Origin of the sequence: Bythopirellula sp. (assembly GCF_041737835.1) — a bacterium.
In the GTDB taxonomy this organism is placed as follows: Bacteria; Planctomycetota; Planctomycetia; order Pirellulales; family Lacipirellulaceae; genus Bythopirellula.
Window position 1 is genome coordinate 1 of the sequence record NZ_JBGSQY010000057.1, and the last position, 57,671, is coordinate 57,671.

General features: G+C 54.0%; 46 protein-coding genes (1 of these 46 running past the window's edge). 21 read left to right on the plus strand and 25 right to left on the minus strand.

The features are described 5' to 3' along the window. Window positions 1–89: 89 nt before the first annotated feature. From AC6T8Q_RS17585 to AC6T8Q_RS17595, 3 genes are all read right to left on the minus strand, one after another. Window positions 90–506: a BON domain-containing protein gene (locus AC6T8Q_RS17585; protein ID WP_500680325.1), complete on the minus strand. Its 417-nt coding sequence runs from the start codon at window positions 504–506 to the stop codon at window positions 90–92. 647 nt (window positions 507–1,153) lie between these two features. Further along, on the minus strand, window positions 1,154–7,678 hold the full coding sequence (locus tag AC6T8Q_RS17590; protein WP_500680326.1) for a choice-of-anchor Q domain-containing protein: 6,525 nt from the start codon (window positions 7,676–7,678) through the stop codon (window positions 1,154–1,156). A gap of 682 nt (window positions 7,679–8,360) precedes the next feature. After that, window positions 8,361–9,266, minus strand: coding sequence for a linear amide C-N hydrolase (locus AC6T8Q_RS17595; protein ID WP_500680327.1), 906 nt, complete (start codon window positions 9,264–9,266; stop codon window positions 8,361–8,363). Window positions 9,267–9,574: 308 nt separating this feature from the next. Between AC6T8Q_RS17595 and AC6T8Q_RS17600 the strand changes: the two genes are divergently transcribed. After that, window positions 9,575–9,775 (plus strand): hypothetical protein, encoded by a 201-nt coding sequence (locus AC6T8Q_RS17600; protein ID WP_500680328.1) that lies wholly within the window; start codon window positions 9,575–9,577, stop codon window positions 9,773–9,775. Window positions 9,776–10,048: 273 nt separating this feature from the next. Here AC6T8Q_RS17600 and AC6T8Q_RS17605 read toward each other — a convergent pair whose 3' ends face one another. Beyond that, a complete protein-coding gene (locus AC6T8Q_RS17605; protein ID WP_500680329.1) occupies window positions 10,049–10,471 on the minus strand; it encodes a hypothetical protein in 423 nt (140 codons plus the stop codon). Window positions 10,472–10,938: 467 nt separating this feature from the next. Between AC6T8Q_RS17605 and AC6T8Q_RS17610 the strand changes: the two genes are divergently transcribed. Beyond that, window positions 10,939–11,832: a DUF72 domain-containing protein gene (locus AC6T8Q_RS17610; protein ID WP_500680330.1), complete on the plus strand. Its 894-nt coding sequence runs from the start codon at window positions 10,939–10,941 to the stop codon at window positions 11,830–11,832. 3 nt (window positions 11,833–11,835) lie between these two features. Here AC6T8Q_RS17610 and AC6T8Q_RS17615 read toward each other — a convergent pair whose 3' ends face one another. Together AC6T8Q_RS17615 and AC6T8Q_RS17620 are read right to left on the minus strand one after the other, a co-directional pair. After that, complete coding sequence (locus AC6T8Q_RS17615) at window positions 11,836–12,408, minus strand: DUF4256 domain-containing protein (RefSeq protein WP_500680331.1); 573 nt, start codon at window positions 12,406–12,408, stop codon at window positions 11,836–11,838. Between the two features lie 39 nt (window positions 12,409–12,447). Next, the gene (locus AC6T8Q_RS17620; protein ID WP_500680332.1) at window positions 12,448–14,004 is read right to left on the minus strand and encodes a class I adenylate-forming enzyme family protein; all 1,557 of its coding nucleotides are present in this window, start codon (window positions 14,002–14,004) and stop codon (window positions 12,448–12,450) included. Window positions 14,005–14,151: 147 nt separating this feature from the next. Between AC6T8Q_RS17620 and AC6T8Q_RS17625 the strand changes: the two genes are divergently transcribed. Together AC6T8Q_RS17625 and AC6T8Q_RS17630 are read left to right on the plus strand one after the other, a co-directional pair. Next, the gene (locus AC6T8Q_RS17625) at window positions 14,152–14,469 is read left to right on the plus strand and encodes a hypothetical protein (RefSeq protein WP_500680333.1); all 318 of its coding nucleotides are present in this window, start codon (window positions 14,152–14,154) and stop codon (window positions 14,467–14,469) included. A 30-nt stretch (window positions 14,470–14,499) separates the two neighbouring features. Continuing rightward, complete coding sequence (locus tag AC6T8Q_RS17630; RefSeq protein WP_500680334.1) at window positions 14,500–15,852, plus strand: DUF8689 domain-containing protein; 1,353 nt, start codon at window positions 14,500–14,502, stop codon at window positions 15,850–15,852. Window positions 15,853–16,012: 160 nt separating this feature from the next. On the opposite strand, the gene AC6T8Q_RS17635 is transcribed toward AC6T8Q_RS17630, so the two are convergent. Then, window positions 16,013–17,401, minus strand: a complete 1,389-nt coding sequence (locus AC6T8Q_RS17635; protein WP_500680335.1) for a diguanylate cyclase domain-containing protein — start codon at window positions 17,399–17,401, stop codon at window positions 16,013–16,015. A gap of 238 nt (window positions 17,402–17,639) precedes the next feature. Here AC6T8Q_RS17635 and AC6T8Q_RS17640 point away from each other — a divergent pair, with 238 nt between their 5' ends. Both AC6T8Q_RS17640 and AC6T8Q_RS17645 read left to right on the plus strand, forming a co-directional pair. Further along, complete coding sequence (locus AC6T8Q_RS17640) at window positions 17,640–18,770, plus strand: FHA domain-containing protein (protein WP_500680336.1); 1,131 nt, start codon at window positions 17,640–17,642, stop codon at window positions 18,768–18,770. Between the two features lie 33 nt (window positions 18,771–18,803). Continuing rightward, on the plus strand, window positions 18,804–21,566 hold the full coding sequence (locus AC6T8Q_RS17645) for a serine/threonine protein kinase (protein ID WP_500680337.1): 2,763 nt from the start codon (window positions 18,804–18,806) through the stop codon (window positions 21,564–21,566). 21 nt (window positions 21,567–21,587) lie between these two features. On the opposite strand, the gene AC6T8Q_RS17650 is transcribed toward AC6T8Q_RS17645, so the two are convergent. From AC6T8Q_RS17650 to AC6T8Q_RS17680, 7 genes are all read right to left on the minus strand, one after another. Next, the gene (locus AC6T8Q_RS17650) at window positions 21,588–22,307 is read right to left on the minus strand and encodes a response regulator (RefSeq protein WP_500680338.1); all 720 of its coding nucleotides are present in this window, start codon (window positions 22,305–22,307) and stop codon (window positions 21,588–21,590) included. After that, entirely contained in the window at window positions 22,304–25,015 is a 2,712-nt protein-coding gene (locus AC6T8Q_RS17655; protein ID WP_500680339.1) for a DUF4118 domain-containing protein, read from the minus strand. The genes AC6T8Q_RS17650 and AC6T8Q_RS17655 overlap by 4 nt, the downstream gene beginning before the upstream one ends. Before the next feature lie 247 nt (window positions 25,016–25,262). After that, window positions 25,263–25,823, minus strand: coding sequence for a potassium-transporting ATPase subunit KdpC (kdpC, locus tag AC6T8Q_RS17660; protein ID WP_500680340.1), 561 nt, complete (start codon window positions 25,821–25,823; stop codon window positions 25,263–25,265). Further along, window positions 25,820–27,925: a potassium-transporting ATPase subunit KdpB gene (kdpB, locus tag AC6T8Q_RS17665; RefSeq protein ID WP_500680341.1), complete on the minus strand. Its 2,106-nt coding sequence runs from the start codon at window positions 27,923–27,925 to the stop codon at window positions 25,820–25,822. Before kdpB ends, kdpC begins: the two co-directional genes overlap by 4 nt. Window positions 27,926–27,952: 27 nt before the next feature. Continuing rightward, window positions 27,953–29,719, minus strand: coding sequence for a potassium-transporting ATPase subunit KdpA (gene kdpA, locus AC6T8Q_RS17670; protein WP_500680342.1), 1,767 nt, complete (start codon window positions 29,717–29,719; stop codon window positions 27,953–27,955). Beyond that, window positions 29,716–29,808 (minus strand): potassium-transporting ATPase subunit F, encoded by a 93-nt coding sequence (locus AC6T8Q_RS17675; RefSeq protein WP_496921512.1) that lies wholly within the window; start codon window positions 29,806–29,808, stop codon window positions 29,716–29,718. Before AC6T8Q_RS17675 ends, kdpA begins: the two co-directional genes overlap by 4 nt. 303 nt (window positions 29,809–30,111) lie before the next feature. Continuing rightward, window positions 30,112–31,884, minus strand: a complete 1,773-nt coding sequence (locus AC6T8Q_RS17680) for an outer membrane protein assembly factor BamB family protein (RefSeq protein WP_500680343.1) — start codon at window positions 31,882–31,884, stop codon at window positions 30,112–30,114. 169 nt (window positions 31,885–32,053) lie between these two features. Between AC6T8Q_RS17680 and AC6T8Q_RS17685 the strand changes: the two genes are divergently transcribed. After that, window positions 32,054–32,617, plus strand: coding sequence for a TetR/AcrR family transcriptional regulator (locus tag AC6T8Q_RS17685; RefSeq protein WP_500680344.1), 564 nt, complete (start codon window positions 32,054–32,056; stop codon window positions 32,615–32,617). An 11-nt stretch (window positions 32,618–32,628) separates the two neighbouring features. On the opposite strand, the gene AC6T8Q_RS17690 is transcribed toward AC6T8Q_RS17685, so the two are convergent. The 3 genes from AC6T8Q_RS17690 to AC6T8Q_RS17700 all read right to left on the minus strand — a co-directional run bounded on the left by AC6T8Q_RS17690 (window position 32,629) and on the right by AC6T8Q_RS17700 (window position 36,944). Further along, on the minus strand, window positions 32,629–33,240 hold the full coding sequence (locus tag AC6T8Q_RS17690) for an HXXEE domain-containing protein (RefSeq protein WP_500680345.1): 612 nt from the start codon (window positions 33,238–33,240) through the stop codon (window positions 32,629–32,631). A gap of 106 nt (window positions 33,241–33,346) precedes the next feature. Further along, window positions 33,347–35,215, minus strand: a complete 1,869-nt coding sequence (gene treZ, locus AC6T8Q_RS17695) for a malto-oligosyltrehalose trehalohydrolase (RefSeq protein ID WP_500680346.1) — start codon at window positions 35,213–35,215, stop codon at window positions 33,347–33,349. Between the two features lie 64 nt (window positions 35,216–35,279). After that, window positions 35,280–36,944, minus strand: coding sequence for an alpha/beta hydrolase (locus AC6T8Q_RS17700; RefSeq protein ID WP_500680347.1), 1,665 nt, complete (start codon window positions 36,942–36,944; stop codon window positions 35,280–35,282). Between the two features lie 192 nt (window positions 36,945–37,136). Here AC6T8Q_RS17700 and AC6T8Q_RS17705 point away from each other — a divergent pair, with 192 nt between their 5' ends. The 8 genes from AC6T8Q_RS17705 to AC6T8Q_RS17740 all read left to right on the plus strand — a co-directional run bounded on the left by AC6T8Q_RS17705 (window position 37,137) and on the right by AC6T8Q_RS17740 (window position 43,804). Then, on the plus strand, window positions 37,137–38,399 hold the full coding sequence (locus AC6T8Q_RS17705; RefSeq protein WP_500680348.1) for an FG-GAP repeat protein: 1,263 nt from the start codon (window positions 37,137–37,139) through the stop codon (window positions 38,397–38,399). 45 nt (window positions 38,400–38,444) lie between these two features. Then, entirely contained in the window at window positions 38,445–39,110 is a 666-nt protein-coding gene (locus AC6T8Q_RS17710; RefSeq protein WP_500680349.1) for a DNA alkylation repair protein, read from the plus strand. A 224-nt stretch (window positions 39,111–39,334) separates the two neighbouring features. Next, window positions 39,335–40,288 carry an alpha/beta fold hydrolase gene (locus AC6T8Q_RS17715; protein WP_500680350.1) on the plus strand — a complete coding sequence of 318 codons (954 nt, stop codon included), beginning with the start codon at window positions 39,335–39,337 and terminating at the stop codon, window positions 40,286–40,288. An 18-nt stretch (window positions 40,289–40,306) separates the two neighbouring features. Further along, entirely contained in the window at window positions 40,307–40,960 is a 654-nt protein-coding gene (locus AC6T8Q_RS17720; RefSeq protein ID WP_500680351.1) for a pyridoxamine 5'-phosphate oxidase family protein, read from the plus strand. A gap of 160 nt (window positions 40,961–41,120) precedes the next feature. Beyond that, window positions 41,121–42,083 (plus strand): ribosome small subunit-dependent GTPase A, encoded by a 963-nt coding sequence (gene rsgA, locus AC6T8Q_RS17725; protein WP_500680352.1) that lies wholly within the window; start codon window positions 41,121–41,123, stop codon window positions 42,081–42,083. Window positions 42,084–42,257: 174 nt separating this feature from the next. After that, on the plus strand, window positions 42,258–42,413 hold the full coding sequence (locus tag AC6T8Q_RS17730; RefSeq protein ID WP_496921502.1) for a hypothetical protein: 156 nt from the start codon (window positions 42,258–42,260) through the stop codon (window positions 42,411–42,413). 101 nt (window positions 42,414–42,514) lie between these two features. After that, window positions 42,515–42,706, plus strand: a complete 192-nt coding sequence (locus tag AC6T8Q_RS17735; protein WP_496921501.1) for a hypothetical protein — start codon at window positions 42,515–42,517, stop codon at window positions 42,704–42,706. 48 nt (window positions 42,707–42,754) lie between these two features. Then, window positions 42,755–43,804, plus strand: coding sequence for a GDSL-type esterase/lipase family protein (locus tag AC6T8Q_RS17740; protein ID WP_500680353.1), 1,050 nt, complete (start codon window positions 42,755–42,757; stop codon window positions 43,802–43,804). A 121-nt stretch (window positions 43,805–43,925) separates the two neighbouring features. On the opposite strand, the gene AC6T8Q_RS17745 is transcribed toward AC6T8Q_RS17740, so the two are convergent. The 4 genes from AC6T8Q_RS17745 to AC6T8Q_RS17760 all read right to left on the minus strand — a co-directional run bounded on the left by AC6T8Q_RS17745 (window position 43,926) and on the right by AC6T8Q_RS17760 (window position 47,479). Further along, complete coding sequence (locus AC6T8Q_RS17745) at window positions 43,926–44,720, minus strand: SAM-dependent methyltransferase (protein WP_500680354.1); 795 nt, start codon at window positions 44,718–44,720, stop codon at window positions 43,926–43,928. A 154-nt stretch (window positions 44,721–44,874) separates the two neighbouring features. Beyond that, window positions 44,875–46,491 carry a hypothetical protein gene (locus AC6T8Q_RS17750; protein ID WP_500680355.1) on the minus strand — a complete coding sequence of 539 codons (1,617 nt, stop codon included), beginning with the start codon at window positions 46,489–46,491 and terminating at the stop codon, window positions 44,875–44,877. A 303-nt stretch (window positions 46,492–46,794) separates the two neighbouring features. Next, window positions 46,795–46,995 carry a helix-turn-helix domain-containing protein gene (locus tag AC6T8Q_RS17755; RefSeq protein ID WP_496921497.1) on the minus strand — a complete coding sequence of 67 codons (201 nt, stop codon included), beginning with the start codon at window positions 46,993–46,995 and terminating at the stop codon, window positions 46,795–46,797. Between the two features lie 10 nt (window positions 46,996–47,005). Beyond that, window positions 47,006–47,479 carry a DUF2975 domain-containing protein gene (locus AC6T8Q_RS17760; RefSeq protein WP_500680356.1) on the minus strand — a complete coding sequence of 158 codons (474 nt, stop codon included), beginning with the start codon at window positions 47,477–47,479 and terminating at the stop codon, window positions 47,006–47,008. Between the two features lie 233 nt (window positions 47,480–47,712). Between AC6T8Q_RS17760 and AC6T8Q_RS17765 the strand changes: the two genes are divergently transcribed. Further along, window positions 47,713–48,150 carry a DUF7670 domain-containing protein gene (locus AC6T8Q_RS17765; RefSeq protein WP_500680357.1) on the plus strand — a complete coding sequence of 146 codons (438 nt, stop codon included), beginning with the start codon at window positions 47,713–47,715 and terminating at the stop codon, window positions 48,148–48,150. Between the two features lie 131 nt (window positions 48,151–48,281). Here AC6T8Q_RS17765 and AC6T8Q_RS17770 read toward each other — a convergent pair whose 3' ends face one another. Next, window positions 48,282–48,509 (minus strand): DUF5808 domain-containing protein, encoded by a 228-nt coding sequence (locus AC6T8Q_RS17770; RefSeq protein WP_500680358.1) that lies wholly within the window; start codon window positions 48,507–48,509, stop codon window positions 48,282–48,284. A gap of 772 nt (window positions 48,510–49,281) precedes the next feature. On the opposite strand from AC6T8Q_RS17770, the gene AC6T8Q_RS17775 reads away from it, so the two are divergent. Both AC6T8Q_RS17775 and AC6T8Q_RS17780 read left to right on the plus strand, forming a co-directional pair. Next, the gene (locus tag AC6T8Q_RS17775; protein WP_500680359.1) at window positions 49,282–50,754 is read left to right on the plus strand and encodes a vitamin K epoxide reductase family protein; all 1,473 of its coding nucleotides are present in this window, start codon (window positions 49,282–49,284) and stop codon (window positions 50,752–50,754) included. A 159-nt stretch (window positions 50,755–50,913) separates the two neighbouring features. Next, window positions 50,914–51,381 carry a universal stress protein gene (locus AC6T8Q_RS17780; protein WP_496921493.1) on the plus strand — a complete coding sequence of 156 codons (468 nt, stop codon included), beginning with the start codon at window positions 50,914–50,916 and terminating at the stop codon, window positions 51,379–51,381. Between the two features lie 133 nt (window positions 51,382–51,514). Here the strand turns inward: AC6T8Q_RS17780 and AC6T8Q_RS17785 are convergent, their stop codons facing one another. After that, complete coding sequence (locus tag AC6T8Q_RS17785; RefSeq protein ID WP_496921492.1) at window positions 51,515–51,721, minus strand: hypothetical protein; 207 nt, start codon at window positions 51,719–51,721, stop codon at window positions 51,515–51,517. A 222-nt stretch (window positions 51,722–51,943) separates the two neighbouring features. Next, the gene (locus AC6T8Q_RS17790; protein ID WP_500680360.1) at window positions 51,944–52,504 is read right to left on the minus strand and encodes a TetR/AcrR family transcriptional regulator; all 561 of its coding nucleotides are present in this window, start codon (window positions 52,502–52,504) and stop codon (window positions 51,944–51,946) included. 180 nt (window positions 52,505–52,684) lie between these two features. On the opposite strand from AC6T8Q_RS17790, the gene AC6T8Q_RS17795 reads away from it, so the two are divergent. The 3 genes from AC6T8Q_RS17795 to AC6T8Q_RS17805 all read left to right on the plus strand — a co-directional run bounded on the left by AC6T8Q_RS17795 (window position 52,685) and on the right by AC6T8Q_RS17805 (window position 55,469). Then, window positions 52,685–53,434: a glucose 1-dehydrogenase gene (locus tag AC6T8Q_RS17795; protein ID WP_500680361.1), complete on the plus strand. Its 750-nt coding sequence runs from the start codon at window positions 52,685–52,687 to the stop codon at window positions 53,432–53,434. A gap of 444 nt (window positions 53,435–53,878) precedes the next feature. After that, a complete protein-coding gene (locus AC6T8Q_RS17800; RefSeq protein WP_500680362.1) occupies window positions 53,879–54,088 on the plus strand; it encodes a hypothetical protein in 210 nt (69 codons plus the stop codon). Between the two features lie 235 nt (window positions 54,089–54,323). Continuing rightward, on the plus strand, window positions 54,324–55,469 hold the full coding sequence (locus AC6T8Q_RS17805; RefSeq protein ID WP_500680363.1) for a response regulator: 1,146 nt from the start codon (window positions 54,324–54,326) through the stop codon (window positions 55,467–55,469). A 164-nt stretch (window positions 55,470–55,633) separates the two neighbouring features. On the opposite strand, the gene AC6T8Q_RS17810 is transcribed toward AC6T8Q_RS17805, so the two are convergent. Continuing rightward, window positions 55,634–57,671 carry the 3' portion of a G8 domain-containing protein gene (locus AC6T8Q_RS17810; RefSeq protein WP_500680364.1) on the minus strand. Its footprint extends 2,369 nt past the window's final position, so 2,038 of the gene's 4,407 nt are visible here — the last part of the coding sequence; its start codon lies off the right edge, out of view; the stop codon is at window positions 55,634–55,636.

Here is a 57,671-nt window from a genome sequence, read left to right on the forward strand (position 1 = left end):
CGGTCCACAATCTGAGTGGCAAGATTAGTAGTCTTTGCGGTACAAAACACAGCCTTAGCCATGATGATCCTCCCTATTATATTCGAAGTTTAAGGTTGCTGTTCAACTTCTAACTGGCTATCAACGTTACCAGCACTCGCAACTTCTTGAGCAATGTCTTCAATTCGTTTCTTTTCTTCAGCCGTCGCGACTGGCCCTCTTAGGGTGACTTTGCCGTTCTGCGTAATGATTTTCACATTCTGAGCATTGACGGACATCTGCGTGGCGACGACCCGCTCGCGAATTTTTGCGGTGATATCAATATCGGCCTGGTTTTCATTTTGATCGATGGGTGTTTTTTCATTGGCGTCACGATCGCGGACGTTGACACCCGTATTGTCACGATTGGCACCGGTCGAGTCGCTCGCCGATTCCATACACCCGCTGAGCGCAAAAAGCGCCAGCCCCAAGATTATTAAGCGTCTCATTTTTAAGTCCTTGTAAAAGTGCTCGAATGGACTAATCAAGGCAAATTGCGTGCCTTATGATTCGTTGTTTGTTATTCACAAATAACAAGGAAACATAAGGAGAAGTTGGCAGGTAATGCACCACTTAGGACTCGCGGACTGCAGTTCGCCTTTAAGTCTCAAGCGGAAGCTGGCCATCATCAGACAGCCGTCGCTTGTAGCAGTTTGAACTTAGACGGATGTGACCAAAATCGAAATCCGCATTCCAATTAGTGAGAATTGCATTCGCCTGTTGAGTCTTAATTGCGACAACATCTCTTCAGTGGCTCGGTCAAAAATTAGTGACGATTCTTCTAAGAGAGGACGCGCCGATTCTAAGGCACTCTCCACGATGCCCCAAAGCGACCGCTTTTCTGAACGCAGCCCCGTGCTGCGATGTATTTGTACTGCGCGTACAGGACGAACCGACATTTCGCAGTGATTCGTGACCTATGTCACGCCCACCTTACGTAGGTAGCTAGAATGGGAAACATGTTGCCAAAGCATTCGATCAGCAGTGTGCGACAACGCAACTCTCTGCCAGTAAGAACCTCCACAAAGAAGTGTAGGAAAACAAGTCTCGCGAACTCTGTCGAGTGACCTTAATTCCACAAAACGCTGGCCTTTTCGCCATCCATTATCGCCAACTCCCGTTGTATTCCCTTGTGTTAGCGCGGCAATCTATTTAACTTGCGCCGAGCCACCATTTGGCCAAAGGGTGCCATTAACTGGTTGCCCAGCGACACTGTCGACAAACTCAACTCGTCGAATGCGCGGTCCACTTCTTCGACGTAGAGATCTTGGGACACCTGGGCGCCACTGCTGACTTGCACAGCAGTCGCGTGGACCGGAACAAGAGGTAGAGCTGTTCTAGAATTGAATGCGGTTAATGCGCCGCCAGTGTTGAGTAGAAGAGCGCGCGAAGCTTGCACTGGCCTACTTAATTCTTCATCAGAAATCATAAATCCTAAATCAGAAATCTCATTATCCTCCGCAACCACCGGCACGGGCTGTTCACCGTAACTCACTTGCCAGGCACTCAGGTCGCTTGCGTCGACATCCAGATCGTCGTCGCTGTTGCCATCGGATCGCACAGCATTAGGTTTGCCATAGCCCCGCTGCCAAGCCAGGAAATCGCGACCGTCGACATCGCCGTCCCCATCAAAGTCGGCCGACGAATCAGCTTGCGATTCGTACGCGCCGATGTCCTGCCGGAAGCCATTGCCGCCGTTTGCCACGCGTGACCGCCCGCGCTGGTCGACCGCAGAGTCGGCTGAGTAGAAGGCGAGATTGTCGTGAATCGAATCGTTGCCGACGACATTGAACGCTGCCAACCCGAAGTACGCCGTAGTGGTGTTGAGCGTTTTCGTTTTAACGACGGTCGTGATGCCCGGTCCGCTGAGAGTTGACTCGATCGTAATGGTCGTCGGCGTCGTGCCCGTCACGCGGATTTGCAAATGCATCAATCCGCTCGGCGTGCCTACGATGGGAGTTGTCCCCACGCCCGGCGCGTCATCTTCCAAGTTAAAGATCGTTGACCCATCGACGAGGTCGGTGTTGATGCGGACTTCCGACAACAACGTGCCTCCGTTCACCTCGCTGAACAATGCTAAGCCGGCCGAGCCGTTGACGTTGCCGTTCGGATTGTCGAGTGGGTAGTTGAAGCCTAGGTCCACCGACACGAGGTCACCGACGTTTTGCAGCTTATTGCCTTGGTTCCAGATATGCGCCGCAGCACCGTTGCCCACGTTGAGATTGACCGTGCCACTGCTAACCGAAGGAGCATTGGTAGGAAAATTGTAGACGTTGACGAAGTTGTAATTGGTGGCGAAATCATTTGCAGAAAAGTTGTCGATAATCGTGCCCGTCAGACCCGAGTCGAGGGCCAGGCTACCGGGGAGCAGCGCGTGTGTTTGCGTGGGTCCACCGTTGTCAGCCAGCGGACCGAGCATGGCGTTGGTGTTGAACAGGTTATTCGTTCCCGTGATGCCGGGGTCTGCGCCGCTGAACAAGTTGTAACTGCCTGTGAGAGTTCCGGTGTTCAGGACGGTGCCGTCCACGATTGAGTTGCTGAAGGTTGCCGAATGCGATCCGCCTCCAAAGGATTGTAGCGCCGTACCTACATTGGCTGTGTTGCTCGTGATCGTACTGTTTTCGACAATGAGCGTCGTCACACCACTGGGCGGGCTATAGTTGATAATGCCGCCGCCGGAGGCAAAAGCGGCATCATTTTCTGAAATCGTGCTGTTGCGTATCGTAGTCGTTCCGCTGCTATTGATTCCCCCACCCCCCGAGGAGGCCTTATTGCCAGAGATCGTGCTCCTTTCCACCGTTAGCGTGCCAGAGTTGACAATGCCGCCACCGAAGCTCCCCGAGTTCGCCACAATCCAGGTTTCAAGAACTGTTAAATCCTCAGCATTTCGGATGGCACCCCCTGCGGTCACATCGCCGCCGGTTAGTGTGAGTCCGCTGATGGAAACGGCAATCTGCGCAGCCGTGCCATCGTCGATGTCGAATATCCCCCAACCGTCCGCAGTTCCGAAGGTCGTATCCGTGCCGTCGCCGGCGTCGAGCGTGAGTTGATTGGCGCCGAGGCCGGTAATCGTGAGGGAATCGGTAATTGTCGGCAACTGGGAGTCGAGGTTGATCGTTTGCCCGCTCAGGTTGTTGTCGAACGTGATTGTGTCTGCCCCCGGCACTGCATTGGCGTCAATAATAGCCTGGCGGAGGGAGCCTAGACCCGAATCGTTCGTGTTCGTCACGGTCAGCGAAATCGGGACGATGTCGAGCGTGTATGTACCGACACTACTATTTTGGTAGGCGCGGACTGCCAGGAAATAAGTTCCATCGGTCGGAGGGGACCAAATGATCTGCGACGCACTTCCGACGCCGCTTTCATCGTTGTAAGCAAGCTCAGTTACGCCGTTGGTATCGTAAAGCCACAGCTCCGTGTCGGTGAGCGTGCCGGTAGTCGTGAATATCCTATAGAGGACATCTTGCAGTCCGGAGAATGAGAAAAAGTCGCGGTCCGCCAGAAAATTGATCTCGCCGCCACTCGTCGAGGGAGCGCCGATCGGCGTGGCGTTCACTGGAAAGTGGCTGTGATCATCGGGATATTCCTCGACACTTATGGTATAGCTCCCGGTGTTGTTGTCGCCGTTGTCTCTCACTTCCAAAAAGAAGGTTCCGCTAGTGTTAAATGCAACACTTAGTTGCGACGCATTCCCCACCCCGCTATTGTCGTCAAACCCCACTGAAGTCGTGCCATTAGTGGAATAGAGCCGCAGCGTAGTGTCGGTGAGCGAACCAGCGGTCGTATACAACCGGTAGACCTTTCCGGCAGTCACAGTGAAAGAAAAGAAATCAGCATCGGCGTTACTCTCGATCCAGCCGTCGATGGTGGAATCGATCGCAATCGGCGTGGCGGTAACTGCCGTATTGCTATGGTCGTCGACGTGCTCCGAGATGTCGAGCGTGTAGGTGCCCGTGGCATTATTCTGCCAGTCCCTTACTTCCAGGAAGTAGGTCCCGCTGGCAGGTGCGGTCCACAAGATCCGCGACGCGCTACCGGCGCCGCTCTCGTCGTCGTAAGCAAGTTGCGTCACGCCATCGGTATCATAAAGCCATAGCTCCGTGTCGGTGAGCGTACCGGCAGTCGTAAAGATGCTGTAAAGCGTGCCAGCCGTGGCGCTGAACGAGAAAAAGTTGCTCTGACCGATAGCCAGAATTCCTCCGCGGGTGGTCGAGGGGACACCCAGCACTTGCTCGACGGCACCGATATCGATTTTTGTTCCCATGACGCGACGGAAGGGGCCGCCGCGTTGGTCGAATTCGCTGCCGCTTGGCACAATGGCCGGATCGCCGGCGTCGATAGCTGGGCTTCCGAATAGCAAGGCGTGAGTTTTTGTCGGTCCACCATTGTCAGCCAGTGGGCCCAGCAGTGGGTCGCCACTCAACACGTTGAAAGTATCTGTGTTTAACCCTAATCCGACATTATCAAAACTTCCCGCACTATTTCCGGCCACGATACTGCTGGTCACATTCATGGCGCCGTTGCTGTTTATACGAGCAATGCCGCCGCCGAAGAAAGACGCGTGGTTTAGCGTAATCGTGCTTTCGCTGATATTGACCGTGCCGCTACGGTTGAAGACGCCGCCCCCGCGGTGCGCCGTGTTGCCGGAGATCGTGCTGCTGCGAATGGTCGTCTGGTCATAGTAATAGCTGTGGACGCCCCCTCCGTTGTCGATTGCGATATTGCCAGAAATCGTGCTATTAGCAATGTCGGCCGTACCGAAGGTGGCGATGCCACCACCATCGTCGCCAGTCCGATTGTCAGCGATGGTGGTGCGTGAGATGTTGAGAATCGCGTCGTTGCCACTCAGAATCGCCCCGCCGCTGCCTGTGGCGGCGTTACCGGCGAGGATACTGTCGTTGAGAGTGAGACTTTCATTACTAAGAATAGCTCCTCCGGAACCCGCGATGTCGCCACCGGTAAGTCTCAGGCCGCTAATGTCGACTTCGAAAAAAGTTCCGGCAATTCCATCGTTAATGCTAAAAATGCGGTGACCGTCGCCCGTGTTAAACACGTCATCTGTCCCGTTACCCGCGTCGACAGTTATGAGGTTAGCGCCGGGACCGTCGATGGTTAGCGCTTCGGTAATTGCGATCTCGGAGCCACCGAGCAGAATCGTCTGCCCGTTCATTGTGGACGCAAATGTGATGGTGTCTTTTCCCGGGCGAGAGTTCGCGATTTGAATCGCCTCACGAAGCGAAAGCTGCCCGATCGCGTAATTACCATCGACAACATCGGTGTTCGTGTCCACGACCAGCGGCAAGTCTGCTTCGAACGCCCCGATGTCGGTGCGGGCTGTGCCATCGCGGTTAGCATCGACGACTCTGGAGAACCCCACGCCACGCTGGTCGACGAGACTCGCGCTCGCGTGGAGGGCTACTTCGCTGGGGGTGAGCGCTCGATTATGAAGGACGACCTCGTCGAGCGTGCCGCCAAAGGGACGTGAGGGGTCGAGTTGGCTGAGGCGGCCCATTGTTAGCCGCAAATCTGCCGGTAAACTGCCAGTCGCGCCAGAGAGCGAAGAGACCATCACGCCATTGAGATAGATTCGCATCGAGCTGCCATCGCGGACCGCAGCCAAATGATTCCATTGGCCCGCCACGAACGTAGCAGCGGGCGATGTGAGACTTTCACCGCCTGAGTTACCTGCGGGGATGCGATTGAGAAACCGCAATACACCGTCTGGGCGCAGTTCCAGAAGCACCGCGTGACCACCAGCATTATCGGTTAGCGCGAACAGCGATTGCTCAGTGGTCGAATTGTTGGTGTTGAACCACAGTTCCACCGAATATGATTCTCCACTTAGCTGAGAGGCGGAGAACGGTGTGGCGACCGACACATAATCGTTAACTCCATCGAACGAAGCGGCGTTCCCACCGATTTGCACTGGGCCCGACTGATTCAGGATTATGCCATTCTCTAAGACGCCTGGATGGGCGCCGATCAAATCCGGGGCGGCAGTTCCTGTTGCTTCTTCGAAGCGGTAATACGCAACGGGCGAGCGGCCCGCGTCGATGGCGGGGCTGCCGGGGAGCAGCGCATGAGTTTTAGTTGGGCCGCCGTTTTCTGCGAGAGGTCCGAGCAGCGCGTTAGCGCTGAAGAGATTGTTCGACCCTATAATGCCAGGGTTTGTGCCGCTAAACAGGTTGTAACTGCCGTTGAGTGAACCCGTGTTCAGAACCGTGCCGTTGATGATCGAGTTGTTGAGTGTGGCAACTATTGGTCCCACTCCAAAAGAATACACCGCCGAGCCGGCGCCCGCCGTGTTGTTGGTGATCGTACTATTCTCAAGCATTAGCGATGCCGTGAGCGCGGGCGGGGCATAATTGATAATGCCGCCCCCCGAGGTACCAGTCGCATCATTTCCAGAAATCGTGCTGTTAACAATTGTGGCTGTTCCGCTGCTATTGATTCCGCCGCCGCCAGAAGAGGCCTTGTTGCCTGAGATCGTGCTGCCGACCACGGAGAGCGTTCCCGAGCTAACAACGCCACCACCGAAGTTTCCTGAGTTCGCCACGATCCAGCTATCGAGGATCGTCAAATTCTCAGCGTTCGAGATCGCCCCTCCAGCGGTCACATCGCCGCCGGTCAGAGTCAATCCGCTGAGGGTAACGGTGATCAAACTGGCCGTGCTATCGTCAACGTTGAAGATCCGCCAACCGTCAGCCGTCCCGAACGTATTGTCAGTTCCGTTGCCGGCATTGAGAGTGAGCAAATTGACGCCGGGGCCGGTGATCGTGAGCGCCTGGGTGATTGTTGGGAGTTGCGAGCCAAGGCTGATCGTCTGAGGTGTGCCAAACAGGCTCGGTGCGAAAGCAATCGAATTGGCACCGGGGATAGTATTGGCCAACGCAATCGCCTCTCGGAGCGAGATACCACCAACACCTACACCGTCGTTTTCGTCCGCCGTCGTGTTGACGAGGATCGTGCTCGTTGCGTAAAAATCGTCGATAGCTAAGCCGTGATCGTTCCCCGCATCGTTCGTTTCGGTCCAGCGGATCCATAGTGTACTGCCCGCCGTCCATTCGAGACTGTTAAGAGTGCCGCCTCGACCCGTCGCGCGATTCGCCGCGGCATTGCCATCGAGCGCAGTCGCCGTGGCCGTGTTTTGCAAGGAACTGAAATTAAAACCGCTGCCCGGCGCGGTCCACGTGGTCACGGCGTCGAACGTTGCTCCGAAACCGTACTCGAGTGTCATCGTCTGCGGGGTGATGTTGCCGCCGTCCCGCCACTGCTCGCCCGTGTATTGAAGATCGAGCGCGTCGATCGTTTTGCCAGTCGTGTTGGTGAGAGCGACCGTCATCCAGCTGGCCACCGCGCCGTTGGCTGGAGAGCCAAAATAGGCGCCGCCTGATCCAATTCCGCCGAGGGCGCGCTCGTTGTTCGTTCCCGTACCAAAGCTGTATAACGATCCCGCGTTACTGTTTCCATCGCTAGTATTGATTGTGGTGATTGCCGTGCCAGGCGCGGGTTGGCGGTAAAGGCTCCAACCCATGAGCGTCGTATCGTTCGCCCACGCTTGATTCGTGCCACTCGTGACGAGTGAATTGAAATCCTGTAAGTAAGCACCAGTGAAGTTAACGCTCAATAACCGCCGATCTTCGAGCGGTTCGAATCGCATCGAACGAGTGTTGAGAGAAGAAGTTGAGTGACCACGACGAGAAAGATGCGCGGGCCGAAGAGCGGCCTTGGAGAGCTGGCGACGCATGGAGGAGTTTCCTAAGCTGCGGGATGAGGGGTGCATACCCCCCGGCGCGACTTTGAACTGCTAGAAGAGGGCTGGTCGATTATAAACCAGGGTTAGCCGTTAAGCGAATAGATACAGAAAAGGGGCAAATTCCGGCCCTGAATGCGGCCACATTCGTCCCTTTTCAGTCCATCTCGCGACTAATACTCGCAGAATTACTTGAGAGTGAATCGGACTCTGATCTTTAGACTGGATGTCGCGGGCACTCAATGTCGAGAGTGCACTCGTCAGCAGGCTATCACGTTCCGGGAGCCTCTAATTTTGCACGAAGCACTATGCACCCGCGAGATGGTTGTCGCTGGTATGGCAGAAATATCGTCGGATGGCACACACCACGTTATATTGTCAGCAGGGGTGCTTCGTGCCCAATGGCGAACCGTCATTTTGCTCGTCATTTCAACTCTAATGACACGCCCTCCTGGGGCAGATAACGACCAAGCTCAGCAGCGGCGGGTGCCGAGTGAGCTCCGAAACTGGAAATGCCGACATGCCCCCGCCGTCTGCTGCAGCGTCTGGCTCGGCGGGCCTTTATGCCCTGCCGCAAAGCCTGCTACACTCACTTGTGTGCGGGTGCAAGGAACTTGAACGGCTCGCTCTTCTCGAAGTTGGCGGTCTGGTCGCCGGTCGTATCGGGCTTGCCGGCGAGGGTGAGTTTCCGCACGCCGGTGCCTTCCTTGAAGTCGATCTTGTACAACTTCACCCAAAGGGCACCTGGGCTGTTTGTGTCCTGGTAATAGTAGACACGGTTCTTCTGGTCTGCGACGGTCAGCCAGATGGTCGCTGACACATTGGGCGCGCCCTTCTTGCGGATACCACGAGGGACGCTCACGTTTCGCATCACGCTGAACACGGCCGCCACGGCTTCCCGCGAATCGGCCGACTGTCGGCACGCGTTGATGTAATATGAAGCCCGCGCAAAGCGGTCCGCGGCCCGAACGGTGCCCGGCAGCATCACCGCCCCATCAAACTCTTTCCAGTACTCATTGATCGCAATCTGCTTGTCGTAAGTCGGCGAATTGGTCATCACCTGGAATTCCTTACCATGGTGTATCACCAACTTACCCTTCACGTATTCAAAGATGGCCGAGTCGCCGGTCGAGTCAGAAATGGCTAAATGGACTGTCCCTTTCTCTCCGTTCGGTGCTGCGACGGGGACGACGCGGAACGCGTTCTTTTTCATCTCTGCGACAGCTTCATTGACCGTCGTAAAGTTGTCCAACAGATGTTGAGCCCAGGCAGTGATACACACACCTGGCCGCTTGTCGTCGGCCGCGGGATACTCGGATTCGACCAGGTACAGTAGGTTCGCTACTAGCCCTTTTTCGTTCATACCATCGGCGGTGCCACCCTCGTAGATCGAGGTCACAACGCTGCCGTACTTGCTGGTCCACTCCAGCGACCCCTTGCCGAGGCCGCCGTCTCGCTTCATCCCGCGAGGGAACAACCATAAGTTGGTCTGCATGTCTTCGACCCAGTCCATCGACCGGCCGGTGACGGTTTGATTTCTTTGCCGAAGTAGACCGCGCGGGTGCAGGCGGTCGCATCAGGAGTGCTCCCAACCAACGCCACCGAAGCGACCACGAAAATCAACATGCACGAACTACTCAGTCGTCGCATCACGATGAACCTCTTGATATCCGTAAGACCCCGGCCGCCGAACAAAAATTCTACGGCGCAGCGCCGCATAGTACTTGACTGGAAGGAGCTATATGGCACACAGACGTATATTATCTGCACGCCACCACTTCATTCCACGGCGGAACTCCTATCATGGCAAAATCTTATCGCCAGCCAAGCACCAATGCAAGCATCGGCAAAGGCGGCGCTGCGCCGTATAACACGCCATTTTCGGGAGTTATGCAGCCGATCTGTGTCCCACAAGACCGGAAGCTGCTCGACCAGTTTCGCGACAAGATGCGTTTCGCTTCACCACTTCCTAGCGCCCGTAGTTCAGTACATCTTCAAGTGTAGTCAGAACGATGGCGAAGGCCGCCGATTCGTGCCCTCCGACAGGCTGCGTTGGTGCCCAGGACGAATCGACCGATGGGTGCTGATCTGGTGAACTAGGTCACGCCCACCTGGGCACGCCCGGACGGGGCTTATGCAGTTGGTCCGATGGCTACGGAACGAGCTACCGAGCGAAAACTCAGGCCAATCCTGTTAGCGCACTGGAAATTGTTGCAGTTCGGGCACAGTGTACAATGGCGGCAATCGAAGGGATTTTGTTGTAGAGGCAATGCATTCTCAGGATAGAACTGAATCGCTGCGAGAGGGACGACCATCGCCGAGAGCAAGCATTCCATCCATATCGCTCCAACGAAATGCCTCACCAAAATGAGTAGAAGCGGAAGCGCTTTCTCCTACGACTATCGATCCATTACTTGAAACTGCTTTGGCTCGACTCAACGTGCCTCCCGGGAGAATTCCTAGCCCCAGCATCCCAGTAGCAGAAGTCCACCGAAATGCTTCTGGACCAAATGAGGATTGGCTCTCGCCTACCACGGTTGAGCCGTCGTTGGAAACTCCCAGCGCAAAGCTGTCTATGTCGTTTGCCATTAAACCTCCCAGTGGCAAAAAAGTGACCGCATCTAGCCTAGACACACCGGATAGGAGCACTAGACAAACCATTCCCTGGCAGACTATCAATTGGCCGGTCTTCACAAGCATTTCTCCTTAAACAACGAGTGTCATACGTATTATAGTTATTACTTAAAAACTTTTGCTCAACGAAGAAAATTTCTACTAGTGTTTTATTACGTGATTGCAATCATTCAGTCTTAGAATCTATACATCCCAAAAAACCACGGGCCAATCTTTGTAATAAATCTCAATAACCTGTTGCCGGGACATTCTCACTTTTTCTTATTTCTCAGTCGTTTCAAGTATCCCGCCGCGAGAGCGAAATTATTGAACACACCGCGGGTGGATCGGTGGCGAGAAGCTTATCTTGGCGTTGGTGAAATCCACTCTGCCGGTGATGGAAAGCAAGTCGGCGGCGTTATTGACGAAGTCGATGGTAATGCGAGCTTTTTTTATGCGCGTGCTGTTCCACGCCGTAGCTTGCCTAATCGCACCCCGTGGGCGAAAATTAAACGCTTCGGTCCGCAGCGCAAGAGGTAATCGAGGGATACAGTATGGAATTTGGGCATGTTGAAAATCCGAAGGATGTTGATTTCACGATCCCAGCCGACCATCCTGGCACGGCCAAACGGCTGAAGACCCAAGCCTCAAAGTCAAGCGAACTCGAAGTCTACGTCGGCTGTGCCAAATGGAACAAACGGGATCTCAAAAACTTTTACCCACGAGGAACCAAAGACGAGCTCGCATATTACGCCACGCAGTTCAATTCCATCGAGCTCAATGCCACGTTCTATCGTTTGTTTCCAGCTGAAACATTCGACAACTGGTATCAAGCAGTGCCGGAAAACTTTCGGTTCTTTCCCAAACTTGAACAAACCATTTCTCACTACCGTCGCCTGAAAGACGTCAAGGAACTCGTCGAGCAGTACGTCGCCAACATGTCGCACCTGCGTGAGAAGCTGAAAATGCCGTTTCTGCAGTTGCATAACAATTTCGGGCCGAAAGATTTCGATCGCGTCGCGGCGTTTGCCGAAAACTGGACCTACGACGTGCCACTGGCGATCGAGTTTCGTCACACCGATTGGTACAACGACCCGACCGTTTCAAGCCAACTCTACGATCTGCTCGAAACGCACGGCATCACAAATATTCTTGTCGATACGGCCGGCCGCCGCGACCTGATGCATATGCGACTTACGACCCCCACGGCGTTTGTCCGCTGGGTCGGCGCGAACGAGCCTGAATCCGATCGCGCGCGACTTGATGAATGGGTAGAGCGAATCTCGAAATGGAAGAAGGCCGGTTTGCAGAAGCTTTTTTTCTTCGTCCATCAGAATGCCGAACAGGAATCGCCCGCGCTCTCCGCGCACTTTATCGAACGGCTCAACAAGAAGGTTGGTACGAAGCTGCCCGTTCCCAAAACGCTTGATGACAAGGGGTTGCTTTAAAACTCAGACTCTTAACACCCCCCGAAATCCCGGCACGGCGTAATAAGACTGCGCTCCGTTGTGATACGTGAACACGTGGCCGTAACGGCGATCACAAAACAGCGCCCCATCGAGTTTTCTGATCTTCGCAGGAGTTTGCACCCAACTCGATGTTTTCAGATCGAACTCCCCAAGTTTTTGTAGCTCCCGGTACTGCTCTTCGGTCAGAAGTTCGATGCCCATGGCCGTAGCCATGCCCACTGCACTGTCTTTGGGCTTGTGTTCTTTTCTGGCGTTTAAGGCTTCATGATCAAAACACACGCTGCGGCGGCCTTTGGGGCTTTCCTCGGCGCAATCGAAGAAAATAAACTCGCCCGATTTCTTGTCGTAACCAACAACGTCGGGCTCGCCCTCCGTTCGTTCCATCTCGTGGAGTGACCACAGCTTGTCGGGACTATCTGCCAACTTGGCTTCGACGTTCGCCCACTTCAGTCCTTTGTGACGGTTCATATTCTCTTCAAAACGCGTTTTCAACACGCTCAGCAGCTTATCGCACTGGGCTGGTGTTAAACTCTTTTTGGGTTTGGCGCTGGGCATTATGAAGATTCCTTGTTGTTCTTATATTCCATATTTTTATCACGCTAAGTGGCGATTCGCTCCGGCGTCGGCCATCTCCCGCAACGCTACGCGATCGACTTTCCCAACGGCGTTGATCGGCATCGTGTCGAGCACGATAATCTCGTCCGGCGCTTTATAACCAACCCGGCGACGCGAAAAATCGATCAACTCGGCGATGGCCGGCGGCTTGGCCTCGGGTCGCCAAGTGATATAAGCGCGAACATTTTCGCCGTGGACCAAATCGTGAATGCCGATCACCCCCGCGCTGGCGACGGCCGGATGTTCCAACAACGATTCCTCGACCTCTTGCGGGCAAATGTTCGAGCCGTCGTGAATGATAATCTGCTTCTTCCGACCGCGAAACCAAAAATAACTCTGTTCGTCGGTCGCAACCAAATCACCCGTGTCGAGCCAGCCAGCGACAATCGTTTCCTCGGTCGCGTCAGGTCGATTCCAATAGCCGATCATGTTGCTCGGCGAACGGATCCAAAGCTGGCCCGATTCGCCTTGAGTTACCTCAGCACTATCCCCGCGGATCGAGGCATCAAAACCTGGCGCCAATTGGCCAATCGAACCAATTCGATTGTGCGCGGCCGTGGGATTGATCAGCGACGTTCCCGTTTCGGTCATGCCGTAGACTTCTTCGATATCGAATCCCGCGACGTCCATGAACTCGCGCTCCAACTCCGCCGAGATTTTATCGCCTCCGGAGATACAACGCCGCAGCGATTGAAAATCTTCGCGAGCCGCGCCGTGATCGCGCACGAGTCCAAACAGCGGGCTGGGCAACATGCAAAGGAGCGTCGGCCGCACGGTGCGTAAGAGTGGAAGCAACTCATCGCCACCAAACGTGCGCGCGACGGCCACACAGGCCCCCGCGCCAAGTCCAGCGAATAAGAAGGAAGTTGCCGCGATGTGCGATGCCGACGTAGCCGGCAGAAATATGTCGTCGGGTGTAATCGCCAGACCATCAATCGCACTGGCGATCATCCAGCCGAATGTCTCGTGGGTGTGCGTCACTCCTTTAGGTTTTCCCGTGCTGCCCGATGTGAAAAAGATGAACGCGGGAGTATTTGGCTCGGGCGAGACGAGATCAGCAGCAGGCCCGTCCGTCGTGGTCAAATCTTCGAGGCGCGGATAACTGCTACTTTCAGTTCCAAAGCTAATACGGCCCAGCGGGAGTCGCGATACCTGCTCACTTGAGGCGAGGACATCGTCGCGTTCGGCGTGGGCCACCAGTAGCAACGCACCGCTGACTTCCAAGGCATGATCGATCTCGGGCGCTTGATAGCGATAATTGAGCGGCGTTGCGACGAGCCCTGCCTTGCAACAAGCCAGATAGTGAATCACGAGCTCGCCACGATTCGGCAACAACGACGCAACCCGATCTCCCGGCGTGAGCCCCATCTTTAGATAATGCCGAGCGAGCCGAGTCGACGCTTGATCAAGTTCCCGCCACGACCATTCTCGTTCAAGCGAGAACAGTGCCCTTGCATCGGGATTATTATTCAAACCCGCTTCGAGCAGCGTGGCCAGATTTATAGGTCGCTTAAGTTGAGGTCCGCGCAATGTCACGATTTATGATCCTCGCAGTCAGCATCAGGTTGGCACTAGCATAGCAATTTTAGCCGCGCAGCAAAAAGCACTGGGTTCCGACAGCCCCCTGCCCCCCGGAATAAGCTACGCTTTTCGTAGTTTCCCATCAGTTCCGGCGGATCGTCTATGCACACCATTGTCACCGCAGAATCGCTGAAACCGGCAGAACAGGACGTCCTCAACCTGGCCGGCAGGAACAAAGGGCAGCTGGAGATTGCTCACCGCTCCGACACCCACGGGCACGCCGTGCGCGCCGGAAAAGATAAACTCTACGACCCGCAAGATCCGCTCTATGCACAAAACTGTTGCGAAGCGGTCCACACGCTCATTGAACTGCAACTCTTGCGCACGGGCACAACACCGAAGCATTTCGAATTAACCAACTTTGGCTGGCAGATCAGTCGCAAACTGACGGCCCATGCCAAACACCGCGGCACCAACTAACAAAAAATTTAAAAAGAATCGGCACACGTTATGTCAACCGCGACAGCCAGCACTTGGACCAGTCCCACCTCCAGCGAATCGCCCGCCGCGTTGGTTTCGGCCCTCGGACTCGACGACAGTTTCTTGCCGGAAGAGCCAAGCACGCTCGCCGAAACCGGCTTGAGCGCGACGTTCGTCGAAGACCTCGTGATCAAGATCGTGCATACGGCGGGCTCGCTCACCGGCAAACAGATTTCCGATCGTATCTGTCTACGAGTCGGAATTTTGGAAGACATCTATACGGAGTTGCGAAAGCGGCAGTATCTGGCGCTTTCCGGCTCAGGGATGCTCGGGGACAATATTTATCAACTTACCGATCTCGGCCGTGAACGCGCTCGGATCGCAACTCAAGAATGTGCCTACACGGGACCAGCCCCCGTTCCGCTGGAAGATTACGTCGACTCGGTCCAAGCGCAAACTATCCGTTCCGAAAAACCAAAGCGCGATCGCCTCGAAAAGGCGTTCTCCGATATTAATGTCGAACCCGAAATGCTCGCGAAGTTGGGTCCAGCGATCAGTGCGGGCAAGGGGATGTTCGTCTATGGCCCGCCCGGTAACGGCAAGACAACGATTGCCCAACGCATCACACGCTGCTTTGGTCAGAACATTTTGGTTCCGCATGCCATTATCGAAGACGGTCAGATCATCAAGTTCTTTGATGCTTCGTGCCACGAAACGGTGGAAACAGCCGTCAGCAAGTTGATGAATACGTCGAACCAGGATCGCCGCTGGATTCGTATTCGTCGGCCCACGGTCGTCGTGGGTGGCGAATTGACAATGGACAGCCTAGAACTCAAACACGATCCAGTCAGCCACGTCAGCGGCGCGTCGTTGCAACTCAAAAGCAATTGCGGCAGCTTGCTGATCGACGACTTTGGCCGGCAACGGATCAACCCCACGGAACTTTTGAATCGGTGGATCATTCCGCTGGAGAATCGTATCGACTTCTTGACCCTGGCGAACGTTAAGAAGATTGAAGTTCCTTTCGAACAGTTGATTATCTTTTCCACAAATCTGGAGCCCAGCGATCTGGCTGACGACGCCTTCCTGCGTCGGATCCCGTTTAAGATTGAAATCGGCGCCCCTTCCCGGCAAGAGTTTGTCAAACTGTTCGACGTGTTTGCGAAGAAGGCCAAGCTTGAATGTTCGAGGGATGCTTTGGAATACTTGATTTCGCACCACTACGAACAACGCAATCGTCCCATGCGCCGCTGCCACGCCCGTGACCTCTTGGACCAGGTGACTCACTACTGCGAATACAATGAGTTGCCCCGCGTGGCGACCACGGAAATTCTCGATCACGCGGTGAGCAATTACTTCACGGCAATGAGCGGTAAAGAATAGCTGAGCGGAAATTGTGTTCCCCAAGAAGTCAAGTTTTCATCCCGAGGGAGGCTTGCCGACAGAGGGATCTGGCTTGCGGCACCATCTCGCATAGTTAGCTCACGATGATTGAAGCCAGATTCTTCGGGTCGTAGAACTCCCCTCAGAATGACAATTCAGACTAAGCCAGCGCCACGACCAGCGACTTCATGCCCAGCTCGCCTTGCAGATAGTCATCGTCGTCAGTTTGTTCAATGGGTTCGCTCATCGCCGCAGCGAGTGTTGCCGCAGTGATGTACCCCACCGGCTTATTGTTCTCAACAACCAGCAAATAGCCTTTGTTCGCCGCTTGCATGGCTGTCGCGATCGCGGCAAGTCGGGCATCACTCACGATGACTTCAGGATTGGGATCGAGATGCTCTTCAATCGCTGCGAATGCGTCGCTGCCGCAATCGCGAAACGTCTCGGCCTCAATGACACCCAGCAAACTACCGGATTCGTCGATCACGGGAACACAGGGCGGGAAAGGCTGTTGCGACGAAAACGCATGAATCCCCCAACTGTTAGGGGACGAATTCGCCGCACTGATGGGCAGCACCAAAGGCAAGGCTTCCATAATGTGTTGGGCATCGACATTGCTGTGCGTAGGCAAGTTCTGCTGCCAATGCGTGTAGGCTTCCTCAACTTCGCTCGCTTCGAGGATTTGATTGCCACCAAAACCGCGAATGTTGCGTAACGCCACGAGTCCTCGCTTGATCGCTTCGGCCGCATTCTCGCCCCATGGCCAATCAAAGACTACACTGGAGAGCGTTAGTCGCAATCCCTTGCTGCTTAAAGTGTAACTGCTTTCGCTAAACATCCTTCCCAGATTTTCAGCGAAGGCAATTGCTTGACCTACCGATTGACCTTGCAGTAGTGCCGCGTAAACCCCTTCTTGCAGGATGCCGCGTGAGTCCTCGCTCGCCAATTCTTCGTGCAGCAACTTAGCCAATAATGTGTTCGCTTCCTCGACCGTGCACTGGCCGTATTGCGAGCAAATTGTGTTAAGAAAATCGATCCCCACAACGAGCACGCAACCTTCGTTGCTACCTCGCGTGTCGCGAAGCTTTCGTTCCAGTTGCCGCAAAAAACCTTGTCGGTTGGCAATGCCCGTCTGCAAATCGAAGGTCGTGGTGATGCTAAAACGCTGTTCGAATTCCAACCGGCGACGCCCTCTTCTGAGGCACGACGTCAATTCGCCGATATTGACCGGGTAGCGAATCAAGTCGTCGGCACCCAGTTCCATCAACTTGTCGGCATTCGCCAAGGAATGCGAATCGTAAAACGCCACGCGATAGGAATAAGGGGTCGAGCGTGGTGAAGACAACAGTTTCCTAATTTCAGTTTCGTCGCGAGCATCAAGCAGTAGTAGCGAGGGATGGTTCGTTCGGTGCCAAGCGGCATGATCGCTCCAATCAGACGAAGTCGTCGCCTGATATCCAAACGAGGACAACGTCCAACAGATTTCACGGAGCGCGGCTGTATCGGTCGAAACGATCGTAATGGGAAAGTCTTTAAGATGAGAAGACACGGCAACCTCATGCAAGCGAGGACGTGGTGGGTAACATTGCTGCTCAAATCAACTCTAGCATTTATTCTTCCGATTCGTGTCACGGGCTCGCTGCCTCCTCAAATCGATAAGCTACGCTTCAAGTGGTCTACAATCTTTTCCTTGGTTAAGCGACCTAGAACGTAACCGGTTCGCCGGATTGTGCTCTTGGTTTTGCGTTATCCGTTCAACTCAATATCACGAACGAAGGCTTGTACCCGTGGCAATCACCTTGCGTAATGAGAACGACACTCGGCCGCGGCTAGAGTTCTATCCGCTCAACAGTCCGACGCTGAGAACGATCGTCATTGAGGAATATCCCTTCGTCATTGGACGAGGCGAAACCGCGCAGCTTCAGATCAAATCCGAAAGTATTTCGCGCGCGCATGCGGAAATCACCAAAACCTCCAACGGCTATTGTCTCCGTGACTTGAACAGCACCAATGGAACTTCAGTCAACGGTCAGCCGATCACCGAATCCTCCTTGGAAGATGGCGACTCGATCTCCGTGGCGGGCACGGAACTAACTTTCATTAGCAACGTGCCCGGCCAAATCGAGCGAATGGTGACGCAGCCGCTCACTGACCGACGCAAAACTGATCCCAATCTGGCTTTTAGCGGCCATGTAAGAGCCCGCCGCGAGCTCAGCGAAGCGCTCTTGTGGCAGGCGATTCCACTGAATTGCACCAGCATTCTCGATTGCGAATCTAATCTCGAACAAGCAACGATTGTCTCGGTGGATGAACCGCTGGCCTCGCGATTGCATTCCATGGATGCCTTTGACGGCTGCTCGACGGCCTCGCGCATCCAACAACTAGCTTGGCAATTAGCGGCGGAACATTCCAACCAAATGTCATCGTGTGATGCCATTTTGCTGCGAGTGGAGTTGCACTCTGGTCTCGACGAACGACTTTTTCTCGCCTTGGATCAAGCATTCGATAGCCTCAGCGGGTGCCAGTCGGTCGGCATCATCATGCCCTGGGCTTGGGCCGTGCAATCAAGCGAAGCGCTGGCACTCTGTGCTGAACTGAAAGAGCTTGGCGCAGAACTGGCCTACGATCGGTTTTCCGGCGGTCCCACGTGCGTCAATGACATGGCCCCCGCGGCGCCGGATTATTTGGTGCTTGCTCCGGCGTTATGCCGCGGAATCGCTTCGTATCCTCGGCGGATGACGCAACTGAAAAGTGTGATCGCCAATTGCGAGGCTGCCAATATCAAAGTCGTTATGCCGGCGCGGTTGCCCAAGGAAGACTATCAAGCCGCCAACGACATCGGTGTGAATCTAAAACTGAGTGCTGCCAGCGGCGTCGCTGACGAAATCAATTCCTTGTCCACTCCGGCGACTGTATAGCCAATCATCATCTCGCCAGTTTGTGATTTTACTATGTCCACGACATCGACTCACCACGTCGCGCTTCCAGAAGGCTACACGGTCGTGGATCGTCTCGGCGCCGGCGGGTACGGCGAAGTGTGGAAAGCAACCGCACCTGGCGGTTTTGAGAAAGCCGTTAAGATTGTATTCGGTCATTGCGAAGATGGCATGGCCGAACGGGAACTCAAATCCCTAGAGCGTATCAAAAGCGTCCGCCATCCGTTCCTGCTTTCTATCGAACGCTACGAAATCGTTAATAATCGATTGGTGATCGTCACGGAGCTCGCCGATCGCAGCCTCAGCGATTGCTTTCAAACCCACATCACCGACGGCCTAACGGGCATTCCACGCGAGCAACTGATTGCCTATTTGTGGGATGCCGCCGAAGCGCTCGATTGCTTGCTCGAGCAGCATTCGCTTCAGCATCTCGATATCAAGCCTGAGAATCTGTTGGTCGTCGGCGATCATATCAAAGTGGCTGACTTTGGTCTGGTCAAAGAGCTGGCCTCAAAAACGCTCAATTCGATGATGGGCGGCATGACGCCGCTCTACTCTGCACCGGAAATTTACGACAACAACCCGTCTTCACGCAGCGATCAGTACAGCCTGGCCATTGTTTATCAGCACATGCTGACCGGCACCCTTCCCTTCTCCGGCCGCACGCCGGCGCAATTGGCCAAGCAGCACACTCTGGCACAGCCGAACGTCGGACCGCTCGATGAGGCCGATCGCGTAATCGTCAGAAAGGCACTCGAGAAAAATCCAACGTCACGCTTTGGAAGTTGCCGCGAATTTGTCAAAGCGCTGCGTTTCGCTGGCCAAACCAACACTACCAACAGTGGCAATCCAACAAACAGTCGTTCCGCACCTGCTTATCAACCTCTGGCCGACGAAGACACCAAGTCGGTGCTGCTTAGCGACACGCAACATATTGAAGACTCCGTCGCCGCGGCGGCCACCCAAGTGCTTGGCGAGATTCAAAACGCCCTCGATTCGCTCCAAGCTTTAGATGCACAGCCAAATCCTTCCCAACCAGCCCTTGAGTTCCCTGTTGTTGATGCGACCATCGAAGACGTAGAAACACCGGCTGGCAGGCTCGAAGCAACTGCTGCCGTTCCGACATTGTTTGTCGGCGTCGGCGGCGTGGGTATCAAACTCCTGAGGTCACTGTGCAGCCAAGCCCGGTCGATTGACACAAAGCATGAAAAAGCCTTGGCCTGGCTGGCCATCGATACCGAACAAGAAACGCTGAGAAATACGTTCGCTGGCAACGAACAAGACTGTCTCGCCAGCGAGGAGAAGCTGCACATTCCCCTCCGGCGACCTAACCAATACCGCGAAGGTTCCAGTGCCCTCTTGCAATGGGTCAGCCGTCGCTGGCTTTACAACATTCCACGTTCGCTGCAAACGCGTGGCTTTCGCCCTCTGGGACGCATTGCAATTGTCGATCACGCTCGCGATGTTCTCGCGGCTTTGCAGAATCGATTATCTTGGCTCGCAACCAACTTCGCGCAATCGCCCGAGGCACCCAAACCCATTCGCGTCGTTTTGCTCACTGGTATGAGCGGCGGCACCGGCGCTGGGACGGTCATTGATATAGCCCAAGCCGTGCGCTCGATTTGTCAAGAATTCTCGCAAGAGGTCCTCGTCGAAGGCGTGCTCGCCAGCACCTACCACAGCGACGGCCAGGACTCTCTCGCGGCAGCCAATATGTTTTCGCTTCTGACCGAACTTAACCACACACAGCTCCAAGGAAACTGCGGCGAGAATCCCCCGCCAGGTCCCGCCTCGCGATTTGAGCTGTCACAAAATCCTTTCGATAAGATCGATTGTGTAACGATTCCCTCACGCGGTGAGCGCAAAAACTTCGAACTCACGATGCAATCGATCACTGAATATTTGCTGCTCAAAGCCGACGGGGCCTGCGGTGAAAATAACGACCCGGATCAGAAGGAATTGCAAACCTTTACCTGTGTAAATATCAGCCGGTTGGCCACGGTCTTTGCTGCTCTTAACCAAAAGCGCCTCTTAAAAGCCATCGCAGGATGTTGGGTGCAACAAAGTACAGTCAACCAAGACGACGATGCAAAACTGTTCGGTGTTCATGCGAATTCCAATTTTGCTCGTGCGATCATGGAGCAGGTCCCCCTTCGCCTGCCAAAATCTGAGCAGCCTTTAGCTGAGGATGAGATCAATAGGTGCCAAGCCGCCCGCGCGGCAAAAATCAAAAACATCGCTCAGGCATTCCAACAGTTTGTCGACTCCATCGATTTAGCCGATGACAATCACCCCCCTGCAAGCTCTGCCCCTATCCAAGTAGCCAATGATCGCATCGTCGCGGAACTCTCGGCGCTGCTCCAGTGCCACGATGTTTCAGCCAACGAGTTGGCCAGCAAGCTCACAACATTGGTTGACGAGCAAGTGGCCAATCTCTCCGACCGCAATTTAGCCGCCAATAACGCAGAGTTGGTCGAAAGCACATTGATCCTTTCGCAACAAAGCGTCCTCGATTGCGGCTATCGTCGGCGTTCGCTCCTGATTTCCTCCAGCGATGATGCGAATTCGTCGCTCTACGAAGCCATGCAGCATGCCTGCCCAACACTTGCCAGCAGCCAGACTCAAGTGGCCGACGCGTATCTGATTCGCGAAGGCTTTGGCCTGCAGCCCGTACATCTTGGCGCACGCCTCGCGGAAATCTACCCCGACATCGTTGAGGCCGCGGGCCGATTGCATGCCCGCGATGATATTCACTGGCAAGACTTGCGTTGTGAGTAGGTTCGACCGCAAGGTTCGACTTCACCCTTCATTTCGCGCTGGATTATCTCGCAGCCGGTATCCCACCCCCTGCTCGGTGATAAGCAACTCGGGGCGACTCGGATTGTTCTCCAGTTTCTTACGCAGATTGGCCATGAAGACGCGAACATAATGCGGCTCGTGAACCGCATGCGGGCCCCACACTTCCTTGAGCAATTGCCGATGCGTCACGACCTTCCCCAAATTGCGCGCAAGTACCGCCAATAAATCAAATTCAATCTTGGTGAGCTTGACCTCTTCTCCCGCTTTGAAAACAACGTGCCCTTCGAGATCGATATTCAAATCTCCAACGGCCACAACTGTCTCCGCGGAATCACTGGACGACATTTTGGCCGCGTGACGTAAGGCAACACGAATTCGCGCGAGCAGCTCGCCCACGCCGAACGGCTTGGTTAAATAGTCGTCTGCCCCCGCATCGAGCGCGGCGATTTTTGAATCTTCCTGTCCACGCGCAGAAATAACAATGATCGGCATGGCCGACCACTCACGGATTTGGCGCACAACGTCGAGCCCCTCGCCATCGGGTAGGCCAAGATCCAACAGCACCAACGCCGGGAGTTGCTGCGTCACGACGCGCAAGCCTTCCGCACAGGTCGTTGCTTCGGCCACTTGAAAGCCCTCGACCGTGAGCGAGGCACGCAAAAAACGTCGAATCGGTGTTTCATCCTCGATAACGGCGATCAACGGACTGGATGTGCTCATAAGGATGTCGACTCCAGTGCGCGCTCGACAACTTGCGGCGGGGTTTCTTGGTTGGGCAATTCCACATGAACGACTGCCCCGCCATCGGGCCGATTCATCGCGACAATCTTTCCGCCATGAACCTCGGCAATCGCGCGGCATATTGCCAGTCCAATTCCCGTCCCGCGGCGATCATGCACTTCGTTGCCACCGCGATAGAATAGGTCGAACACTTTTTCTTCATCACCCTCGGCAAAGCCACGCCCTCGATCGGCCACTTCCAGCACCACGCCATTCTTGCCCCCACGGGCCGAGACTTCAATGATGCTCTCGGGAGGAGAATACTTTGCCGCATTGTCGATCAGATTTAACAGCAGTTGCTCAATCAAAATGGAATCGACATGAATCAGCGGCAAGTTGTCATCGAGCGACGTTTTGATCTCCCGCCCAACAAGTTGCCGTTCCATTCTCGTCAGTGCCGAGCCAATGATGTCGTCCACGGGATACCACTGTCGATCGATGGTCACCTTGCCACTGGAGAGCCGCGTCATGTGCAGCAAATTCTCCACCAGCCGGGCGAGTCGTTCCGCCTCGTCGCTGATGGTCATCAACAAGTCGGTGCGAGTTTCCAGTGGCAGCGAATCCCCCGCAGTGGCAAGCGTGCTGCTCGCCCCTGCGATGCTGGCCAGGGGGGTGCGCAAATCGTGCGACACGGCGCTCAACAACGAGTTGCGCAGCTTTTCGGTTTCGATTTGTAGCTGCGCCCCGTGAGCTTTCAAAACGGATTCGTCCCGCTCGACCGAAAGTGCAATCAAACTGCCACACGTTTCGAGCAAACGGATTTGATCGGGATCGAGAAATCGATTCGCGTCCCGCGGCCGCACGCCAATCGCCCCCACCGTGCCACTTGAGCCAATCAGCGGAACAAACAAAGCCGTGGCATTCGGCAACGTATCAGTTTGCGCACCGGCGATTTTACCATTATCAGCCACCCACTGAGCCACATCACGATTCAGCGGAGTCAACGCGATCGAGGTTCCTTCACCATATCTAAGAAACAATTTTCCGGTAGCTGCACGACTGAAAATCACGATCTCACCGGCGAAAATTTCTTGGAGTTGCTTCCCGGCAGTGCGAATCAAAAATTCCGTGCCCGAAAGTTCGCTGAGCTGCCGCGTCATGCGAAAGAGTTGACCGGTGCGCTGCTCTTGTTGCTGAGAGATTTTCAACTGCTTCCGTTGTCGCGACGCGAGACCACTAATCAACAGTCCAATGCCCAACATCACGGCAAACGTGATCACGTACTCCGTGTCGCTCACTGCAAACGTCAGATAAGGTGGCACAAAACCGAAATCAAACACGAGCACGCTGACCACCGCCGCGGCAATTGCCGGGCCACGCCCCAAACGATTCGCCACGTAAGCCACGCCCGCCAGAAAAATCATTACGATGTTCGCTTCGGCCAAGCCAAACCGTTGTGCGATCCATCCCAGCACTCCACACAACGCCACAACAAATGCGGCAAACGAATATTCACGCCATGAAATTGTGGTTTCGCTAAACCGATTCGTAACCGATGGTGGCTCAACCTCTGTCGCTGAAACGACATAGATATCGATGTTGCCCGCCTTTTGCAGGAACTCATCAATAATCGTGCCGTAGAGTTTTTGTTTCCACCACGAAAGGCCCGTCTGCCCCACGACAATCTTGGAAACATTCCGCTCACGGGCAAACTTAATGAGCGTGTCGGCGATGGATTGGCCGATCAAGATATGGGTCTCAGCCCCTAGCTTTTCAGCCAGGCGAAGATTGTTGCCTGTTTGCGCCCAATTGCGTTCGGCCTCCGCTCCTTCGCTCCCAGTATTGACCGCCACGGCCAGCCATTCCGCGCCCAGGGAAACGGCAAGCCGTTTGGTGCTGCGAACAATCTGCGCGCTCGACGGACTTGGCCCGACGCAAACCAGCAATCGCTCGGTCGTGAGCCATGGTGCCAAAACGGCCCGTTCCTGGCGGGCTTCTTCCACGTCGCGTTGTAAGCGGTTGGCCGCCTGTCGCAACGACAACTCGCGCAAGGCGACAAGGTTTCCACGCAAAAAGAAATTCTGTAGCGCTCGTGCGGCCTGTTGGGGGATATAAATCTTCCCTGCCTGCAAGCGGTCAACCAACTCTTCGGGGGTGAGGTCGATCAGTTCAATCTCATCGGCCCGCTCGAGAACCGCGTCAGGCAGTGTTTCGCGAATCACAACGCCGGTAATTTGCGCGATCACGTCGTTGAGACTTTCGATGTGCTGAACATTGAGCGTCGTCCACACATCGATGCCCGCATCGAGCAGTTCTTCGACATCCTGCCAGCGTTTGGTATGCCGCGAGCCCTCGACATTCGTGTGGGCCAATTCATCGACAAGAATCAACTCCGGGCGGCGCGCCAAAGCACCATCAAGATCAAACTCACGCAGCGTAGTGCCTTTGTAAGGTATGCTTCGCGTGGGAAGAACATCCAATCCCGCGAGCAACGCCTCGGTCTCAGGCCGGCCATGAGGTTCGACGTAACCGACGACAATATCCACGCCCGTCGCTTTCTCACGCTGCCCCGCCGAGAGCATCGCATAGGTCTTGCCGACACCCGCGGCATAGCCAAAGAAGATTCGCAGCCGTCCGCGTTGCGCGCGGCTTTCCTCGTCGACGACGCGGGCCAAGAGTTGATCAGGATTGGGTCGATCGTCGTTCATGCTCTTCGCGCGGCGAGTTTTGTTCGATCTCAACCTTTAAATTGTACCTCGCACGACGATACTTGTGGTCAGGCCATTTTCCTGGGAAATCAATTGGTTCCATCAACCAATGCCTGAATCTCTCCAACAAAACCTTCCACTTAGCTTCTCCGACTTTCTGAGATTCTTTAGTCGCGGACTTCCAAACGCCAGTCAATTGCAATGACGTGTTCATGGCATAACCTCAACAAAATCACTTTCACATTTATCAGGGTACTAGGTCATCCAAAGCCAGATTTAGATTCAAGACATTCACACGCGGCTCGCCCAACACGCCGAAGGTTCGCCCCTGGGTGTGAGTTACCACCAGCTCACGAACTTTTTGTTCTTCAAGATTGCGAGCCTGAGCCACGCGCGCGATCTGATATTCCGCGGCCTCGGGAGTAATATGGGGATCAAGTCCGCTTCCCGAAGCGGTGACCAAATCGATGGGCACCTCAGCACCTTCGCCATGGGCTGCCGTCAGATCGGCCGCACGTTGCTTGACCACCTCCAATTGCGCGGGATTCGTGGGGCCAAGATTGCTCCCCGTCGATGCCCCGCCGTTGTAATTCGCGGCCGAAGGACGACTCCAAAAATAGCGAGGACTCGTAAAAGCTTGCCCGATCAATTCCGAGCCGACAACTTTGCCATCGCGCTCAACCAAACTGCCGTTCGCTTTGTGCGAGAATGCCGTTTGTCCGACAAGCGTCATCGCCAGCGGATAAGCCACGCCGGTCAAGATTGTCATCGCCACAAACACAACCAACGCTTCACGAAAGGTTTTCATACTGATTCTCCTTGTGCCAGGCCACATGCGACCAGCACCATGTCTATGGCCTTGATGCCGATGAACGGCACGATCAAACCACCGAGCCCATATACGAGTAAGTTGTCTCGCAACATCCGCGCTGCACCCACGGCCCGATAAGGAACGCCTCGTAAAGCTAACGGCACGAGTGCGATGATAATGAGCGCGTTGAAAATTACTGCCGACATGATCGCGCTCGAAGGTGTGGCGAGGTTCATTACGTTAAGCTGATTAAGCACAGGATAGGTTGTCGCAAACGCAGCGGGAATGATCGCAAAGTATTTCGCCACGTCGTTCGATAGGCTGAACGTCGTTAGCGCTCCGCGAGTCATCAGCAATTGCTTGCCGATTTCGACGATCTCGATCAACTTCGTGGGATTGGAATCCAAATCGACCATATTGCCCGCTTCTTTGGCAGCCTGGGTGCCGGAGTTCATCGCCACGGCAACGTCGGCCTGAGCTAGCGCCGGAGCATCGTTCGTACCATCGCCCGTCATCGCCACCAGTCGCCCACCTGCCTGATATTCACGAATCAACTTAAGTTTCGCTTCAGGTGTGGCTTCGGCGAGAAAGTCATCCACACCCGCTTCTGCCGCAATCGCGGTCGCTGTAAGCGGATTGTCGCCGGTGATCATGATCGTCTTAATGCCCATGCGACGGAGCTCGCTAAAGCGTTCTTTAATGCCTCCTTTGACGATGTCTTTGAGGTAAACGACTCCTAAAGCGGTGCCTCCCTCAGCAACGACCAACGGAGTGCCACCCATTTTGGCAACTTCTTCGACAGACTTGCGTACTTCGCTCGGCAAAGTTCCGCCGCTCTCGACAACAAATTGCTCGATGCTGTCGGTCGCGCCCTTACGGATTTTGCGGCCATCTAAATCGACGCCGCTCACCCGCGTTTGGGCCGTGAAGGGAATAAACGTGGCGTGGAGGTCTTGCATGTTGTGACTACGCAAGCCGTATTTATTTTTGGCAAGCACCACGATGCTGCGTCCCTCAGGCGTCTCGTCGGCCAACGACGCCAGTTGCGCCGCGTTGGCAAGGGCTTCCGCGGTCACGCCAGGGGCTGGGATCAGTTCAACAGCTTGCCGGTTTCCCAGCGTGATCGTTCCGGTCTTGTCCAGAAGTAATACGTCCACATCACCAGCCGCTTCCACAGCGCGGCCAGACATCGCAATCACATTCGCCTGGATCATGCGATCCATCCCTGCGATTCCAATCGCGGAAAGCAACCCGCCGATTGTCGTTGGAATCAAACAGACCAGCAGTGCCACGATCACAGTCACCGTGATCGGCGTCCCCAGTCCTGCGGCGAGCACGCTGTATTTAGAAAATGGCAACAGCGTCACACACACGACGAGGAACACCATCGTCATCGCCGCAAGCAGAATATCAAGGGCGATCTCGTTAGGAGTCTTTTGCCGTTTGGCACCTTCCACCATCGAAATCATGCGTGCTAGAAAAGACTCGCTGGGATTAGCCGTCACACGAATGATGAGCCAATCTGAAAGCACCCGAGTACCACCAGTCACGCTGCTGCGATCTCCACCACTCTCGCGAATCACGGGGGCACTTTCGCCAGTAATTGCGCTTTCATCGACAGAAGCCACCCCTTGGATGACTTCACCATCGGCCGGGATCATCTGGTTGCTTTTTACATAGATGACATCGCCGCGACGCAACTCGCTTGACGACACTTCTTCATAGTCGTTGCCATGAAGCGTCTGCTGCCAATGCCCCTTCCATTCAAGCCGATGCGCTATCACTTCCCGGTGTGACTTGCGCAAATTCGATGCCTGTGCCTTGCCACGCCCTTCGGCCATTGCTTCCGCAAAATTGGCAAACAAGACCGTGAACCATAGCCAGCCAGACACGGAAAAAATAAATCCCAGCGATTCCTCTCCTTGGTTGAACATCCCGTAAATGCCAAGTCCCGTCGTCAGAAGGCTGCCAACGAACACGATGAACATGACCGGATTACGGAGTTGCCGACGAGGATCGAGTTTTCGAAACGAATCAGCTACTGCGCGTTGCACAATCGCTGAATCGAACAAAGGTCTTGCTTTAGAATTTGTACTCATGGTTTAGAGCGTCCTACGCCAATACAACTAAAGGGTCATCATTTGCAATTGTTCAACGATTGGTCCGAGCGCTAAAGCAGGGACAAACGTGAGCGCTCCAACCAACAGCACCGTGCAAACAAGCACGATCACAAACAGTGGTTGGTGCGTGGGCAATGTCCCCACGCTCGGCGGCGTGTATTTCTTGCGTGCCAACGCTCCCGCAATCGCCAGCACGGGAATGATCAGCCAATATCTGGAGGCAAACATCGCTAGTCCCAAGGCAGTGTTGTAAAACGGCTCATTGGCGGTTAGGCCCGCAAACGCGCTGCCGTTGTTGTTCCCCGCCGATGAAAACGCATACAGCACTTCCGAAAAACCATGGGCCCCCGGATTGTTCAGGTTGCTTTTGACTTCTTCGCCCGACATATATTCCAACCCCGGTCCCGATACCGCCCAAGCCGTGCCGATCAGCACAATCAACGGCGGTACCAAAATCACGAGCGAAGCCATCTTCATTTCAAAGGCTTCGATCTTCTTGCCCAGATACTCGGGCGTGCGCCCCACCATCAGGCCAGCGATAAACACGGCCACGATGGCAAAGACCAACAAACCATACAGCCCGCTGCCGACGCCACCGAATATGACCTCGCCCAGCTGCATCAGCCACATGGGAATCAATCCACCGAGCGGTGTGAATGAATCGTGCATCGAGTTGACGCTGCCATTGGAAGCCGCCGTTGTGGCCGTAGCCCACAAGGCTGAGTTGACAATGCCATAACGAACTTCTTTCCCTTCCATGTTGCCGCCGGCCTGCAGAGCTGACGCCTGATCATCAACTCCAAAGGTGGCATACTGCGGCACGCCCGCTTGCTCGAAGGCAATCGCGCCAATCACCAAAGGAACAAAGATGGCGAGCATTACCGCAAGCAAAGCCCAACCTTGCCGACGATCCTTGACCATCTCGCCGAATGTGAAGCAGAGCGCCGCGGGAATCAACAAAATCGAGATCATCTCGATCAAATTGGCCAGCGGCGTGGGATTCTCAAACGGATGGGCCGAATTCACATTGAAGAAGCCGCCGCCGTTGGTTCCTAACTGCTTGATCGCAATCTGCGAAGCGGCAGGGCCCATCGCCAATTGTTGTGTCACCGCATTGCCGTCGGCATCAGCCGCGGCTTCAAGAGTTGCCGCATCCTCGTATGGCTTGAAGTTTTGAATCACGCCCTGCGACATCAGCGCAACGGCAACAACAATCGAGAGTGGCAGCAGGACATAGACGATCGAGCGAACCAGATCGAACCAAAAATTGCCGATGGAATTGGTCGTGCGGCGTGTTAAGCCACGGATGAATGCCACCAGCACGGCCATACCCGTCGCGGCCGATACGAAGTTCTGGACCGTCAGCGCCAAGGCTTGCGAAGCATAACTCAACGTCGTTTCCCCACCGTAGCTTTGCCAATTGGTGTTCGTGGCAAAACTGGCCGCGGTATTGAAAGCGAGATCAGGTGTTGCGCCGGAAAGCTCTTGCGGATTGAACGGCAACATGCCTTGCAAGCGTAAAATCAAATAAACGACTGCGAAGCCAATCGCATTAAACACCAAGACGGCCAAGGTGTAGTGCTTCCATGTCATTTCCTCTTTTGGGTCTATGCCGGCTATCTTGTAGATGCCGCGCTCGCACCAACCCAACCAGCGATCGAGTCCACCAGGTTTACCTTCGTAAACACGAGCCATGTAAGTACCCAGTGGCTTGGCCAACGCCAAGAGCATACCGAGGTAGATCAACAATTGAATCCAAGAATTTACGTTCATGCGAACCACTCCGGCTTGAGCAGCGCGGCTGCCAGATAAACAAACGCCCCCAGCGACAAAACGAGCGCTACGATTTCTACCCCGTTCATGGCTTACCTCCCATCAGCCGCTCACACAAAACTATGAGCAGCCACGAGCAGACGGCAAACCCTGCCGCGATCGACAATGCTAAAAAATCACTCACAGCGAATACTCCTCAGAGAGTTGGCCAGCAAACCATTCGCTCGCCACTATTAGTATCGCGGGATCGACCTCAAGAGTGCGTCAAAAGTGATCGCAGAGATATCAAGATTTCATCAAGATTGCTGCCCAAAAACGTCATCCTGGGAAGGCATGTCTCACAGAAGGTGAGAAAGAATTGCTTTACCAGATTGCATGCCGCCTCGTTGTTCCTATTGAACGAGGTCCAGGTCGTAACAAACCATCTCTTCGGCGTTGCGCACGAAGAGCTTCCCATCAGCGATCACGGGATGGTTCCAAGTTATCCCTTCGACCGAGGGAATCTTCACGATTTCAATGGCTTTGTCGTGATCGGCTTTTAGCAAGACAAGGTCACCTTCTTCAGTCAAAATCAGCAGCGTTTCCATGTCCTTAACGAGCAGCACCTGACCGTGCCCAAAACCTCGATGCTTCCAAGCTCGCTCGCCAGTATCGGCATCGAGACACATAAAAATCGGTCCGTCGAAACCGTATAAAAAGCCTTCATGATGAACGCAATCATTGAAGTACGGCTTCATCGATTCGATCCAACCTTCTTGGGTCGTCCAGGTATCACCTTCATGGTGGACGTCGATTCGCATCGTGCCTCGGCCGTACCCGGTCCCAAGGTAGACCGACGTGTCAACCACGGTCGGCTGCGTAATGCGAGCCATTTCGCCAATGTCCCATTCATGCTTCCACAGCACATTCCCCGTTTGAGGATCCACTGACTGAACGCCGCGGTTGCTACTGATTAAGACTTGCTCAACGCCGTCGATTGTAGAAAGCTGTGGCGAACTGTAGCCGTGACTGCCAAACCCAACGGACCAAACCACTTTGCCGCTCTTGCGATCCAGTGCCACCAGCGCATTTTCTTCCCCACCGCCGGCGAACACGATGGCCGTTTCTTCCAAAACCAATGGTGAGCTGGCGAAACCCCACATCGGAAGCGGCACACCTAATTCTTTGATCAAGTCGAACTGCCAAACCGGCTCGCCCGTGGCAGCATCCAGACACTGCACCAATCCAGAAGCACCCGTGACATACAATTGCTTGTCGCGGAAAGTTGGCGTCGCACGAGGTCCAACACCTCCCATGGTCGCTTCAAAGCGTGACTTGGTCTGATTGGTCCAAACGGGTTTGCCATCCGCCACGGTGTAGGCTGAAACCAGTTCAAGATCACCTCGTTGCTCTTGTGTGAAAAACAAGGGCCCGACAACACAGAACGATGACCAACCCGGACCGATCGCATGCCGCCAACGCTCGGTTGGCGGTTTCGTTTCCCAATCCGTGTTGAAAGAAACGCCGGCTAAAATGCCGTCGCGATTGCGGCCACGAAACTCGGCCCAATCCGTGTCGGCGGCGTTGCTCGGCAAATCAAAATCCGCGGCCGGTTGCTGTTCCGACTTAGAATCGAGTGCCACGAGTTGCTCCTCCGAGGTTGGTTTCCACCTAGAGACGAGATTGAAATCGAAATTAGCATCCATCCTCCCGACGCGCACAAACAACGATCCAATCATCAAAATTGAAAACGCCAACAGCCCCGCCCAAGCCTGTCGTGGTAAACCAACTGTACGACTAACAAAAAATCCAAACACCATCAGCGTGAGCGACACCGGCAAGCCCCGGGTCAACATCACAATCCGCAAAGACGGATGCATGAGAAACATGGCGGCGATGAATACTCCGATGATCGACACCAGTCCAGCCAGCCGCTTGCGAAACGGCATCGCCCGCGATGAGAGCCACCATATCAATAGCCCGAGGGCACCCAACGCGGGAGCGAGTTGCATTGAAATAAAATGCAACATCGTCAGCGGTACGACCCACCCGGGGACGAGCAGCACCAACCACATCACAAAGACAATCAATACCGCCTGCCATAAACGCAGCGCCGATGCTTTGAAGTTGCCCGGCGAGATTGATTCTCCCGCATGCTCGGATCGGCCTTCGTCGTTGAGTTCCATATTCTTCGCTGGGGATAGAGTTACGAGCCGCAGAACCAAATTTACTTTGTGACATTTTTCGTCATTTTGTCAATTCTCCGCTTTTAACAAATACTGTCAATAGAGCGTCCTTCCGACACCTGCCGTGCTGGCGATTGACGTTCGTACATCTTTTATCAAGACTGGAAGAATGACTCAGAATAGCAAGGCCGACCAAATCGTTGCCGCGGCGGGCGACGTTTTCATGAGATACGGGTTTCGTCGTGTCACCATGGCCGATCTGGCCGCGGCTGCGCAAATGTCGAGACCGGCTCTCTATTTGGTCTTTCCCTCGAAAGAGCAAATTTTCATCGAGGTCGTGTCACGCTTATCGACGGAGAATCTTCGCCAGATTCGCGAGGGCATCAAACGATTGAAGACCGTCGACAAGCAGCTTGAGTTGGCGTTCGAGATCTGGTGCGTCCGTCCGTACGAAATGATCCGGGCTTCACCCGACGCCGCAGACCTTTACGACAGCATCAAAGAATTTGCCGCGGATGTCATCTGCAAAGTGGCTGACGATTTTGAAAGCCTCGTGGCGGAAATTCTTGAACCCTTGGTCCGTAAGCAAAAGGCGATTAAGCTTTCTCCTAAGCAAATTGCCCGCATGATGCGGACCTCATCCAAGGGCTTCGGCATGACGGCCAAAGACTCCGCGGATCTTCGCAAGCTCATCAGCGACATGCGCAAGATCGTGCTTGCAAGTCTCTCGTAGCCACGCCAAGCTTACGCCGGCATGGCATGGCCTTGCGGACCATTGAGCAGGGCGATCCGGCGACGGACATGCACGATGATCGTCGCATGCACTGCCAGTGCCACACCGAAGGCGAACAAGTGATCTCGCAAGTCAGCTTGTGCGGCATGCGACACCAACACGGTGCTGAAAATGCCCACCGGCAAGAACAAGCAGATGCTGGTGATCAGCCCCGGGTTGTATTGCTTCTTCACGATCGACGGCACGATATGGCCAAACGCGTTGAGCATTGGCAAATACATCGCCATCATCCCCAGCGACAGATCGACAAAGCAAGCCAGATACAGGGCGATTAAATCGAGTCCCCACACCAGCAGCGAATTGATCCAGAACGTCGCAATCGGTGTCAGCACTTCACGACCGCCACCGATCATGTTGTTGACCCACAAGCGGAAACGATCCCCGGCATGCTCTTCATACTGGTGCAGCATGTAGATGGGCAGCTGCAAATAAATCAGCCCCAACGCCACACCCGCGAAGTAAAACACGAACGGCGCCAGCACGACCAAAAAACTCGCGGTAAACAGCGCAGCATAAGGCCACTGCCATTTAGCCACCAACCAGTTCATTGTTCGCTCGCACATGATTGTTCCCTTGTTCGACAACGGGGGCGTAACACTTATAGAAAAGTGTACGCCAAAGTAAGCTAAAGTCGCTCGAAGAATTAGGCCGCACAATCGGCACATTCGGTTAGTCTTGTGCTGGCCGCAGTACCACCAGTGCATGCCCCGGGATCGCCAGCCGCTTCATATCCAAGAGGGCCGTCCCCGTACCGCCGTATTTGGGCGATTCGCTCGACCAGAGTATTTTCCATTCGCTGTTGCTGGGTAGTGCCAATAACGGCTGGCAAGCAGGCCGCCATTCGAAGTCACGGCCCAAGTTGAGAATCACCAATCGATCATCTCCCGCCGGGTCGAGCCATCTCAACAGCAATGCTTCCGGCCCAATCACCGCTCCGTGTAGCATCGTGGCATCTTGCCGCGAAAAGATCGGATCGCTCCGCCGCAACTTCAGCAGATCTTTATGCAGCAGCCACGCCTGTTGATTGGTTTCCAATTCATTCCAATCCAATTTCGAGGCTTCGAAAGTAGCACGCGAAACCGGATCAACGAGCGCTGAATCCACGGCTGCCCCCGCACTTCGTGGGAACCCTCGCAAGAACGCCCAACGACCTTGCCGCACAAGTTCAGCGATCTCGACCTCGTGATCGGCAAAGTAAAGAAACGGTTTCCATGACATGAACTCCTGCCCCATGAACAACAGGGGTGTACCCGGCGCTAAGAGTTGCAGCGCCGTGAGCGCCCGCCAGCGTCCCGGCGATGTGAGTTGATGCCCACGATGGCCATGCGTTGAGTTGGCCACCTGATCGTGATTCTGCAAAGCATTCACAAAATGCGGAGCGGGTATGTCCCAGCACGGCGTGCCGCGATGCTGACCTTGGCGCTGATTCCATTGCCCTTGATACAGAAAACCATATCGCGTGGCGGAAAGAATTTCCTGGGGCGAGCCCGTGAAGTCCGCGTAGTAAAACTCCGCATGGCCTGTCGCGGCGACGCGGCACGCATGATGAAAATCATCGTTCCACATGCCATCGAGTCCAAAGCCCCCTTCACCGATAGGTCTCACATCGCAACTTCGTTGATGTTCATCCTCGGCAAAGATCAAAATCTTTCGCTGCCCCGCTGCCGCACGTGCGACTTCACCCAGTTCAGCCAAAATATGCTTCGGCGAGTCATCAACAATCGCCTGAATCGCATCGAGCCGCAAGCCGTCGAGATGAAACTCTTCGATCCAATACTTCACATTACTCAGCACGAACTCGCGCACGTGCCGCGAATGCTTGCCATCGAAGTTGATGCCGTCTCCCCAATCGGTGTTGTGCTTTCTGGAAACATAATACGGAGAGAACGCGCCCGTGTAATTTCCCGTCGGGCCCAAATGGTTGTAAACCACGTCGAGGAGCACGCCGAGCCCAAGCTGATGAGCGCGATCCACAAACTTACGAAAATCATCAGGCCTGCCGTAGAGATGCGTCGGTGCATACCAACAGACACCGTCGTAGCCCCAACCGAACTCGCCGTGGAATTCCGCCACCGGCATCACTTCCACAAGCGTGACGCCCAATTCCACCAAATGTGGCAACTTATCCATCGCCGCTTGCCATGTTCCCTCGGGCGTCCACGTGCCGACGTGCAATTCATAAATAACCTGCCCCGGCAAAGTCACGCCTTGCCAGTTTTGGTCACTCCAATGAAAGCCCGAACCGTCGATTACTTCCGATGGACCATGCACACCCAGGGGCTGAAAGCACGAAGCCGGATCGGGATAGTTGTAGTCATCGCCATCGCCACGAAACGAATACCGCTGGCCGGCAACACCCTCGGACAGAAAGCCAGAAAAGTATCCCCCTGCCTCCCGCTCCAGCGGCAAACTCGTGCGATGCCCTTCGTCATGAAATAACACAACGGAAAGTACGCGACGCTTCGGCGCCCAAACACGAAAGTGGATGCCCCCTTCAACAACTTCGGCACCAACGGGGCGGTTTCTGTTTTGCTGCATAGTGGAAATCGAAGGCTTGTGATGAAGAAAATTTGCTTGTCGCTATTCTAGCAATTCGCAAACTTCACTCCTCCGCAAACAGCTCTTTAAGCCGCTTAGTTTGCTCCTCGCTCCAATTCTCGGGTGCCGTCACCGCGATCCAACCATCGATGTAACTCGACGCGGCGAAATTGTGCCCGTAACCATGCGGCACGCTTGTGGCCATTGGCAGGTCGAACGCCACTTGCAAGAACGTCACGATCGGCAGCCACGACAAATAAGGCGAAACATCCGGCCCGCGCTCGCCGATCAGCCATTGCGGCCGGCGGTACAGCAAGTCTTCGGAAAAAAATGTCATCGGGTCGCTGGCGTGTTGAATGTAAACAAACCGCATTGGCCCCCACCGCTTATTTCCTTCGTTGAGCGAACATTCGCGGCCCGTGAAACGCAGCATCGATCCGTCGCGAAACGTGGGAAGCCAAATCGGCGAATCAGGATTGCGATCGCGGGTCGTCCGTACCCAAACCTCGCTCGGAAAAGGCGGGCCGCTCCACAGTCCTCCTTGGATCGGATCTTCAAACACGGTAAACAAATCGGCACTCGCCGCCGAACCGAGTGCCCCCAAGCTTAATCCATGTACGTACAACTTGGGGCGGCTCTCCTCGGGCAACGTCGTCCAATAATAGTAGATTTCGTCGAACAACACTCGCGCCGATTCACGCGAGCGCGTGGGGTCGACCAGAATCGTGAGCCAACTCGGTAAATAGGAATACTGCATCGTGACCATCGCTGTGTCCCCTTTGTGCAGATACTCCACCGTGTCGACGCCCCCCGGATCGAGCCAACCCGTGCCGGTCGGAGTCGCAACAATTAAAACCGAACGATCAAACCCACCCACTCGTTTGAGTTCTTCGAGCGCAAGCTTGGCACGCTCTTCAACGGATTCTTCAGCCCCCATTCCCGCATAAACGCGCAACGGCTGCTCGGCTTCCTCGCCCCAGAACTCGCTAATACTCTCTTGCGTGGGGCCACCCACAATAAAATTCTTGCCCCGCCGACCCACGTCGTCCCAATCAATCAGCGACTCCTCGCTACCGGAAGCCGTGGAACGTGTCGGTTGCTCCACGCCATCGTCAACAACCTGATCCAATTGCAAGAATATGCCATCCGCCGCGTTCAAAAGCAGCCGCGCGAACACGTCGTTCACGATCAGCACTAATCCCACCAGCACCACGAGCGTACTCACAACATACGAAACCCGACGCGGCACAACAGCTGTGATCTTGCGGTGAACGTATCGCCACAGCATTCCGATTGCGCGAGCGATTGCGATCAACACCAAACCCGTGCCCAAAGCAATCAACGCCACGCGCCAGGGATAAGCCGTCGCGACGGGTTCCATCCCCATCAACTCACGAATCGAGTTCTGCCAAATAGTCGCACGCCACAAAAAGATCGCCACCACCACGGCCACCACCGTTGTAGTGACACGCTTACTAAGGGTTTGCAATTTTTCCTGAGGCTTGGGAATTTCTAAATACAGCCACAGCCAAACGAAGAACACCCCCACTCCATAACCGACGGCCAGTGCGAATCCCGACAAAATGCCCTGCACCACGAATGGCCGCGGCAATAACGACGGGCTCAGCGATGCTGCAAAGAACAGCGTGGCCACCGCCAAACCGACGAAAGAAAACGACGTCCAACCACGCCCCAGCCATTCACGCAATTTTAATATAATACTCAACATGCAGGCATTATGCCGTTTCGTGCGCGGCTCGCAACTCCAGACAAAAGCCATATATCCAGTGGCTGCACGGATCCACAATAATCAGTTATAATCAATCCACTCATCAAACCGCCAATGGTTGTGTAAGGTTTGGCAACCAATGGCCGTTTGTAACGTAACCCTTATCTTCTCATCATCCTGAAGGGGGCGCTAATGAACTCCTCGGCAGTCAAAATTTCCTTCATGAGCCTCGTGATCATGCTCATGCTTACAAGTCTTTTCACAAATTCGACACACGCCAGTTTCGGCTCTGAGGTACGGCAAATTGTCGCCTCCGACGGCGGTGCCGGGGCTCCCTTCGGAAACTCCGTCGATCTGAGCGGACCGATCGCGGTCATCGGCGCTTTCGGCGACGATAGTTTCGGCGAAGGCTCTGGAGCAGCCTATCTCTTCGATCTGAAGACTGGCGCCGAGTTACACAAGTTGACCGCGGCCGATGCCGCCGCCGGAGATTCGTTTGGCACGGTCGTCGCGATCAGTGGCAACACGGTCGTCGTTGGAGCAGATTTCAATGACGATGCGGGCAATGCTTCTGGATCGGCTTATGTATTCAATGCCGCTACAGGTCAGCAGCAGTTTAAGCTGACATCATTGGATGCCAAAAGTGGCGACCACTTTGGCCGTACTGTTGACGTCAGCCGCAATGTTGCAATCGTTGGGGCTCATGGCCATGGCGCTAATGACGACGAATACAATAATGGATCGGCTTATCTGTTCGACGTGACGACCGGTCAGCAACTCTTCAAGCTTGCGCCTTCCGATGTGAATAACCAAGATTGGTTTGGCTGGTCGGTGGCAATCCATGGCAACGTCGCCATCGTCGGCGCACGCTACGATGATGAAGCCGCCACCGATGCTGGCGCCGCATACTTATTCGACGTGACGACCGGACAACAGCTCTTCAAGTTGACGGCTGATGATGGTGCAACCGGAGACGACTTCGGCTGGTCGGTGGCGATTCATGGCAACAGGGCCGTCGTCGGTGCTCACCTCGACGACGACAATGGCGACTACTCCGGCTCTGCGTATGTTTTCGACATATTGACCGGCCAACAGTTGTTCAAGCTGACGGCCTTCGACGGCGCAACCGAGGACGAATTTGGCCGGTCTGTCGCTATTTCAGGTCAAATCGCCATAGTCGGCGCATCTCACGACGATACATTCGTCAATGCAGCCGGTTCCGCGTATCTGTTCGACATCAGCACGGGCCAGCTGCTCACCAAACTCACTGCTGATAACGCGACAAACAGCAGCTTCTTCGGCTACACCGTGGCCCTCGATGAACGCACCGCGCTGGTTGGTGCTCTTAACCATCAAATGCTCGGGACGGTCTATCAGTTCGCCATCCCTGAACCGGCCACAATAGTAATACTGACTACTTTAATCGTTGCCGCTTCAATGAATCGTCGCTATTAAACTTGTATTCGTTGCACGTCTTGAATTACGGGTATAATTGTCGACATGACCACCAAAGAAATTCTCGCACAACTGAAATCCCTCGGCAACGAGGCCCGCCGGAAGCACAACATCAAGGCTGGTGCGCCCGATAACCAATTTGGCGTGAAGCTGGGTGACCTCCGCACGCTGGCCAAGAAGATCAAAACCGATCACGAACTCGCGCTTAAACTTTGGGACACAGGCAACGTCGAAGCGCAACTTCTTGCGACGCTCATCATCAAGCCGACTTCGCTCACCACCAGCGAACTCGACAAATTGACTCGCTCCACAACTTGTGCGCAGGTGGCCGATTGGCTTAACGCCTATGTCGTCGCCCAACATCCCGAGAAGGATTCGCTCCGCGAGAAATGGATGAAGGCGAAAGATCGCTGGGCCGCTCGCGCTGGCTGGAACCTCACCGCTAGCCGGATCAACAAAGGGACTGACGACTTCGATCTCACCGCACTCCTCGATCTCATCGAGAAAGAAATGCCTAAAGCCATGCCCGAGGTCCAGTGGACCATGAACAACACGCTCGGCGCGATTGGCATTCACAACCCCAAGCTCCGCAAGCGCGCGGTCGCTATTGGCGAAAAAATCGGCCTCTATCGCGACTGGCCGGTCTCCAAAGGTTGCACTCCCCCTTATGTGCCAGTTTGGGTCGAAGCCATGGTAAAGCGGCAGGGCTGACGAGTTTTGCGCATTGCTGCATGCACTCCGTTTTTTTAACCAGTTCTATCTGCACCAAAATGGCTGAAGCAGTGGATCTCTCAGCAACTTAGAAACCAATCATGGCGGTTTGACATGACAGCCGTTACAATTCTCAAGTTCCCACGCAAGTCATCCTGCCCCCGATACTTGGACATCGCCCTCTCTGGAGATATCAAATGCTCAAGCTGTCGTTACGACGCCTAATGATTCCTTTACTGGTACTTTCGGCGTTCGGATTTCGCACATCAAGCGATAGCTTCGCGCAACAAACGCCGCAGGTACTTTATAAAACCGCCAAAGTCGGCGACCTCGATATTTTCTATCGTGAAGCCGGTCCGAAAGACGCTCCCACGCTCCTGCTGCTGCATGGCTTTCCCACGAGCTCACAGATGTTTCGCAATTTACTCCCCGCGCTGGCGGACAAGTATCACGTGATTGCTCCGGACTATCCCGGCTATGGCCACAGCTCGATGCCCGACCACGACAAATTCGAGTACACGTTCGACAACGTGGCCCAAGTGATGGACGAGTTCACCAACAAAATCGGGCTGACGAAGTATGCCCTGTATGTGCAGGATTACGGCGCGCCGATTGGCTACCGCCTGGCTTCCGCTCATCCGGATCGGATCACCGCCATCGTGGTGCAAAACGGCAACGCCTACGACGAAGGGATCGACAACGACTTTTGGAAGCCGGTTAAAGCCTACTGGAGTGAGCCTGACAGCAAAGAAAAGCGTGACGCCCTTCGCAGTCTGCTCACCTATGACGCTACGAAATGGCAGTACACCGAAGGCGTGAAGAACCTCGAACTCGTCAGCCCCGACGGTCCGACCCACGACCAGTTTCTGCTCGACCGAACGGGCAACGACGAAATTCAACTCGATATGTTTCTCAGCTACGGCAGCAACCCTCCGCTCTATCCGAAATGGCAAGAATATTTTCGCAAGCATCAGCCGCCGATGTTGATCGTGTGGGGCAAAAACGACAAGATTTTTCCGCCCGAAGGTGCCGAGCCGTATAAGCGTGACCTCAAAACGTTGGAATTCCACTTGCTTGACGCCGGCCATTTTGCCTTGGAATCCAATGGCGACGAGATTGCTTCTTACATGCGAGATTTCCTTGGCAAGCATGTGACGACTCCGTCAGACGCACACTAGCGACGAAAGACGTCGACCATGTCTGCACACCCACCTGCTGACGATCTAACTTTCTCGAGCGACATCGCCTTTACCCCGGCCGTCAAAACGATTCAGAGTCAAAAGGGCTCCCGGGCAAGTTATGCCCGCATGGAGCAAGGCGGGAGTTGGCAGACGACAGTCACTCCCCAGTTGGCAGAGTTCTTGTCTAGCTTGGATATGTTTTATCTCAGCACGGCGAATGCCCAGGGCCAGCCCTATATTCAATATCGCGGCGGCTCGCCAGGGTTTCTGAAAGTCCTCGATGAGCACACGCTCGGCTTTGCGGACTTTGGCGGCAATCGCCAATACATCACGCTCGGCAATCTTTCGGAGAATCCACAGGCATTCATCTTCTTGATGGATTATGCGAACAGCCAGCGCGTCAAACTTTGGGGCAAGGCACGAGTGATCGAAGGGGATGCGGCTCTGGAAGAGCAGCTTCGAGATTATAAATATCCAGGCAAAGTGGAACGGGTCCTTCTCTTTACCGTCGAAGCCTGGGATGTGAATTGCTCGCAGCACATTCACCAGCGGTTTTCGCAGCGGCAGATCGCGCCACTGATCGAACAACTCGAAGAGCGGATTGCGGATTTGGAGTCGGAAGTGAAGCACCTGAGATCCCAACTCGCTGCCAACGAGAGTCCCTCATGACAAAAAGCAGTCCCTAAGTGCGAACATCTTGGAACTCGGGTGTGTCTTATATCCACACCAACGGGGACCGAATATTTTGGATAACCTCCCGCTTCGCAACATTGGATGGAAGCCATTCTTCGAGCAACAAGTCTCCCCCAAGATGCTGGAGACTACGGTGGTGGCACGTGTATCGGCTCACCATGGAAGTCAAGTTCTTATGCTGGGGACGGCAGGTGAATTTCGCGTTCCGACGCAGCTTGCCGAATCTGTCGGTGAAATCGCAGTCGGTGATTGGCTCGTGCTCTCTGCCAAGGACCACCGTGCCGTCGAGCGGCTTGAGCGACAGACATTACTGTATCGCAAAGCCTCGGGCGAGGAAGTAAAACCTCAGCTTCTCGCAGCAAACGTCGACACGATCTTCATCGTCAGTTCGTGCAACGAGGAATTCAACTTGTCGCGCATCGAAAGATATCTGGCACTGACAATTCAATCCGGGGCAACTCCCATCGTGATTTTGACAAAGGTTGATCTTTGTGGCGACCCTGCCACGTTGCGGCGACAGGTCGAGCAGATTCATTCCGGATTGTTAGTTGAAACTCTTGATGCACGCGAGTCCGTTCAGGCAGAAACGCTGACTGCTTGGTGCGGTTCGGGACAAACTGTGGCACTCTTAGGTTCATCCGGCGTGGGAAAGTCGACTCTCGCCAACTCCCTGGGAGCGGGCACTCTGGCGACAGGCGAGATTCGCAATAAAGACGGCAAGGGTCGACACACCACAACGTCACGGTCTCTCCATCTGCTGCCCAGCGGTGGCGTCTTGGTCGATAGTCCTGGAATCCGCGAGCTGCAATTACCAGCTTGCGAAGACGGTCTGCTGCACGTATTTGAAGATGTCTTCCAAATTGCCGCTCTCTGCCGTTTCAGCAATTGTAGTCACGACGGCGATGCGGGCTGCGCTGTGATAGCTGCCGTAGAGTCGGGCGATCTCGACCCGCGGCGCTTTGCCAATTTTCAGAAACTCATCGCCGAACAGGCACACAATTCAAGAACCTTGGCAGAACGTCATGAGCGCGATCGAAAAATGGGCCGGTTCTTTAAATCGGTCCTCGAGACCAAACAGCGTTATCGTGAAGAGAACTGAACGGGTTCGTGGCAACGATACTGATTCTATTTATTGACCTGCAGCCGGTTCCACAAAACGTGGAGCCGGCTATTTAGTTGAGGCTACTACCTGCATGCTGGCGAAGTTATCCATTACGGCGCGAGAATTGCCTAAGTGATACACGGAACATCCGGACACAGAGAGGGCCCCGCCATGTATTTTCTTCCAAAAATGCTTGTTCGCCTCGTAAAGACGGGCGAAGTATTCGTCGTGCAACGTATTACTGGCAACAATTGCCTGGAAATTTTCGACGGTGTTAAGAAAGCCGTCGTGCGGCCATCTGAACTCAGACGGGCCAACTCGGTTTAGGCAGAACCGGAGTTGTATTTAGGTTGCGGCCATCTGCATTCGCTGATGCCAGTACTTGTCAGGTTTCCATCACCAAATGTTCTAGCCGGAAAGCTCGCCCTATGGCCGAGAAGTACGAACCCACACAGTTGCAAATTCGCGACGGCTGTCGATTAATTCAAGAAGCTTGGAGTGTCGCTGAGCGCTGTCGTCGAGCTGTGTGGCTGCACAAGGATGACTTACGCGCGTCGATCCCTCAATTCAGTCACGACGATATTCGCTTTGCCTCACGCGGCCATAGTGAAGGACAGTAACTCATGGCGCCGGTATTGGTTTTTCAATAGACATGAAGGAGCAAGATGATGAAGTTTTATTGTGCCGTTACCATCGCGTGCTTAGCCTTTGTGAACATTGCTGGAGCAGCTGACTTTAATAATGTCGTATCCGTGGGAGACAGTTTGCTGGACGATGTGTTAGGGCTGAGAAGCCCATTGGTTTCGGAACACTTGGCCGATCGGCTCGATGCGGACCTCACCCAACTGGCTCGCATTGGTGCGACCTCTGGTGGATTGATTCGACAAGGGCAGCACACGCAAGCCGCTGCGGAATTCGGCCCGGGAGACTTGGCCACCTTATGGATTGGCGGCAACGATTTTTTCCTCAGCATGGCCAACCCTTTTGGCGTGAAGAGTGGCAACTTCCGTTTCCTCGATACTCTGGAAGGTAATGTCGATACGATCTTGGGCACTCTCCGCGGAGCGGGGCTCGAAGTGCTTGTTTTCAATTTGCCAGATATGGCGGCCGTGCCAGTGAGCGACGTGTTGACGATTTTTAATTCGCGTCTGGAAAATGTCACTGAGGCCACGCTGGAGTGGAACGATCGGCTGGCTGCGCTTGCCGACTCACATGGCGCGCATCTGGTGGATGTCTACTCTTATTTTGAAGATGTGGCTGCCAATCCAGAACAATACAAAATAGCCGGCAATGAGTTGGTGTTAGGCCCCGAATATGGATGCGAGCTCTGCGTGTTTGCCGAGCCAATCCATCCCTCGAAATTGGGCCAAGGCTTACTCGCCAATCTTGCGATTGATGTTTTCAATGAAGCGTTCCCTTCCAGCACTCCGCTCGAACGACTCACGGAGGCGGAGCTTGCGCAACTCGCGGGGGTCAATCCAATTGGTGATTTTTTAAACCGCTGGCAAGAATCATTTGGCCAGGACGACGGTGGTGATTTCGATGGCGACAACGACACCGATGGCCGTGACTTTCTCGCCTGGCAGCAACAACTCGGCAGCGCCCCTGAGGGGGCCGTGAGTACAGCCATACCGGAACCGTCTTCTTGGATGCTACTGTCGCTCGCAGTGATAGGTTGCGTATATCCCAAACGGCATAGAGCCGTCCAGAAACTCTAAAAACGCACCGCCCTGGTCGGCGCCCTCGAGCGGCCAAGGCGTGGGTCGGCCTATCAATTCGTCATTCCACCATTGATTAAGCAACACGGGTGGGCAAATGTTCTGAGACCTCTCCTGGTGATCAAGTCGAGCGCAGTAGCGGATGCTTGGTATATGCCTCGGGCATTTTCAGCAGCGGATCGAACAACTTTGCCTCCTCGCGGCGATGGCCAATCGCGCGGACGTAACCGAACGAACGACCCGCATCCGCTTCCAAGGTGCGAATCTCGCTCTCGTTTTCAGGGGCGATCAGCTTGAGCCAATCCAGCCAGTATCGCCAGCCATCGGCGAGCGTATCTGCTACAGCAACTTCCACCGCACCGCCTCGCTCCCAATGATTCCGCCACCAGTCGGCAGAGTGCATGCAGTGCGCCATTTCGTGGGCCCACCATTCCGACAGATGCTCGGGGATTGGCTCGTTCATTTCGTGCGTGTAGCCAGCCATCGCAATTGCCACGGGGCCGCCCGATTTGACGAACCGTGCCAAATAATTCATGTACAGGTCGTCGGTGCCATAAAACATGAACGAGTCGATGGACACGACCGCATCGAAGAAATTTTCCGAAAACGGTAACGACCGCGCATCGGCGGAAATCGGAAACACACCATTCTGAGCCCCAGCGTCTCGAATACGCCGGATGTTTTCAGACGCACTGAACCATAGATCGGTCGCCCACACTTCGACGCCGAACTCACGGTGGAGGAAAATCGAAGACAGTGCACGCCCACAGCCCAAATCAAGCACGCGCATGCCGGGCTTCAGATCGAGCCCTTCGCACAGCCACTCGGTAAGCCACAGCGAATTGGCTCCACCGCTCACGCTATTGAGCACCCACTCGGGATTGTAAGCTCTGGCGCGCGGAAAACGATCAGACATCAGACGAGAGTCGATAGGCAAAGTGATTCTCCTAGAAGATAAAAGATCGCACGTTGGACACAAACACGGCTGCGAAGGTTACGCTCAGTTCAAAACTTCTTGAAATATTAAACCGTTTCTGATCAGACACGCCCGCCGGAGTTGCCTAGTGAGACTAATAGCGATCGAATGCCAGATCAACCATCGACGAGTTTAGAAGGCTCTTTTTTGCTTTGGTGGGTGTCCCACCTAGGCCTGTTCCGGTTTGATTTCTGAAAGTGAACAAGTCGTCGGCCTGTCCCTGATCTCCATCGCCGTTCTGATCCATCAAATTGCCGAACCGATCACTAATGTTGGGACCGACGGTAAAGCTCCACACACCCGAACTGCCCGTGGGTACAAGTTGCACACGGAACGTCCAAGGGTCGTTCGTTGGAATGACGCTCAGTACATTGACGCCGGTAGCCTTGATGTCAGCCGTCGTAAACGTCGCGGCATCGATCTCTTTGTTGAATGTCACCAACATGCTTATCGAATTCGATGTGATCTGGTCGATCTTGGCATTCACGACACGTGGACCATTATTGTCGATCAGCTGAAGCCTGTACTGTCCCACGTCGCCGTAATTTCCTTGGCTACCAACTTTGAGATAGTAAATTCCTGCTTCAAGGTTTTGCACAAGGATCTGCGCACCGTTCGAGGACGTCGGCGCGTCACTCTTGATTAGAGGGGCCGACGTCGTCCCGCCACGATAGAGTTCCAGTTTCGCATCGAGATTCTCCGTGCCAAAGAATCCGTGCGTGCCAACTTCCAAATTAATAATCGCTTGGCCACCTCCCCAATTGAAGCGATAGAAGTCGGTGTCGTTAGTCGAGCTAATCACACCATTGGCCACCAGAGTGGCAAATTCCGGGTCGATAGTCGTCAATTGCTGCGGTTCGGCAAACGAAGTTCCGATCTCGTCTGGTCGATATCCAAATCCATTTGTCGCGCTGGCGATAATCGCCATGTCGTCCTGTATGTTTCCATGGTCGTCTTTGCCGCGCCACCAAATCGTTCGTTTGTCGGTGCTAGGATTGCCCATAATGGGGCCCTTATTCGCCTCGCCCGGATGATACTCGTCGACGATCGTGTTGCCATTAAACAAGGATTGATGCTCCAAACCAAAGGCATGCCCTGCTTCATGGGAAGCGACCTTGGCAATGAAACTCGACTTTCGCACTCCAGGCAGCTCGGTCGGGGAACCAGCTTGCGGGCGGGTAAATACATAGACAACATTCTCCCATTTACGATCGGTAAACGAGTTTTTCATGGAAAGCCCACCAAGATCTTCTTCGGGAGCTGAATCACTCGTAATGACGACTCGCAGATTGTGTGAGGAATGCGCGAAGTTCCCTGGATCGACGGTCGTCACATTAATGTTAAACGGCGCGTAATCTTCAGCCACGTGGGCCCAGATTTCGCTGATGACGTTGATTCGCGCCATGGGATTGGTGGCGAGATTGTCGACCGTAAACTCGCTAGATGCCAAGTTCGGTTGAAATCCTTGGATTGCCGGCGTGCTCTGGAAATGTCCGTTGAAGTCGAGGTAAATCGTCGCCGGCGCACCAGGCAAGCTGTTGAGCGCTGGAATCGTCGCCGAAGACACATAGTCTGAGCCAGTTTTCGAGGATTCCCCAAACGATGTGGAAGTCAACGACGTGGCCGACATCATTTGCCGTGTTTCAAGCGTCTCGAAGCTTAAAGACTTCGATCCAGAAGAACGGCGTAGGGTTCGGAGAAGATGAAACATGGCTTAGCTCCCGTGGAAAACGTTTCTGATGGCTCACAGAAGTAGAAGCGCACGGACGCCGGGCATGTTACAGGCATAAGAGCTTTAATTATCGCAGGCAACCATGCCTGAAAGACGCGACGGGAGATATTTGCAGATGTGCAAAGAAATGCTTAATGCGCCACCAAGGACAAGCCAATAATAGGCATAATTTCAAAAAGTTCGTGAACGATTGAACCGTCGATAAAATTGACGCACCCTCATTATTTCTTTTGATCATCTGGCCAAATAAGTGCCTCTCTTGCGGACTTGCTACTGCCAATCCTATCGATATTCCAAAATATCCCCCGGCTGGCATTCGAGTGCTTTGCAGATCGCGTCCAGAGTTGAGAGCCGAATCGCCTTGGCCTTGCCGTTCTTCAAGACCGAAATGTTGGCCATCGTGATGCCGACTTTCTCGGCAAGTTCCGTGACGCTCATCTTCCGCTTCGCCAACATGACGTCGATGTTAATAATGATTGCCATGCCGCTCTCGTTATACCATTAGGTCGTTCTCGGATTTGATATCCACCGCATTTTGCAAAATCCGTTCAGACATCGTGGCCGCGGTGGCGATCACGATCGAACCGAAGATCGTTAAGACGCCAATGACAACGGCCGGCGGCTCATGGCTGTCGCTGAGCAAAATGAAAATCTCGCCAAATACAGCGAAACCGATGAGGGCGAGCGCACAATACTTAATGATCCACAAAGCCTTCACGCACTCTTGGGAGAACATCTGATTCTGTCTGGCATATCGCAACAACTTGAATGCATGATAGAGCGTCACGAAAAAAGGGATTGTTGCGATATACGCATACGCCAGCATGGGGTCTTGGAAATAGACCTCAAATTGCGTCGCGTTTGCGTTTCGGCCTTCAACCTGCGGCTCAAAAAACATCAGGGCCAGCACACCGAGGTCGATGAGCACGATCACTGCTTGAAGAAATATCGATGAGCTTCTTTGCATGGCGGCACCTTCTGAGAAGTGCAAAGAACCGAATACCACGCGTGGACGACCTTCGAGATGAAGTTCCCAAAAGTCAGCTTGGCCAATGCATTATAGTCCAAGATTTATCGTTTGTCGATATATTTATATTGTTAGCTATCGGAGCAATCGTATCGAAAGCCTCTACGCCAAGAAAGCGTGGGAAGGCACGAATTGTCTGCCAGGAGCGCTGAACATATCTCATAGAAGCATAGTTGGATTTGCTGGTCCAAGTTACAGGAAAAATCCTTTCAGTAGAAATCATGAACGCATCTTCTATGTCCGCATTCGCGTCGACAATAATCTTCTGGATTGCTCGTATATTAGCCGTTCTGATCCTTGGCTTTTGGGGCTTTATTATCATCGCACATCTCGTGGGAGATGCCGGAGCACCGTCGCGTGATTTGAATTTGCAGGACTATGCCGGTATTTCAGCGATGGTCGGCTCCCTTCTGGGTTTGGGACTTTCTTTCAAGTGGGAGCGAATAGGAGCAATGGTCACACTAACTGCGATAGCGATTGGGGCAACGCTGAATTGGAGGGTATTGCTGTTTCCGGGAATCCTTATTCCAATTGCTGCCGTTTTATTTCTATTGCACTCCTACCTTCGAAATAGCGAAAGCCGCCATCATGATATGGCTTCACGTCTGTAATCCTCGACACGCCGCCCCATGCATCAAGCAACCATTTGTCTTGGCACTCGCAACTCATACCTGACATGTTAACGATCGTATCAGCCTAGCAGTAGGAGAATAGTCCACTGAGGTCTGACGCCAACATGCAATCAGCGGCTCGATGAGGCAACAACACATATGACCATCACAAGGATTGCAGGCAGGAGGAGTGCGGCCAAAAATAGATACGCAACTCTGTGGGCAAAATTAAGCGTCCAGCCCATCCACTTAGAGGGCTTGGGAACAATTATTCGAGTATCCAACGGCGCGTGGTAGATACCCAAACGCCAATTCTTAGCCGTACTCCACTCTTGCTCATTGACTTCAAGTTGGTTCATAGAATTACCCCGTTTTTGCTGGTCGCCGCGAATTTAAGCGAAATTCGCTCAAATGAACCTGTCATCGCCGAGCCGGCGAAGCGGGAAATTCGAAGATGATTGGAATCTTCCTTCAAAGCCGCACTGGCAGTCAGTACTTCTGGCATCGATCACATCGACTCATCGCACGCTGCCTAATAGAGAATGCAAAACCTCACCTCGCCAAAACTGGCAAGTGTAATGACAGTCTCATAGGCTAGCAAGCAAGAGTCCGGCACAAGATATCATTAAACAGAATCACGACATTGACGATATCAAGGCAACGACGAATGCCGGTGTCAGATTCGGTGTGTGATTGCGGGCACAGATCTTGCTTATTCTGCTTATAAGAATTTGTGAATCTCGAAAACCCATGAACAGTTAAGTTAGTCCAGCGATACATGTGCGGAAACGCACGAAATCACTGATCTAAGTATACACATTACAGAATCTAAACCAGATAGAAGTTTCGCTTAACAGTCAGCAGAGAATCCTGACTATGAGACAACAATTTGCTGTGAAAGCAACTTTCAATGGGTTGCTTCAAATCAGTGCTATGTAGGCGTGTTGGCTTTCTAGATATGGTGCAAGAGATGTCCACTGCCAATTAGCAGCAGACATTTCAATAGCCGTGACTGGCGTAGTTCTCAGTGTGGCTGCAAACTGCAGCGACAAGACTGATGTTTGACGCTTGCGGAATTTATGAAAGGAATGTGCTTAAGGCTTTGAAAGCATTCTTTTCCACCTAAAAATTATGATTACAGCATGTTCAACGATTTTGAAGCGCGATAACGCAAACAACATTCCGGTTGTCTCCGCGGTCAACCGGTTGTTCTTTAGCGAGATGCAGTCATTGCCGAGCTGGCCAGTCACGCTCGTGTTGACCCTGTGTATCATCGTGGCGACTGGTACAAGTGGCTATTTGCTGTGGACTCATTTAACTTCTTCTGAAATAGCAGGGTGCGGAAGTAACGGTGGATGGGTCGACTGCGGTCATGTAGCTCAAAGCCGTTGGGCTCTGTGGCTTGGCGTTCCAGTGAGCCTTTTAGCTTTGGGCATTTATTCGACGATGGCAATTGGTTTAGTCGTAGGGTCGACTAGTTGGTTTGGCCAATCCAAGCGAAATATTGGCTGGCTTGTGGTTGCTGCGACGGCGTTTGCGGCAGGGCTGAGTGGAGTCTGGTTTGTGATACTTCAATTGCTCGTGCTCAAAGCCATTTGTCTCTACTGCATGATCGCTCATACCTGCGGTCTGGTCGCGGCCGTTACGATGTTGATTGCCGCTCCGCTGAGGAAACAGGCGAAGTTAGCAACTGCTGCCTTGAGTGTCGCTGGATTTTCCGTACTGGTCGTCGGCCAAATATTTACTCGAACGCCAGAAACGCACCGGATCGAGAGGTTTACTCCCCCCTCCGAGATTGAGTCCGAGCAATTGGAGTTTGCTCCACCAATAGAAATGAATTTCAACGATACAGAGCCGGATGCCAAATTACTTGAAGGTCCGTTGCATGATGATCAATCCTCGGTTTTTGAACCCTCTAAATCACAATTCGCATATATCTTAACGCATGCGATTGTTGCTGTGCCAAGAATTCTATCCCCAATCCTCCTGGTAGTTGAAACCAGTGAGCAAAAACTGGCAGACCGCCGACTCATAGGAATTCAGGGAGGGCACATCACCTTAGATATCGATCAGTGGCCCCTAAGTGGCTCGACCGATGCCAAGTATGTTTTCGTTGAGCTATTCGACTATCACTGTCTGTCTTGTCGTAAAACACACCAAGCTATCGCAAGTGCCAAAAAGAAGTTGGGCGAAGAATTGGCGGTCGTGTGTTTACCTATACCGATCACTCCAGCTTGCACTCCGATCATGCAAGAGATAGATGGCAAAAAAGAGGAATCATGCAACTTGGCGAACTTGGCTGTGGCAGTTTGGCGAGTCGATAAAACTTGTTTCGCACCCTACCATGATTGGCTGTTCGAAGGCCCTCAAGCTCCGAGTTATGATGTTGCAAAGGCAAGAGCAGCGAAACTAGTTGGCATAACAAAACTAGATAACGAATTAGCATCAGGAATTCCTAAGCGATATGTAGATAGCCATGTCGAGATCTACAAAAAAGTAGGTGCAGGAACAATCCCTAAGCTGATGTTTCTCCGTACGACTGTTGTGGGCGAGTACACGTCTGTCGATGGATTAATCGAACTGATTCGCCAAGAGGCAAAATAATACGGCAAAAAGGTAGCACGAAGTTCGATTTCTACTCCAGTTTTTAATACAGACTTCTGACATCACCGTGATCACAGCTGACGATTGACCTCACCACAACCACGGACTACGCTTAACTAGCATCTCTTTTCGTTGAATTCTTTGTCTGGAATCGGGTCCATGAAACATATCTTGGTAGCCACGGACTTTAGTGAAACCTCAGAGTCAGCGCTCCGCGAGGGCGCCAAGCTTGCGGCGCTCAGTGGCGCACGGCTCACCCTGCTGCATGTGATCTTTACCCAAAGTGTTTCTGAGACCCTGCTTGGTTTGGACACACTCGAACACTTAGCCCTCGCGGCCGACCAAGCTGGCGACAGAACGAGTGCCTTGGCTTCTCTGACCGAAGAAGCGCAACACAAGCTGGGTGCAGAGGTGGCTAAGTTGCCAGAGAAGCCTTCGAATTTTGAGACTGCAGTTATCGAAGGCCGACCATCGAGCGAAATCGCTGCTTACGCATCAACTCACGACGTCGACCTGATCGTGATGGGCACACATGGCCGTAGTGCACTCGGAAAGGCATTTTTAGGGAGCGTGGCCGATCATGTGATTCGTATCGCCGAGTGCCCCGTGATGGTCGTTCGCAAGTGAGCGAACGCGGATTGTCTTGCTATAAGGACGCGTTAAGTATCACCCCTACCAACAACAAAGCGAGCGCCCAGCCCCATTGGCCAAGCACTCGCTTCTCGTTTGTTCGATAGTTTCAATCCGCCTCAGCGGCTCTTCAGGCTGAGATGAACAGCGCGTCTTGATTCTCCAGTTGCTCACGCAACACACGCGCTTCCGTCGCGTAGAAGGCCGACTCGGCGAAGTGGCCGGCGATCGCGGCATCGAGTTGATCCTGGCGGATCCGGGCGAGCAACCGCCAGGCTTCGCGCCGGGTGTGGCGAAACTGCGGGGGGATAGGTATTCGATTCTTTTTGGCGTTCATAATGTCCTCCGAATTCATTCTCTCACGTTTATGTTCATTAGTTAATTATCAGACACAGGATTTCGGTTTAAGTAATCAATTTTTCGCTTCGCCGCGACAGAAATTGGTGGGGTTGGGCAAAAATGATCGCAACTCTATGAATTTCAACCGTTTAAGACGAAGATTTTTCACTGCCAGTACCGCTATCAATCACAAATTTTTGTTGCCTCTGCCCGCAAATCGCTACTTCGAGGGCCACGCTTGCATGGCCAGTTCCGCCACGCGCAACAGCTCTTTCCGCGTGGCACCCCCGGCGGCTTGGACGGCCAGACCGCGCATTACGGTCGTCACATATCGGGCCAAGTCATTGGGCTCCACGTCCGCGGGCAAATCCCCTTCCGCCTTCGCGCGTTGGAATCGTTTGCGAATCACGACCTCGCCCGCTTTACGGCGGCGCTCCAATTCTTCGCGAATTGGCTGCGCGTCGTCGCCGCAGACCAAGGCCCCCTGCACCGCCAAACATCCCCCTGGATGATCGGGGTGAGTGACCATGTTGATGCCCTCTTTCAGCAACCGATCAGCCACCTGGCGGGCGGTCGGTTCTTCGAGGGCCCGTGCGACAAACGCCGTGGGGCCCGTTTCGTAGCGATCGAGCGCCTTGCGAAAGAGCTCTTCTTTATTGCCAAACGCGGCATACAAGCTGGGCCGGTTGATCCCCATCGCCTCGGTGAGATCGGGAAGCGAAGCCCCCTCATAGCCCTTCTCCCAGAACACCCGCAGGGCCTGGTCAAGGGCTTGATCCATATCGAAATTTCTTGGTCTACCGGCAGCCATGATGACAATCGCGTCAGAAATATTAATTTTGTACCTACTGATACAATATGCCACTTGACGCGATTTGTCCAGGCCGCTAAAAATATACCGAACGGTACACAAAAGGCGGTCACACCCCTTCGAATTGGCACAGAGCCAGGAGAAATTGCAATGCCCAACTTAAATGGTAAAGTCGCGGTCGTCACAGGAGCCTCCAAAGGAATCGGTGCGGAAATCGCGCTAGAACTCGCGGCGGCTGGCGCGTCGGTCGTCGTGAATTATTCCTCCAGCAAAGCCGGCGCGGACCGCGTCGTCGGTCAAATCAAAGAGAAAGGAGGCAAGGCCGTCGCCGTGCAGGCCAATGTCTCCGAACAGGCCGACATCAAGCGGCTCTTCGAGGAAACGAAAAAGGCGTTCAGCAAGGTCGATATTCTGGTGAACAACGCCGGCGTTTATGAATTCGCCCCGCTCGGTGAAATCACCGCGGAACATTTTCACAAGCAATTCAACCTGAACGTGCTCGGTTTGTTGCTCACCACGCAAGAGGCCGCCAAACATTTCGGTGCCAACGGCGGTGCAGTGATCAACATCAGTTCTGTAGCCGCCACCATGCCATTTCCCAATGCGTCGGTCTACTGCGGCACCAAAGCCGCCGTCGACGCGGCCACGCGCTGTCTGGCCCACGAACTGGGCTCGCGCAAGATTCGCGTGAATTCCATTAACCCCGGCATGGTGGAAACCGAAGGCACGCATTCGGCAGGCATCCACGACAGTGACATGCAAAAACAGACCGCAGCCGCCACGCCGCTGGGCCGCACCGGCCAGCCCAAAGACATTGCCCCGGCGGTCGCCTTCTTGGCATCGGACGATGCTGCGTGGATCACGGGCGAGACGCTCTTTATCTCGGGCGGCATGCGATAAAGTAGTTCGAGATCATCCCATTCCTACGCATATCTAGCATGACAAAGGATTGCTAGATCGCAGCTAGTAATTCAATGAATGATGCTAGGGAGTTGATCGATGGTCACCTCCCTAGCTGCTTACTGGCGGTATTTTTTAACCGTTGTCGAACCTCAGGTGTGGTATTTACCACTAGGCTGGTCGTTTCGTGACAACCTTTGCTCTACATAACCGTCAATTTCGCTATGACGATTGAGTGCTTGAATTACAGGCTATTTCCCTTTTTCCTTAAGATCGCAATAAGAGTTTTGACTCCTCTTTGGAGCAACGTAGCCTTTCAAGTGGAGCAAACTCTCCACACTTGCCGACGGGAGAGATACCCCGATTCTCTCGACGTACTTGGATATGACATCTTTGGGCAGACGACTCTGACAATGGCCGTCGTTCACCAGTGAAAGGGTCGTCGTGAATTCAGCATCTCCGAAGACAGAACATTGCACCCTGTTGAGCAGCTTGGCAACCGTCGTCGTTGGCGGATTGGTTCTGTTGGGATGGACGCTTCACTTTGACTTGCTGAAACGCATTCTGCCAGGGTTCGTGGCCATGAACCCGCTAACAGCCTTGTGTTTCATTCGGCATCGCCCTGCCCTGCCTGCTAGGCTGGGCCGCGTATAACGTGTATATCACCAAACCCATGGCGTACGAAGATTATGTTGAAGCCGTGAAGAGACTCGGGCTACTGTCCAAGTTGTGCAAATTCCTGCAGAGGATAGAGGGTAAGAGACATAACATGAAGGGCAACGGGACAGAAACTATCCTGCACCGCCGAGGACTCGTTGCGAATCGTCCAAAAACCATTTAACCCTGATAAGTTACTCACCATTATTCGCGATGTGTTGGATCACGAGCTATGTCTGGCAAATTGAACTGGTCGGAAATGGAACCCGAGAATCGCACTATCCTAGTGGTGGACGATGACGGAACACTGCGTAATTTATTGGTCCGCTGGCTCAAAGGTGCCGGCTGGCACTGCTTGGCGGCCTCCAATGCCAGCCAGGCCCTCGAAGTTTTACGCAATCACCCCGTGCAGGTCGTGACGACCGACCTCAATATGCCTGGCCAAAACGGCATTTGGCTGCTTCAGGAAATAACGAAGAGCTACCCCGATGTTTCAGTAGTTATGCTCACGGCCTTGATCGATACCCAACGTGCGATCGATGCGTTGACGAAGGGCGCAGTCGACTATTCGCTCAAGCCGATCCAAAGCCAAGAATATTTGTTTCGTGTCCAGCAAGCCTGGGAACGGGCACAATTGGTGAAAGAACGTCGCGAACACTTGCTCATGCTCGAGCGCCGTGTTCGCGAACAAACGGTCGAATTGCGGCAGGCACAAGAAGAAACGATTCATCGCCTGGTAATCGCTTCATCCTGCCGCGACGAAGAAACCGGAGCGCATATTCGCCGCACAGGGCTGTTGAGCGAATATTTAGCGCATTGCGCTGGGTGGTCCGAAGCCGAGGCCGAGCAGCTCCGCATGGCAGCCCCCATGCACGATGTGGGCAAAATTGGGATCTCCGATGCAATTCTCCTCAAGCGGGGGAAGCTGACGGAAGCGGAGTTCGAACAAATGAAACAGCACACTATTATTGGTGCGCGGATGCTGGCTGCTTCAAGTTCGCCTGTTCTGCAGCTTGCGGAAAAAATTGCCCTTTCTCACCATGAACGTTGGGACGGTGCAGGTTATCCCCAACGGCTGGCAGGCGAGCAAATCCCCGAGGCGGCACGTATCGTTTCCATCGTCGACGTCTACGACGCCATCAGCCACGACCGGGTCTATCGCCCGGCGATGTCCGAAGAGCTTGTGCTCGAAATCATGCGGCGCGGTTTAGCTACGCATTTCGACCCGCATTTACTGACCTTATTTCTCGCCCACTATGAAGAACTGCGCGAAATTTCCCTGGCGAATCCCGACGAAGCGATTGACGATGTCCCTCGGACTCCTCTATTGGCTCGACCAGAGATGGCCTGCCAACCAGCTGAGGCAGTTTCGCTATAAACAACTCTCGTCGGATCAGCAAGTTGATTATGGACGAAGAACATGCAATGAACAACGGTATGACATCTGGTTACAGATCCCAAAACTGCTGCCGTATTGGTCCTTAAATGTCTTCAGGTCGGCCATTGGATCCGAGGAAACAGATTTCAATTATTCTCCAATAGCTACAATAACCCTAGCAAACCTCCGAGCGAAGGGATTGCCAACACGCCAACAGGAGCCATTTCTCCATAGATCGTTAGCCCATACTGGCTTCGCAGCTGTGCGGTTGTCTTGCCGACATACTCGGCTGGAATGTGAGGTTTAGCCTCGGGAAACGGCACGGCCGTTGCGACTTGGACCCCTGCATAGAGTTGACGGTTGGAATAGGGGCCATAGTTCAGAAATATCTTTGATTCATAGAACAAATGATCGATACCCCAGCCCACCTTAAACTCATTGTCCTCAAATCGCATATTGACATCCCGTTGGGTGTAGCTACCCAAGATTTCCTCGGTGAGCGGCAGCATCTTAAAGTCTCCTTGCACCGTCACGAACCGACCCGACTTGGCTGCGGGGCGAACAGAAATTCCAATACGAGTTTCAAATGATCCGCCATTGACAATCGAGTAACCACGCTTAGCGACTTCGATACCGATGTGATATCCGCTCACATGCAGATAGTCGTACACGATATTCTCGGAAACCGCGTTCGAGTTAACACCGATATTTCCCAAACCGACAAAATCATGCTCGATCGACAAATTCTGCAAGGTGATGTTACGAGCATAGGGCACGGCCGCGCCTTCGTCGTTGTTCCAGAATTGGGAGTTTTTAATCACGCTTACTGCGTTATGCGTGGCGTTGCGTTGGGTGTACCAAACCGCGATACCCACTGCTGAAGAGTAGCCCATGTTGCCTGAGAACTCTAAAATTGGAACGTCGTCAGTCAGAATAGCCTCCGCTCCATTGGCAATCGAAGGGTCAGCCAGATTGACGGCATTAAACATAGCGGCATGACCGAAATTCAAGCCCCGCGAAAAGTAGATAAATGCGTTGCCCTCGGAATGAGCAGCAACATTGTTGACGACTCGAATTCCCGTACCTTGAAACCAGAAGGCATCCCCACCGTGACCAAAATCTTGGGCTCGCAGTCTCGCCTCAACGCTTTCCCCTGAAGACTTAGTTTGAATGGCAACATTTCCGATAAACGAGCCAATCTCGTCACCCACTTCCGTAACAAAGGCTGCCCCGAGCACGTTAAACGAAACATTCTCGATAAAATCAACGTTGCTGCTGTGATTCACGTAACCCCAGCCGCCATTGTCTTCCACTACGCTGCCGCTCACCGTGGCGACTGTGCCGTCAGCCGATGTTCCCGTCCGATGAAAATGTACGGCGTAGCGAGCGCGGGGGTTGGTGCCCGTGCCAGGTACTAAATTCCAATTCGCGTCCACATCTGGGTCATTGATGACTTGCGTTTTATCCGTCCGACCCAATTTATAAAACTTGGCGTTTGCAATCTCGACGTCAGGGTTGTGCATAAACATCACGTGGCCCCGTCGTGTGATTTCATCCCCCTCTGATTCAATCACGACGTTCCTGGTCAAGTTAGCGATGTGAATCGGTTGCTCCAAAGAGATAATATTGTGGTCAGAAGTCAGAGGATCGAAAATGACACGATTGCCAATAATCACGCGAATCGTGCGAACCTCGTCCTCACCATCAACAGTCGTGCTGGGGATCACAATTCGATCACCGACGGCCCATCCAACAGGAACACTTGAAAACACCACCGATGACGAGTCCGCGGTCAAACTCCCGTTGTACGCAAGCGCCGACGTTTTGGCCGCGCCATGAATGGATACTTCGCCGTGAGTAATCAGACCGCGGCTAATCCCAAAGGGATCCCAAGCACGATCGATCACGCCGTTGTCAGTAATCACCAAGCGCGCGGTAACGTTGGCGGCAATGGGGTCGTCGGTCGTGCCCATCTCATAAGCCCCCGCGTCGGATACGATCAGCGTATCGACTCGCAACATCGTATTGACTTGAGTAGCAAACGACAATTTTCCATCCACTCGAATCGTGGCCATTTCGTTGACCAGAACACGATCGATCGTGACTTCTACACCGATCGGTATCAACACGCGGGAACCACTGGAAGGCACCAAGCCGTCATGCCAAGTCGCGGGATCGCTCCAGTCGCCGGATGAAGTTGCA

Excerpts from the sequence above, each read along its gene's own strand:
- AC6T8Q_RS17590 (WP_500680326.1), bottom strand. The coding sequence starts at position 7,678 with ATGCGATTCGAACCGCTCGAAGATCGGCGGTTATTGAGCGTTAACTTC.
- AC6T8Q_RS17595 (WP_500680327.1), bottom strand. The coding sequence starts at position 9,266 with ATGCAGACCAACTTATGGTTGTTCCCTCGCGGGATGAAGCGAGACGGC.
- AC6T8Q_RS17600 (WP_500680328.1), top strand. The coding sequence starts at position 9,575 with ATGGCAAAATCTTATCGCCAGCCAAGCACCAATGCAAGCATCGGCAAA.
- AC6T8Q_RS17605 (WP_500680329.1), bottom strand. The coding sequence starts at position 10,471 with ATGCTTGTGAAGACCGGCCAATTGATAGTCTGCCAGGGAATGGTTTGT.
- AC6T8Q_RS17610 (WP_500680330.1), top strand. The coding sequence starts at position 10,939 with ATGGAATTTGGGCATGTTGAAAATCCGAAGGATGTTGATTTCACGATC.
- AC6T8Q_RS17615 (WP_500680331.1), bottom strand. The coding sequence starts at position 12,408 with ATGCCCAGCGCCAAACCCAAAAAGAGTTTAACACCAGCCCAGTGCGAT.
- AC6T8Q_RS17625 (WP_500680333.1), top strand. The coding sequence starts at position 14,152 with ATGCACACCATTGTCACCGCAGAATCGCTGAAACCGGCAGAACAGGAC.
- AC6T8Q_RS17630 (WP_500680334.1), top strand. The coding sequence starts at position 14,500 with ATGTCAACCGCGACAGCCAGCACTTGGACCAGTCCCACCTCCAGCGAA.
- AC6T8Q_RS17645 (WP_500680337.1), top strand. The coding sequence starts at position 18,804 with ATGTCCACGACATCGACTCACCACGTCGCGCTTCCAGAAGGCTACACG.
- AC6T8Q_RS17650 (WP_500680338.1), bottom strand. The coding sequence starts at position 22,307 with ATGAGCACATCCAGTCCGTTGATCGCCGTTATCGAGGATGAAACACCG.
- AC6T8Q_RS17655 (WP_500680339.1), bottom strand. The coding sequence starts at position 25,015 with ATGAACGACGATCGACCCAATCCTGATCAACTCTTGGCCCGCGTCGTC.
- kdpC (WP_500680340.1), bottom strand. The coding sequence starts at position 25,823 with ATGAAAACCTTTCGTGAAGCGTTGGTTGTGTTTGTGGCGATGACAATC.
- kdpB (WP_500680341.1), bottom strand. The coding sequence starts at position 27,925 with ATGAGTACAAATTCTAAAGCAAGACCTTTGTTCGATTCAGCGATTGTG.
- kdpA (WP_500680342.1), bottom strand. The coding sequence starts at position 29,719 with ATGAACGTAAATTCTTGGATTCAATTGTTGATCTACCTCGGTATGCTC.
- AC6T8Q_RS17675 (WP_496921512.1), bottom strand. The coding sequence starts at position 29,808 with ATGAACGGGGTAGAAATCGTAGCGCTCGTTTTGTCGCTGGGGGCGTTT.
- AC6T8Q_RS17680 (WP_500680343.1), bottom strand. The coding sequence starts at position 31,884 with ATGGAACTCAACGACGAAGGCCGATCCGAGCATGCGGGAGAATCAATC.
- AC6T8Q_RS17685 (WP_500680344.1), top strand. The coding sequence starts at position 32,054 with ATGACTCAGAATAGCAAGGCCGACCAAATCGTTGCCGCGGCGGGCGAC.
- AC6T8Q_RS17690 (WP_500680345.1), bottom strand. The coding sequence starts at position 33,240 with ATGTGCGAGCGAACAATGAACTGGTTGGTGGCTAAATGGCAGTGGCCT.
- treZ (WP_500680346.1), bottom strand. The coding sequence starts at position 35,215 with ATGCAGCAAAACAGAAACCGCCCCGTTGGTGCCGAAGTTGTTGAAGGG.
- AC6T8Q_RS17700 (WP_500680347.1), bottom strand. The coding sequence starts at position 36,944 with ATGTTGAGTATTATATTAAAATTGCGTGAATGGCTGGGGCGTGGTTGG.
- AC6T8Q_RS17705 (WP_500680348.1), top strand. The coding sequence starts at position 37,137 with ATGAACTCCTCGGCAGTCAAAATTTCCTTCATGAGCCTCGTGATCATG.
- AC6T8Q_RS17710 (WP_500680349.1), top strand. The coding sequence starts at position 38,445 with ATGACCACCAAAGAAATTCTCGCACAACTGAAATCCCTCGGCAACGAG.
- AC6T8Q_RS17715 (WP_500680350.1), top strand. The coding sequence starts at position 39,335 with ATGATTCCTTTACTGGTACTTTCGGCGTTCGGATTTCGCACATCAAGC.
- AC6T8Q_RS17720 (WP_500680351.1), top strand. The coding sequence starts at position 40,307 with ATGTCTGCACACCCACCTGCTGACGATCTAACTTTCTCGAGCGACATC.
- AC6T8Q_RS17730 (WP_496921502.1), top strand. The coding sequence starts at position 42,258 with ATGTATTTTCTTCCAAAAATGCTTGTTCGCCTCGTAAAGACGGGCGAA.
- AC6T8Q_RS17735 (WP_496921501.1), top strand. The coding sequence starts at position 42,515 with ATGGCCGAGAAGTACGAACCCACACAGTTGCAAATTCGCGACGGCTGT.
- AC6T8Q_RS17740 (WP_500680353.1), top strand. The coding sequence starts at position 42,755 with ATGAAGTTTTATTGTGCCGTTACCATCGCGTGCTTAGCCTTTGTGAAC.
- AC6T8Q_RS17745 (WP_500680354.1), bottom strand. The coding sequence starts at position 44,720 with ATGTCTGATCGTTTTCCGCGCGCCAGAGCTTACAATCCCGAGTGGGTG.
- AC6T8Q_RS17750 (WP_500680355.1), bottom strand. The coding sequence starts at position 46,491 with ATGTTTCATCTTCTCCGAACCCTACGCCGTTCTTCTGGATCGAAGTCT.
- AC6T8Q_RS17755 (WP_496921497.1), bottom strand. The coding sequence starts at position 46,995 with ATGGCAATCATTATTAACATCGACGTCATGTTGGCGAAGCGGAAGATG.
- AC6T8Q_RS17760 (WP_500680356.1), bottom strand. The coding sequence starts at position 47,479 with ATGCAAAGAAGCTCATCGATATTTCTTCAAGCAGTGATCGTGCTCATC.
- AC6T8Q_RS17770 (WP_500680358.1), bottom strand. The coding sequence starts at position 48,509 with ATGAACCAACTTGAAGTCAATGAGCAAGAGTGGAGTACGGCTAAGAAT.
- AC6T8Q_RS17775 (WP_500680359.1), top strand. The coding sequence starts at position 49,282 with ATGATTACAGCATGTTCAACGATTTTGAAGCGCGATAACGCAAACAAC.
- AC6T8Q_RS17780 (WP_496921493.1), top strand. The coding sequence starts at position 50,914 with ATGAAACATATCTTGGTAGCCACGGACTTTAGTGAAACCTCAGAGTCA.
- AC6T8Q_RS17785 (WP_496921492.1), bottom strand. The coding sequence starts at position 51,721 with ATGAACGCCAAAAAGAATCGAATACCTATCCCCCCGCAGTTTCGCCAC.
- AC6T8Q_RS17790 (WP_500680360.1), bottom strand. The coding sequence starts at position 52,504 with ATGGATCAAGCCCTTGACCAGGCCCTGCGGGTGTTCTGGGAGAAGGGC.
- AC6T8Q_RS17795 (WP_500680361.1), top strand. The coding sequence starts at position 52,685 with ATGCCCAACTTAAATGGTAAAGTCGCGGTCGTCACAGGAGCCTCCAAA.
- AC6T8Q_RS17805 (WP_500680363.1), top strand. The coding sequence starts at position 54,324 with ATGTCTGGCAAATTGAACTGGTCGGAAATGGAACCCGAGAATCGCACT.